This is a genomic window from Streptococcus sp. CCH5-D3, assembly GCF_001556435.1.
Taxonomy (GTDB): domain Bacteria; phylum Bacillota; class Bacilli; order Lactobacillales; family Streptococcaceae; genus Streptococcus.
Genome location: NZ_LSIW01000058.1, coordinates 1 through 57032 on the forward strand (window position 1 = coordinate 1; position 57032 = coordinate 57032).

The following is a 57032-nucleotide window of genomic DNA, read 5'->3' on the forward strand; positions in this document are numbered from 1 at the left end:
TTCTTCTATCATAACCCTGCACTTGGTTTCTTATTCAGTTCTCAAAGGTCTTTGTCTCTCTTAAGACAACTTCTATATTCTAGCAAATCTAGAATGCCTTGTCAACACTTTTTTGAAGTTTTTTTACTTCTCGTGTCCGCTATCTCTCGCGAAACAGCTTATTTATAATATCATCTCTAGCTTGTCTTGTCAATAACTTTTTTTAAAGTTTTGGAACCTTTTCAAGTTTGTGGCAAGTCAGTTAAGACAACTTTTATATCTTATCACCCAAATCAATACTTGTCAATAGGATTTTTAAAAAAATAAAGCAGTACAATCATGTACTGCTAAATAAATTATTTAAAAATTTCTTTTACTTGAGTTGTAACCATACTTTTCTATAAAGTCTTGGCGGAACTCAAGTAAATTGTCATCTATAATAGCTTGTCGTACCTTGGCCATTAAATTTACCAAGAAGTAGAGATTATGATAACTAGTCAGGCGAATTCCAAACGTTTCATCTGCTTTCAACAAATGTCTCACATAAGCACGTGTGTAATTCTTACATGTATAACAATCACACTCAGGATCTATAGGGCTAAAATCTTCTGCATACGCCGCATTTTTAACCACGAGACGTCCTTGACTCGTCATACAAGTTCCGTTACGAGCAATTCGTGTTGGGAGGACACAATCATACATATCAACACCACGAATAACACCGTCAATCAAACTATCTGGTGCCCCTACCCCCATAAGATAACGTGGTTTATTCTCAGGAAGTAAAGGCACGGTAAAGTCTAGAACTGCATTCATCTCTTCATGAGTTTCTCCTACTGCAAGACCTCCAATTGAATAACCTGGAAAATCCATGGAAACCAAATCCTGTGCAGATTGTCTACGAAGATCTTCAAAACCTGCTCCCTGTACGATTCCAAAAAGGCCTTGGTCATGTGGACGACGATGTGCTTTTAGCCCTCGTTCTGCCCAACGACTTGTACGTTCAATAGAATTTTTCACATAATCGTATGGTTGGTAAAATTGAGGGCATTCGTCAAAACTCATCATAATATCTGAACCGAGATTGTTCTGAATCGAGATCGCTTTTTCAGGAGATAAAAACATCTTACTTCCATTGAGGTGATTTTTAAAAGTTACACCTTCTTCCGAGATGTTTCGTTTTTCGGCTAATGAATATACTTGGAAACCACCGCTATCTGTAAGAATCGCTTGGTCCCAATTCATGAATTTATGGAGTCCTCCAGCTTTAGCAACGAGCTCATCACCAGGTCTTAGCCATAAATGATAGGTATTGGCCAAAATAATTCCTGAACCCATCTGTTTTAATTCTTCAGGAGATTGCGTTTTTACTGTAGCTTGGGTACCTACAGGCATAAACATCGGTGTTGGAAAAGTTCCATGAGGCGTGATAATTTCCCCCAGGCGTGCTCCTGTGTGTTTTTCTTTCTTTATAAGACGATATTTAATAGGAAAGTCAGTCATTTATACTCCTTACATTAGGAAAAACAGTCCTAAGTATTTTTTAGTAAGTGGTCATTATCCACAACCGCTTTAGTTTATCAAAAATTACAAGAATTGTCAGCTCTATATTTTCAAACTTTTGGATGAATAACATCAAACATCAACACTATCATTTATAGCAAAAAACAAAAAGCAACAGTCTCGAGCACTGTTGCTTTCAATAATGTCTTAAGCTGAAAGAACTTTACGTCCTTTACGACGACGAGCTGCAAGAACACGACGTCCGTTTTTAGTTGACATACGGTGACGGAATCCGTGTTTACGTTGACGACGGATTTTACTTGGTTGATAAGTACGTTTCACGTTGAATACCTCCTGATAGATTTTCGTATTCGTTTAGCCGGCTATTTTTGATCAGTTACTAAACATACCATACTATTTTATAGCAATAGCTTAATCTTGTCAAGAATTACTTAGATATTAATTTCATTATATCTTCGATGCCCGATAGCTAGTGATAACTGTAAACTACAATGCCGTTCCTATATTATCGCTTGCTCATAACCTTCTTGCTAGTTTAGCTATTTTCTTGAGTACCTCTTTTCGCTTATGGTCACTCATATACTCAACAGGTGAAACCTGGGTAACTTTGACCGGTTTAATACCACAAGGTTTTAAGACTTGAAATTTTAGGACTTTGCTATAATCTTGAACTAAAGGTAGAACAATCTTTGGTGTATTGTGGGTTGTAATAATCCAAGCTTTCCCAGTCAATTTACCATCCAATCCACGGGGTGTATTTTCATAGGCAAAACCAGCAACAAAGATGCGTTCAATAAATCCTTTCAAGATAGCTGGCATTCCACTCCACCAAGTTGGAAAAATAAAAATCAACTGATCTGCCCAAGTTATTAAATCTCGATAGTCTTTCATAGCTACATCGTGCGCTAAATCTCTTCTCCTATGTGTTGTATCAAAACGTAAAACAGGATCGAACTTCTCTTTATACAAATCTAGAATCTTTAACTCATGTTTAGACGATAAATTTTCTTTAACAGTCTCTAGTATAGAGGCATTGTAGCTCTTATCGTTTGGATGGGCGTAGATAATTAAGGTTTTCATTGTTTAGCTCCTTTAACATAGATGTCTAACATAGTACTAACAGTCTCTTCAATAGTGTTACTATTGAAATTATCACCAATAGGACTCCTTACCAAAACGGCTAATCCAGTAATAAAACTCCAGATATGAACTAATATTTCTGCCTCACTACCCGAAATGTTCATTTCACTTTTTAGCTTCAAAACCACACTCTTAAAGTGCTCAAACCCTGGTAAATGGGCATTAACAGAGATACTGTCCCGAGTGAGCTCCATATAATTGAAAGGAAACTTAATAAACAAGGCCTCAAAACTATTTGTTTCTTTTTGAGCAAATTCCACAAAATTACAGCCCATTAATACTAATTGACCTCTTACATCAAGCGAAGAGTCTACCCCTTTTGTCAGATACTTCAAAAAGATCTCAGATAAATGCTCCAAAACTACCTGAAGATAGACATCCTTATTTTCAAAGTGCTTATAGGGTGCTCCATGGGTGATCCCGCATCTTTGAGCCACCGTTCGGATAGATAGTTGATCGATCCCTCTTATTCTTATCTCCTCAATTCCTGTTGTAATTAACTTTTCCTTCAATTCAGCAGTATTACGTTTCATTTTGACTCCTTTTTGCATATAAGTAGACAGCGATTACTTTTTATTAAAAGTATACACTGTCTACCTTTAATTGTCAAAAAAAACTAGCCTTCAAATAAGACTAGTTTCTGTAAGCAATAAACGCTATTGTAATCATACTTTTGTCACAACAACGTAACGATTAGGATCGTCCCCTTCCGAGTGACTTTCAACACCTTCAATTTGAGAAAGTGCCTTATGGATAATTTTTCGTTCGCTATTCGTCATTGGATCCATAACGTACTCTCGACCTGTTTCTTTTACTTTAGCCGCCGTTTTTTCTGCTAGATCAATCAAAGTCTCTGTGCGTTGCTCCAAATAATCACGAACATTAAGAACAACACTAAAACGTTTAGAATGACGATCGTGCAAATAATTTTGCGCTAAAAGTTGCAAAGACTTGAGAACCTTGCCATGATAACCGATAACACGACCAGGTTGGTCTGTTTCAATCTGAATGATAATATTGCGACGATTGTGACTAACCTCTAGACTAGCATCAACATCCATTTCATAGATAATTTTTTCGAGGTAAGATAAAACATCATCTGCAGCCCCTTGAATATCTTCTAAATTATTTTCAGAAGACTCATCTGAACTAAACTCAGAGGACACTAAAGAACTGAAAGCCCCTTCAGAAGTCTCCGAAGTTTGAACTTGAGTAACCGGTTCTAGTTGGGGTTCAAGCGAATTTGCCATAGATTCTGTCGCACCCTCTTCTGATAACTCACGTTTAACAGATAGCGGAATAATTGTTGCCTTTGGTTGCTCCTGTTTCTTATCTGGCAACTCTTCATCAAGAGTCTCTGTAGAAACTGGTTGCTTTAAGTCTTCATGTGCAATTTCCTTATTATCTGAAACCGCAACAAGTTTTGTCACTTTATTGAAAGCAATCGTTTCGTCTTTTGGACTTGCGACAGAATCGTCTAATTGTTTTATAGCATCAGGAGCCACTTTAACGGTGTTTTGATCTGCTTCATGAGCTATCTTTTCATTTATTGGTTCAACACTAACTCGAGCTGGCTTCTTTCCGAACCCTAGAAAACCTTTTTTCTCACGAGAAATCACCTTAATATGAGCCTTCATACGGGGTAAATTAAGATCTTTCAAACCTTTTTCGATAGCTTGTTCGACTGTTCGTCCAGAATAGACAACCATAATAAGCCTCCTTATTTACGTTTATGCGCCTTTTTCTTGGCACGACGAATCTTAGCTTTGCGTTCTTTTTCTTCCGCTTCCAAACGATTACGTTCTTCAATGATTTTAAACGGATTATTAAAAACCAAAATCTGAACAACTTGGAAGGCGTTCGAAACTGCCCAGTAAAGTGCTACCCCTGAAGAAATCTGAGTTCCAAACCAGAAAATAAAGATTGGAAGCATGATATTCATAACAAGAAGCATTGCACTACGATCTTTAGCTGCCTTATTTGTCAACCAAGTTGAAAGGAAGGTGAAAGCAGCCGCCAAAATCGGAAGAATAAAGTAAGGATCTTTCTGACCTAGGTCAACCCAGAGGAATGTTCCTTCTCGCAACTCTGGCACTCGTGTGAGCGCTCCATAAAGAGCCATCAAAATAGGAAATTGGATCAAGAGAGGAACGAAGCTTGCGTAAGGATTTACACCATGCTCTTTATAAAGATCTTGTTGTGCATAAGCAAGAGCTTCACGATTCTCGCGTCCAGGATACTCACTCTGCAAGCGACGTAACTCTGGCTGCAACTCTTGTAGTTCACGGCTTGACTTAATTTGGCGATTATAAAGAGGAATCATTACCGCACGAATTAAAATCGTGAAAATAATAATACCTAATCCAATAGAACCACCAAATGAGAGCCCTTGAATAGCCTTCCCAAACATTAAAATAAGACGTTCCCAAAGGCCTGTAGAGTGACTTGTAACATCACTTCGTCCACACGCGGACAAAAGCAAGAGAGCTCCTGCACCTAAAACAGATATATTAAGTTTTTTCTTCACTAAAAACTCCTTTTTAATACGATAAAGAACTGCTTCGCTTCCATTCATTAAGAGTATCTCAAAAATCAGGAGTGATTTTAGTTTATCCTACAATGTAAAGAAGCAAAATAATTTTTTAGTCCTTATATAACTTTGCTATTTTTAAGACATGAACGAGATTGCTATAAATGTCTTGATAACTTAAGTCTTCGACACCTTTACGAGCAATAACGACAAAATCTTGATGTTCTAACTGAGATGACATGTCCATCAGTGCATGTCGTAGACGACGTTTTACCCGATTCCGAGTAACCGCATTACCAAGACGCTTACTGACTGACAAACCTACTCTAAAATGAGGTAAATCACGATCCAGACAGTAGACAACAAATTTTCGATTAGCAACACTGTGTCCTGCATCAAATAATGCTTTAAAGTCTTTCTCTTTCTTAACGCGATAAGATTTTTTCAAAATGCGACTCCAAACTCAAAATTAGTACTATTATATCATAAATAGCAAAAAAGCCCAAAACCTTATGGTTAGGGCCTTAGAGACTTATTTTTTTAGAGCTTTTTGAGCTTCTTTGATTTGCCATTTAACCTGGTCAAAACCAGTTCCACCAAGGGAATGACGACGTTCAACAGCCGTATGAGATTTAAGTGTCTCATAGATGTCCTCTTCAATTAGGTCTGAAACTTCTTGATAACGTTCGAGAGGAACATCCTGAAGGTAATAACCAGCTTTGGTACACTCAAGGACAAGTTTTCCAACAATCTCATGTGCTTCACGGAATGGTAGGCCTTTGGATGCAAGATAATCAGCCAACTCTGTAGCATTTGAAAAATCTTTCTCTGTTGACTCTGCCATATGTTTGTCGTTAACAGTCATTGTATTGAGCATGCCTGCGAGAATATCAATAGCGACAGTAATCGTTTCTACCGTATCAAACATACCCTCTTTATCTTCTTGGAGATCTTTATTGTAGGCCAAAGGTAATGACTTCATCACCGTCAATAATCCAATCAAATTGCCATAGACACGACCTGATTTCCCACGAATTAGTTCTGCCATATCTGGGTTTTTCTTTTGAGGCATAATGGAAGAGCCTGTTGAAAAAGTATCAGATAGAGTTACAAACTTAAACTCGTTAGAACACCAGTTAATGATTTCTTCACAAATACGTGTCATATGCATCATGAGAATACTTGAGTTTGACAAGAATTCGAGAATAAAGTCACGATCGGAAACAGCATCCAAGGAATTGCTATATGGTTTTGCAAAGCCCATTAAGTCAGATGTCATATTACGATCAATCGGGAAAGTTGTTCCTGCTAGTGCAGCAGCTCCGAGTGGAGAGATATCCGTATGCTTGATATTAAATTCAAAACGTTCGGCATCACGTGTAAACATGTTGTAATAAGCCATCAAGTGGTGACCAAAAGAAATCGGTTGTGCATGCTGCAAGTGGGTGTAGCCTGGCATAATTGTATAGGTATGTTTGTCTGCTAGATTGACCAAAGTAGCACGTAAGTTATCGAGCTTCTCAATAACTTCCACTAGTTTGGCTTTTAGATACAAGTGCATATCCGTAGCTACTTGGTCGTTACGTGAACGTGCTGTATGAAGTTTTCCTGCTACTGGTCCAATTTTAGCTGTTAAAAGACTCTCCATATTCATATGAATATCTTCATTGGAAACATCAAATTCTAGTTTACCAGCCTTATATTCCTCAAGCAGCTCTTCCAATCCCTGTTTAATTTGTAATGCTTCCTCTTTGGTAATAATTCCTGTCTCACCGAGCATCGTAACATGGGCAATAGACCCTTTCAAATCAAACTCTGCCATCTTTTGGTCAAATGAGATTGAAGCACCAAATTCTTCTACCCATTTTTCAAGACTAGCTTCGAACCGACCGCCCCATAGTTTATGATTTTCTGCCATAGTTTTATTTTGAAGATTTCCCTACACTGAGATAATCTTCCATCCTTTCTTAATACTTATAACAAGCAACGACCTCTCAGGTCACAATAACTTAAATGAAAAAAGCTAGATAGTATTTGTCTAGCTTAATTTGTCTCTCTGGACACTTGTTTTCCTAAAACCAGATCTCTGTCGTAGTTTATTTAGGCTCGTGACGCCTCTCAGAACGCCTTAACGATAATAATATAAGTTATAAGAAAAGAGTATCAGATGTGGCTCTCTGTCCACTTTTATCTGATAAGAAGCGTTTTTCTTCTAATAGCCTACTTTTCTTATGTAATCTGTCATTAATTGTCAAATGGATGGTTAACTTGAGAATTTACCTGTGTTGGAAGCCCCCAAAGCTTGATAAATCCAATCGCAGCATCCTGATCAAAGCTGTCCGCTGATGTGTAAGTAGCCAAGTTTTCATCATACAATGAATTAGCTGATTGACGTGCTACAACCTGAGCATGCCCTTTATAAAGTTTGACTTTAGCGATACCATTAACAACTTTTTGTGTTTCCTTAATATAAGCAATGATAGCTTGTGTTGCCGGGCTAAACCACAAAGCATTGTAGATAAGGTTTGACAATTCATTTTCAAGAATTGGTTTGAAATGAGAAACTTCACGTACCAAAGTTAGGTCCTCAATTTCTTTATGAGCTGTCAAAAGCGCAATAGCTCCTGGGCATTCATAAATTTCACGTGACTTGATACCCACAAGACGATTCTCAACGTGGTCGATACGTCCAACACCATGCTTGCCAGCAATAACATTCATTTCTTGGATAAGGTCAGCCAATTTCATTTCTTTACCGTTAAGGGCAACTGGTTTCCCTTCTTTAAAGGTTACATCGAAATATTCAGCTTCATCTGGCGCAGACTCTGGTGAATTGGTGATCCCAAAAGCTTCTTCTGGAGCTTGATTCCAAGGATTTTCAAGAACACCACACTCGTTAGCACGTCCCCAAAGGTTTTGATCGACTGAGTAAGGATTATCAAGGTCTGCTGGAACTGGAACACCATTAGCCTTAGCATACTCAATTTCTTCCTCACGAGACCATTTCCATTCACGCACTGGGGCCACTACTTTAAGACTTGGGTCTAGGGCAGCAATGGCAACTTCGAAACGAACTTGGTCATTACCTTTACCAGTACAACCGTGAGCGATAGTCGTTGCTCCTGTTTTATGAGCAATCTCAACCAATTTTTTAGCAATAATTGGACGACTAAGCGCTGAAACCAAAGGATATTTTTGTTCATAGTAAGCGTGAGCTTGAAGTGCTGGAAGCACATAATCTTCAGCAAACTCATCTTTAACATCAAGCACGTATGACTCGACAGCTCCAACTGTCAAAGCTTTGTCATGGATAAACTCAAGATCTTTACCTTCACCGACATCCATACAAACAGCAATAACATCATAATCTTTTTTAAGCCATGTAATAGCGACTGAGGTATCAAGACCTCCCGAATAGGCAAGAATAACTTTCTCTTTTGACATAATATTTTTCTCTTTTCTTATATTTTCTTGTGGTTGCTATTTCTATCAACCTTACGAGATTAATTATATTGCATATTTATTCACTTGTCAACACTTTTTTGTTATTTTTTTATATTTATTTCGTTTTTATTTGTTTTTATTTATTATTTTGACCTTAAAAGTGCTTAACTCTTAATTTTTATTCAATTTTATGCAAGAGGTGATGAAAAATAAAAAACACTTTTGAAACTATACAAATAAATTCAAAAGCATCTTTAACTATTTATCTTCTAAAATGCCAAAAGGCCTGTACAAAGTACAGACCTTTTGAACAACAGCATCATCGGTAGAGAACACAACAGCAATTTTAGATAGAATGAATGAGGGAAATTATTATGTTTAAGGGACTAACTTAAACCATACATTCTTCTTGCTCTCTAACCTTGATTACATTATAGCATGCAATCCCCAAATGTATATCTTCATTTCCTAAAATGTCGAATTTCACTCACAGAATGTATTTTTTATCCTAATCTGCACTAATGCCCTTAAAAACAAAAAAAACGGCTTGATTTCTCAAGCCTATTAATTTCTATAAAAAAGATATGTAATTGGACGAGCGGCCAATAAAAAATGGGGATTAGGAAAAAGTTATATAAAAGTACATTATTTATTTTCATAAAGTGTATGTAGATTTCAATAAGATTGACGATGTCTCATTTCCGAATCACATATCTTGATTATATATTAACTTTTTTCAATTTAATTGTCTATACGATTTCATAGAATGTCGTTTTTTCATCCTGAACTGCATTTTTTTTAGTCATTTTTTTATAAATCTCTAAATTTTATCACTAAAGGACATCTATTTTGTGTTTTTACAGAATTTGTTCACTCATAAGATAATCAATCACCTATGAAATAAACACATGCTTTTTTAGACTAAAAAGAACATTAGTCATCGACTAATGTTCTTTTACCTCTGACCATTTTTTAAGCAGAGCCTTCATTTTCAAACGTGAAACTGGACAAGAATCACCATTTTCAAAATAAATCATCAACTGAGTCTTATCAATACGAGATATGTTATCCAAATTAACTAAAAAGGAGCGATGACAAGAAAAGAGTTTTTTATTTACCGAAGTAATATCTCCAAGATTGGCATAAAACTCCAGACGCTCTGTTTTGGTAATTAGCATCACCTTATGAGGTGTCACAGCAGTCGCAAAATAATAAATATCTCTCATAGGGACTTGGATCCGAGACTGCGCTGTTTCAAACACAAATATCTCATCATCATCCACATCTCCAACTTTTTGGTTCACAAAAGTCAATGTTTGTTTTAGTTGTTGTTTGAACTCTGCATTAGAAACTGTCTTATCAATGAAATCTAGTGCAGAAACCTTGTATTTAAAACTGATTGGTGCAAACTCTGAGTGAGTTGTTACAAAAATAATAACTGCATTAGCATCTTGTTGGCGAATTTCTGAGGCGACTTCTAGCCCCTTCTTTCGCTCACCATCAATATCGATATCTAAAAGGAAAACCTGATGGTTACCCTTTTCGTTGATACTGGACAATAGTTTGTGAGGTTTAGAAAAAACTTCAAGTTTTCGTACGGAAAACGTGCCCTCTGAAACCAATTCTCGGATGATGTCACTAATACGTGTTTGCTGCATTAAGTCATCTTCTAAAATGTATATATTCATATTAGGGCCTCATTTCTAGTATTTGCATCATTTTATGATTCTGACTACGGACAGAGAAGGACGTGTTCGGATAACGTTCCAAAATATCTTGAACAGCATTAACACCTATACCACCCTCAGGATGAGAAAGCTTGGTACTCATCATTGAAAGTGGCACTTGCTCTTCTGCAATTGTACTTTCAATAATAAAACTCTGGCAATCCTCTTCATCAAAATAGGCCAGACTAATAAAACCTTCACTGGCTTTACGAGCACCATCAATAGCATTATCCATGAGGTGACCCAAAACAACAGCTAAATCTAAATCAGTTAGATAGTTATGAATCACTGGATCTGGAATCTCTGCATGAATATTGAGGCGATGCATCTGAGCTTCATGATATTTTGATGAAAGTAGACTATGAATACTTGGATTTTGGATATTATCCAAATCGGTGACCTGAGTTGAAAAACTATGCTGATCTCGATTGACATAAAGATCAACCAAATCTTTTTTGTAAGAACGAATATCCCCTGTTCTTTCGATATCTCTCAGATTATTAAGTAGGAAATTATAGTTAGAGCGAACATGCATCAAGTCTCTATACAAACCTTCTACCCTGGTATTCTCACACTTCAAATCATCAAGATAGTTAGCCTGCTTCATGGCCAAATCCTGCTCTATTTTCTCCTTAGCAAACTGGTTTACAGCACCAAGTACAAAGAGGAGTAAGTAGAGATATCCCATTACTAATGGCAACCTAAATCTACTCTCAAGATGTAACTCTGGAAAATAAGTATCAAATGTCGACACTAAAAAGATAACTAAATAATAAAGCAAAAGAAGCATGTTGACCAAACCCAGACGGTTCTTTTTTTCTTGTTGGGCAGCAACTTTCAAGATATCTGTAAAATCTAGACGTAAAATAAAATCTACTATTCTGACCGTCAACATGACGAAGGAAAGTGGTACCATAGACCACCAAATATTAGTGTTTAAAGTATCAACAGTTATGCCAAGTATCGGTGGAAAGAAGAAGGTAGCCAAAAAACGTCTTGCCAAATCGACTAGTACCACCGGGTAAAAACCTAGAAAAAAGCGTTCTACAGAGGTGACACTTTTATTCAGTTGGTAGCTAAATGTCAATGTTACAATGGCTACTAAGGGAGGGACTATGCCTATATAGCGTCCAATGAGTTGTCCCCAAATGCATAGAGCAACATCAAATAACAAATAAAGTATACGATTTTTAAGATTAGTGTTTTGTCCACCAATACGTAAGTAGATATCCCAAATAATGATAAACATCAAAATTTGAAATAGGATGTTACCCAGCATAGTTATCCCTCTCCTTTCTACGATTATAGTCCTACCGTAACAATTTGATAGGTTTTAAATAATTCTTTTTTATTTATTAAACCGATACCGTTTGACCAGCAAAACTGGGCAAAATCACGACTAATAGCCAGACTATCATCGAGTTTTGGATCAGCTTCCTGATTGGTATTCTCAAGAATAAAGCTGAGATTGCCATCCTCATTCTGTTGAATAAGGAAACCAATATCTGTCTCCGGCTCCTTGGCCCAAAGTTTTTCAGCTAAATTCATGCAACGTTCTAAAACTCCAATAAGAACTGCAATATTTAAATTGTTAGGATAAGCATCAACATTGACATCCAACCTAACGGTGATACCTTTTTGTTCCAAAGGAATGATTTGGTTTACAATCCAACTTCTTAATACCGGATAAGGAATCTCAAACAGAGGGGCCAACTTATCATTTAAGTCCAAATTATCAAGTTTAAGATGATTCAAATGCTCATGATAAACGGATAAAACCTCTGATAATTGATTTTTAGCCAATGGGGTCTCAAGAGCTACCAAAAGACTCTCAAAATCTTTTTCAATAGGTTTTACTTTTGTAAAAAGATCCTCAATATGTTTATTATAGACTTCCAAGTTATAGACATAAGTCTCCACAGCTTCCTTACTACGTTCTCTGACAAATTTATGAGAGTAGCGATTCAAGGTTGTTACCATTAGGAGATAAACTGCCATCGCAATAAAAATTGGCCCTCCCACATCACTACCTGTTGATACCAAAAGAGTACTACAAATAATGTAGAGTGCAAAGGTCAGATCAACGGCTATCAACAGACGTTCACGACCACGTGAATAAATCAATTCCTTGACCTTATCAACATCTGAACTGGAAAGATAATTGATATAGAGAAAGAATGGGTAAATCATCACATAAGATAACAATTTAAGCAAGAAGTTTTCTTGAATCTCACCCAAGGTCATATTTGTGAACAGATTATTGAATACATAAAATGGGGTAAAAGTCGCAAATAAATCTGTAAAAAGAACCGAGAAGGCTCCAAAAAAGAGGCTTGCCCAGAGCGTCAAACGATGTTCCCGCCGTTCCTTTAAGGCCAAAGCTAAAAAGATAACAACTTGATAATAGAAGCCATCACCTTTACCAAGTGATACCACTATACCTAAGAGACTTAAACAAAATACTTTCCAGTAAGCTAATGTGCTCCTTGTTAGTTTTTTATAAATAAACCAGGTAATATGAAAACTAATAATCTGAATAATACTATTTTCAAGGGATACCATGGTCCAAAGCTGTAAGTTCATGATAATATTTCCTGTTTATACTCAAGAGACATTTTCGTCATCTTCTTCAATGAGTTCTTGACCTGCCTTTTTCAAAATATCCTGATAGGTTTGTTCAATAAGGTCAAAATCCCCACTATCAATACTTGTCTGCATACTAATGAGTATGTTTTCATAATCATGTTTAAACGAACGTACACTCTTATAGGCAGTTTCGATTTTTTCATTATAAGCTTCCAGACTCCTCAAGTGCTCCTCTTGTTCTCTGAGAATTTTGCTATCTCGTACGTCTTTACCGTAGGAAACAAAACGAACAAGAATATACATGTGTATAAGGAAACCAACCCAAATATAAATTTGAGGGTAACCTGGGAGGTAGGTCTGACTCAGAAGCAAGGAGAATATCTCCTGTTTAAAGAGGATAAGCAGATAACTGATAATTAAAATAAGATCAACTTGCAAGAGCATGCTCTTATATTTATCCTGCAAGTCCTGATAGGGTTCCTGGAAGAAGCTATCTAAACCGAACATTTTTTGCAAACCTAGAAAGAAGGGAAGAACAACACTATCTACAGCTAGGATTCCTAAATGGTTTGGAACCAACTCGACCGGCTTATTAAAGAAAACTCGGAAAAGATAAAAACTAAAGAAACTTGTAATCAAAGTCCAAAAGACAGGGGCAAAGAAAGCATAAAAATACTTTTCTTCTCGTAGAGCCTGAGGTTTTTCAAGAAAAATAAAGACTAGGAGATAAATTGCATCTGGAATATCAATTTGCCATAGCACCTTGGCTAACCACTTAACGGCAGTTACTACGATTACATAAGGAATGTAACGGTAAGTAAAAACATCTAGATAAGCCATTCTAGCTAAAATCACAAGATGTGAAACGACAACAACCAAAGCAATAAGGCCATCAATCGCAAGTTGCATATGCTTTTCCCCTTTCTATTTCCCTTATCCTATTCCCCACAAATAGTATCTTTGATTTATCAATTATCCTGAAAAGAGAGGACCTGTGTAAAATGATGGTCACAACTACGAGTCTCAAGATTTACTTTTGGATAGCGATTAAGTATATCTGCGACCTTAGACAAACCAAGCCCTCGGCCTTCACCTTTGCTAGAAACCCCTTCATCAAAAATCCTTGACACAGGAATACGTTCTTCTCTGGTTGTATTGTCAATAACCAAGATAAGATAACCTTGATTTTTAAAGAAAGATATAGTTAAAGTAGGATCTTCAGAATCCACCGCCGACTCAATAGCATTATTTAAGAAGACAGAAGAAATCACAACCAAATCTAAGGCCTCTATCTGAGTTGACGATATGACATCTGGCAACTCCAAGTTAACCTTAATTCCTAAGTTCTCTGCCTCAAGCACTTTAGCAGAAAAGAGACTCTTGAGAGATGTGATTTCTAAGTTGATCAAACGTGATAATTCATAATTTGATAACGTTAAGCTATTACCAGATTTCTCTAAAAGTTCTGCATACTCTTGTTTCAAAGCAGGTAAGTCTCGACGTTGGATACTAACCTCCATTGTTTTAAGCCCTTCGAGATAATCCTTCTTCACCTGAGAAATATCATTATAGAGTTTTTCTAAACGGTGGCTATATTCTTCTAAACTTTCCTCGTGTCTAGCCATTTCTTCAGCCAACTGATCCTTCACTCTTCTCTTAGAATAAATATTAAGCTGAGCAAAGAGCAAAATAAAGAGGATGGAGTAGACAACCGTAATACTGCCTGCTAAATAAATAAAGAGGCCTGTGTAAGGAAAGATGTTACTAGCATAGAAAATAATTAAAGATAAAATAATATAAGCCAGAGTCACCCCAACCAATAAGCGTTGTCTAACTTGGTAAGTATGGTTATTTCCCATAACATTGAGAGCACCAAAGTCAATAAAGAACACTTTGACAATCAGATGAAAAATTGGGTAAATCAAGAGATAAGACAAAGCAATGAGTACTGGGGTGTCTTTGACCTGTAAATAATTAATTTGAAAAATCCATGGGAAAAAATAAAGTTGAAGCAGTTTCGAGGTGACTTCAACAAAAACCCACGGCAAAAAGGTGAAAAGAAAAGAATTCTTTTCACTACTTGATATTTTATTTAAGAAAAGATAGCAGAACAAAAGTGCTAAGAGCGACCCTGTAATGCCTCCAACAAATAGAGAGAGCAAGAGACTCCCTGCGATAAACCAGCATTTACTCTTCCAAGTTTTGAGTAAACCTGACATATCGTGACTAACAATTAAAATAGCCAATAGACGTAGAACCGTAAATAAAACGATCATCTCTAGACTCCCCCCTTCCTTTCAAAATCAACCTACTTTATTGTAACATAAATATATAATTTAGCGTCACTCCTATTAGAAAAAGCTAAAAATATAAAGCTATTTTTTCCTGATTCAGAGCAAGCTAACATCAGACGACCCCACATATCCCTTACTTTTCATAAACATAAAAAGAGCTTAGAAAAACTAAGCTCTTTAACTGACTCATTACCTCTTTTTATGGGTACATGCCAATAACGTAGTAGAAATACCAACCAAATCTTCTCATAATGCTCACTCCTCCCTAATTTTTATTACCAATCTATTATAAAACTAATTTAAAGTTTTTAAAATGATGATATGGTTACGAAATATCATCATTATATTACAAAATAGGTTTAGCAATTATCATATAATCATTGACATATCGCTTATGTGCATTCGAAAACCCAACAATTGTTGGGTTTGTTTTTATAGTGTTGCAAGAACTTGATCAATATGTTTGATTGACTTTTCACGTCCGAGCAAGAAAATAGTATCTGGCAATTCTGGACCGTGCATTTCTCCTGAAACAGCAATACGGATTGGCATGAAGAGATTTTTCCCTTTGATTCCTGTTTCTTTTTGAACAGCCTTAATTTGTGGGAAAATGTTTTCAACAACAAACTCATCATCAGACATAGCTTCGAGTTTGGCTTTAAAGGCTTTAAGTACTGTTGGTACTGTTTCACCAGCCATAACCTCTTTTTCAGCCTCTGTCAATTCTGGGAAATCTTCAAAGAAGAGATCTGTAAGAGGGACAATTTCTTCTGCTGCTGTCATTTGTGGTTTGTAGAGTTCCACTAATTTTTCAGCTTTATCTGTCAAACGACCAGCTTCTTCCAAGAAAGGTTTGCAAAGAGCAAAGACCTTATCGAAATCTGCATTCTTAATGTAGTCGTTACTCATCCAGTCCAATTTCTTCTGGTCAAAGGCCGCTGGTGACTTGCTTAGACGGTTTTCATCAAAAAGTTTAATGAGTTCTTCACGAGAAAAGATTTCGTCTTCACCGCCAGGATTCCAACCAAGAAGAGCAATGAAATTAAAGACTGCTTCTGGAAGGTAACCTTTTTTACGGTAATCTTCGATAAATTGAAGGGTGTTAGTGTCACGTTTAGACAACTTCTTACCAGTTTCAGAATTGATGATAAGGGTCATGTGTCCAAACTCAGGTGCTTCCCAACCAAGAGCTTCATAAACCATGAGTTGTTTTGGTGTATTGGCAATATGGTCATCTCCACGGATAACGTGTGAAATTTGCATATCATGGTCATCAACAACTACCGCAAAGTTGTAAGTTGGGTATCCATCTTTCTTCTGGATAACCCAATCACCACCGATATTACCACCTTCAAATTCGATATCTCCCTTAACGATATCATGCCATTTATAAATCCCTGACTCATTAACCGCCAAACGAACTGTAGGTACAATACCTGCCGCTTCACGTTCTGCGATGTAGGCAGCTTTTTCTTCTTCAGTCATGCCAAGGAACTCGTTAATGTAACGAGGAGTTTCACCAGCTGCTTCTTGACGTTCACGCTCTGCAGCTAACTCTTCTTCAGTTACGTATGACTTATAGGCTTTACCTTCTGCCAAAAGTTGATCAATATATTTTTGGTAAAGCGGTAAACGTTCTGATTGACGATAGTTTTCGTGTGTTTCAGGACTTTCATCCCAGTCAATTCCCAACCAACGCAAGTTATCAAGCTGTGAACGCTCACCATCTTCAACGTGACGTTTACGGTCAGTATCTTCAATACGGATAATGAATGTACCACCATGATGACGTGCATAAAGGTAGTTAAACAATGCTGTACGAGCATTACCAATGTGTAGAAGCCCTGTTGGACTTGGTGCGTAACGAACGCGGATATCTTTAGCCAAGATAAATCTCCTTTTTTTGTTCCATTCTTCAGTCTTTGGATACCTATTAAGCCTAAAGTCCCTTCCTTAGGACTAACTTAAGATGATAAGTACCAGTAGGCAACTCTATCCCCCAAACTTTCCAAATAAAAATCTAGAAGCGAGTACCAATCTTTCTTATTATATCACAATCTAGGGGTGGTTCGAGAAATTTTGTTAAAAAAACGACTACCTAAAGGTAGACGTTTTCAATAGATTACTTAACGTGTTTGGCAAGATCTTTTTGAGCTTTGTCATTAGATTTCGCTTTTTCTTTAAGCCAATCTTTATAAGCTGAATCATATTGTTTCTTAGTCACAATATCATCTTGAGATTTAAGATACTTGAAGTAGTATGTAGAACCTTTATCACCGGCTTGAGCATAAGCTCCTGAGAATGGCTTAATACGAGAAATTACAGCGGCTGCACCGTTATAAGTAGTCGTTGGGATATAAAGTGCACTATCCGTCAACCATGCCTGAGCTTTTGCATATTTTTCATAACGAGCCGTCAAGTCTGTTGTTTCCTTAGAAGCATCATCAACCAATTGGTCATATTCTTTAAGACCTACTTTTTCAACCGCTTGACTATTTGGATTGTCATAACCCATGAAAGATTTAGTATTTTCACCATTTGTAGTCTTCAAGACATCAAGATAAGTTGATGGATCAAGGTAGTCAGGCTCCCAAGCCACACCTACTGACAAGTCCCAATCCTCTGCCGCTGCATTTGATGCAGAGTAGGTAATGTTATAGAAATCATCAGTTGACAATTGATGAAGATCAAGTACAACATTATCTTTTCCAAGAGCTGATTCAATAGATTGTTTAAGTGACTGCACTTGGTTCACAAAGATTTTATTTGACTGATTGACAGGAACATCCAAATGGATTGGGAACTGAACCCCTTCTGCTTGAAGAGCTTCTTTGGCTTTAGCAAATTCAGCCTTAGCTTTTTCTGGGTTATAAAGACCGTCTTGACTATCTGCAAGATTCACACCAGACCACTCATCACCATAAGCTGGAAGTTGATCCATTACCATTGTTCCGAAGTCCTTACCATCTGCTTGAACAAAGTCTGGTTTAACAAAGATATTACGAACGGCAGTGCTTCCACCTTCCTTACCGTTAAGTTGTGCGGCGTAATTTGTACGGTCAATGGCAAAACCTAATGCTTGACGGAAATCTTTGTTAAGAAGAGCTGTCTTAGTTGATGTCTTTTGTTGATCATTTTCTTTAGATGTATGGTCATAAGTTTGACGATCGATATTAACACCGACACCTTCTACAGCTGCTCCAGGTTGTGTATAGAAAATATTGTCTTTGTACTGTTTTTCAACTTTAGAATAGTTTGAGCTAGTTGGGTATAGACGAGCTAAGTTATAGACTCCATCAGTGAAGTTACGTTCCAAGGATTCTTGGTCTGTACCATCATCGTAAGTCAATTTAACTGTATCAAAATAGACATTATCCTTATCCCAGTAGTTTTCATTCTTGGTGAACTCAATAGAAGATTTCGTTGTCAAAGATTTAAGAAGATATGGACCGTTATAAAGAATAGATGTTGGGTCTGTTGACTTACCAAAGTCTTTACCTTTAGATTTCAAGAAATCTTCATTAACAGGCCAAGTAACTGAGTAGGTCAATTTTGAATTCCAGTAAGGTTCTGGTTGACTAAGCGTATATTGCAAAGTGTAATCATCAACTGCTTTGATACCTACATTTGAGAAGTCCTTGTTGGCACCTGACAGGTAATCATTCAAGCCCTTAACAGAGTTTTGTAGCAAATAAATCGCTTCAGAATTAGTATCAGCAGCATGCTTAAGACCTGTTACAAAGTCTTTAGCTGTTACATTGGCATACTCTTCGCCGTCTGAAGTGTACCATTTGACACCCTTACGAATCTTGTAAGTATAGGTCAAACCATCTTGAGAAACAGACCAGTTTTCAGCGACAGAAGGTTTTAGATTCCCATATTGGTCATTTTCAAACAGACCATCAACACCGTTACTAACGGCTGTCGTCATGTTTTTCTTATTTGTAGAAACATAGTCTAGGGTTGCAGGATCGCCACCGTAAACATAATTATAAGTCTTACCAGATGTCTTACTTGATGATGAGCAAGCCGTTAAAACACCTACAGATAATAGGCCTACGGCTGCTAGTAAAAATACCTTACTCTTTTTCATTCATTGCCTCCTTAAATTCGCAACGTAAAAAGTTCAAAAATCAATAATTATGTGTATACGCTTAAATTATACCATAAATTCGAAAAAGCAACACTACTTTCTGAATATTTTTTATTTTCTACTCAAATTTCGTGTCTAGAGTAAGAAAAAAACCTATCCGAAGATAGGTCCTTTACTACTCTTACAATGAGTTAGGATCAACTTTGATACCAGCACCTTGTGTAGTAGTGATTGAAAGGTTTGTGATGTATGTACCTTTCGCTGTAGCTGGTTTAGCTTTTTGGATTGCATCGTTAAATGCTTTGAAGTTTTCAACCAATTTTTCAGTTTCGAATGAAACTTTACCGATGATAGCTTGTACGTTACCTGCTTTATCAGCACGGTAAGTGATTTTACCACCTTTAGACTCTTCAACTGCTTTAGCAACGTCCATAGTTACTGTACCAGTTTTAGGGTTTGGCATCAAGTTACGTGGTCCAAGGACACGTCCAAGACGACCAACGATTGCCATCATGTCTGGTGTTGCAACAACAACGTCAAAGTCAAGCCATCCACCGTTGATTTTAGCAACGAGTTCGTCTTCACCAACGAAGTCAGCACCTGCTGCTTTAGCTTCTTCAGCTTTAGCACCACGAGCAAATACAAGAACGCGTTGAGTTTTACCAGTACCGTTTGGCAATACCATTGCTCCACGGATTTGTTGGTCAGCTTTCTTAACGTCGATGTTAAGGTTGTATGATACTTCAACAGTAGCATCAAATTTTGCGAAGTTAGTTTCTTGTGCAAGAGCTACAGCTTCTTCTACGCTGTAAGCTTTTGTGCTGTCGATTTTCTCAAGAGCAGCACGCATTTGTTTGCTTTTTTTAGCCATGTTAATTATTTCTCCTTGTGTAATGTGGTCATAACGACTTTCATCTTCCACGTCACTCAGCGAAGTGAGACGACGTCTGTGGTTTTCTTGTTAACTGAATCAGTCAGTAACAGTGAATCCCATTGAACGTGCAGTACCTTCGATCATACGCATAGCTGATTCGATGTTTGCAGCGTTCAAGTCAGGCATTTTAGTTTCAGCAATTTCTTGTACTTGTGCACGAGTTACTGAAGCAACTTTAACTGAGTTTGGAGTACCTGAACCTTTTTCAACACCTGCAGCTTTTTTCAAAAGAACAGCAGCTGGTGGTGTTTTAGTGATGAAATCAAATGATTTATCTTCATACACAGAGATAACAACTGGGATAATCATACCAGCTTGGTCAGCTGTACGAGCGTTAAACTCTTTAGTGAATCCCATGATGTTGATTCCGGCTTGACCAAGAGCTGGTCCAACTGGTGGAGCTGGAGTCGCTTTACCAGCAGGAATCTGAAGTTTTACGATGTTTTCGACTTTTTTAGCCATTTTGTAATTTCCTCCTATTGTGGTTTTGGCGGTAAGTAAGTTTTGTTACCTCCCACAAGTATGTTTTTACATACCTTATCTATTATACAGAAATTCTTTTTAGATGCAAGAATTTCTTATTAAGTTTAAGAAAAAATTTACATAAAGGGCTTTTCGAGGTAAAATAGACTTATGATTCTATATAAATTCTTTGCTATAGCATTTTTGATTCTAACACCTATCTTTGCTTTTATTATCCACCGCTTCTTCAGTTTAAAATACCTCGGGCTTAATTTTGCTGACCTTACCTTCCCTCTTTATTTTATTGAGGTAGTTGCTGTGTCAGCCCGTTTCTTTACCCATAGCTTTTTGCCTTACATCACCATTTTATTATCCTTGGCGGCTATAATTATCACGATTCAAATGCTGAGAAAAACACAATCCTTTAAATTTAAACGTTTTCTTAAGTTGTTCTGGCGTATCAGCTTTTTTATCACCAGTCTTTTCTATTTGGGGACCGTGATTCTCATTTTTATTGTTTCTTAAAAACTAAATTAACTCAGCAGATTTATTGTGTGCTGAGTTTTTTATGTCAAAACATGAAAAAAGCAGGCAACCATGCCTGCTTAACTTTTCGGTATTAGGGTTGAACTTGAGTCATTCGGCCAGTATCTACATCATAAACCGCACCGGAGATGATAACATCCTCAGGGATAAGCGGTGACTGACGAAGAATGGCCATATCTTCACGAACACTCTCTTCCACATCTGTGAATGGAAGAAAATCTTGATCAGAAACATCAACACCAAGTTCTTTATTGAGATAGGCGGTAAACTCATCGTTCTTAAAGGTCTGAGCACCACAATCTGTATGGTGAAGAACTACGATTTCTCGTGTCCCCATCTGTTGTTGAGAAATGACTAAAGAACGAATCATATCTTCCGTCACACGACCACCCGCATTACGCAAAATATGAGCGTCACCTAGGGCCAACCCCAAGGCCTGAGCAACGTGAAGGCGTGAATCCATACAAGTCACAATAGCCACCTTAGTCTTTGGTTTCAAGGGAAGATGGGCTGTCCCGTGGAGGTCAACATAGGCTTTGTTGGCATTGAGAAAGTTTTCAAAATAAGACATAATAACTCACTTTCTAATGAAGAAAATAATTTGACTATCAAATTATTTACACACTATCTTATCATCTTTTTATTAACTTGTCAGCTATTGAGTTCGCAAAATAAAAAAGGAGAATAAATGCTAACAAGCATCCATCCTCCTTCAATTTATATTATGAACGTTTTGGCAAGTATCTATTAAGCAAGCCTGCAAAGGTTTGAAGATTGAGACTTTGAACATAAATTTCACCTGTTCCTCTAAAGGTATTAACAACACCCTCTCCTGTCCCAATAGACTGCCAGAAACCATTTTCCAGGTGAATATTATAATCAAGTGTCTGACTCCAGGCAACGACATGAGCATTATCAATAGTCACTTCTTGATTGTTTAGCTCAATTATTTTAATAGAGCCGTAAGCATTTGCCAAGAGAGTTCCTTGGCCTTGGGTAGTCATTACAAAGAAACCACCCTGACCACCAAAAAGAGCCTTACCAACAGACTGGAGCTCCATTGTATAGTAAGCTGTGCCATCAAGTGCTAGAAAGGCACCGTCGTTGAGTCGGTACTGTTTTTCACCTAAATAAAGTGGAATCACTTGACCTGGAGAATCAGGGGCCAAGGCTATATAGCCGTTATTGGACTGCGAGACAACCTGAGTAATAAAGCTACTTTCGCCCGAAACCATTGAACGCCCAACTGCTTTTACAAAGCGACCTAAACCTGATCCACTGGCATTTAATTTGGTACTCAGTGTCACATTCGGTGTGTGATATACCATACTGCCACGCTGGATAAAGACTGTTTCACCTTGATTAAGAGATAACTCTACTAGCGGGAATTGCATATTGCTGTCTGTAAAAAATTGCATAATAAATACCTCCCTATTCTTAAGAAAAGTATAGCATCGAACAGCTATTTTTGCAAGCGCTTCCAAATTCTGGCTTTGAGGCATTTTTTTAAGAAAAAACTTTTTTGAGTACTTCTCCCACTGTCGTAACTCCAACGACCTGGATACCTTCTGGAATTTTCATGCCATGCAGGGAATTCTTCGGAGCATAAATCTTAGTAAAACCTAATTTAGCAGCTTCATTAATACGCTGTTCAATGCGAGTTACTCGGCGAATCTCTCCAGTCAACCCAATTTCTCCTATAAAAGCTTCTTGTGGATTGGTTGGAAGCTCCTTGTAACTAGAAGCAATCGCAACGGCTACAGCAAGGTCAATAGCTGGCTCGTCCAGTTTGACACCACCAGCCGATTTGAGATAGGCATCTTGATTTTGGAGAAGAAGGCCACAACGTTTCTCTAAAACAGCCATAATGAGACTGACACGGTTAAAGTCCAGTCCCGTCGTTGTCCGCTTGGCATTACCAAAGACGGTTGGTGTCACCAAGGCTTGAACTTCAGCTAAGATAGGTCTGCTACCTTCCATTGTCACTACAATGGCAGAACCTGTAGCACCGTCTAGGCGTTCCTCTAAGAAAACCTGGCTAGGATTTAGCACCTCTACCAAACCACCAGACTGCATCTCAAAAATCCCAATCTCATTGGTTGAACCAAAACGGTTTTTGACTGCTCGTAAAATACGGAAGGTATGATGACGTTCCCCCTCAAAATAGAGCACCGTATCTACCATGTGTTCCAACATACGTGGTCCAGCCAGTTGTCCCTCCTTGGTCACATGCCCAACAATAAATGTGGCAATGTTATTGGTTTTGGCAATCTGCATGAGTTCAGCAGTGACTTCACGAACCTGAGAAACAGAACCTTGAACGCCAGAAATCTCTGGACTCATGATGGTCTGAATAGAGTCGATAATGAGGAAATCGGGTTTTATGGCCTCTACTTGGCTGCGAACGGCTTGCATATTAGTCTCAGCATAAAGATAAAATTCGTTATCAATATCACCTAAACGTTCGCTCCGCAATTTGATTTGCTCGGCAGATTCTTCTCCAGATACATAGAGGACCGTACCCTTGTTAGCCAGTTGCGTTGACACCTGTAAGAGGAGGGTTGATTTCCCTATCCCTGGATCTCCTCCAATAAGAACCAGACTACCCGGAACCACACCGCCACCTAAAACACGGTTAAACTCGTCCATATCAGTCTTTATGCGGGCATAATTGATTGAGGATACTTCTTTTAATTTAGTTGGTTTAGACTTTTCACCCGTCAAACTGACACGGGCATTTTTCACCTCCTGCACCTCAACCTCTTCTTCAAAAGAGGACCAAGAAGAACAGTTGGGACAGCGCCCTAGATATTTGGGTGAATTGTAGCCACATTCTCGACAAACAAAAGTTGATTTTTTCTTTGCTATGATAATTCTCCTTCTACGATTACTCCGACAGAATGCCACTTATGCAATGTTTTTTTAAATTTCTTCTGGTTGGCAACTCCGACAGCGGACAAATCAACAGAAACCTGATAATTCTCCTTGACAGCTGCCAAAATGGAAGCCTTGACACAGCCATTGCCATCTACCCCTATAAACTCTATGCTTTTAGCACCATTTTCCTCTAAAAAATCTTTTAAATCTGGATTGGTAAAGCAAGAAGCCCGACGCTTCTCAAAGATACGAGAAGATACAAGCAGCAAGCCGGTCGCAAATTTCTTCTTTCTATCTTTTCTCTCCCAGAAAAAACGGTTGAGAATATAGATAACCCGGTCACTGGGATAGCTGGCAATTTTGTCATTCACAGCTGCAATCAGTTCTTCATGATATGCTTTTCCAACAGCAACATAATCTGACTGCATATCTACAACTAATAAATAGTCTGCCATATTCTTTCTCTATTTCCCTGTCGATCCGAAACCACCTGTACGAACACCGTCAGCTTCATCTCCATCTACAATTAAGAAGGGCGTAAAGACACCTTGAACGATACGTTCGCCAACTTCAAGAGTCACGGGCTGATCCGTAATATTTTTCATCTGGGCGAAGATGTGACCCTCATTCCCTGGATTTCCATAGTAATCGCCATCAATAACCCCCACAGAGTTGATCAAGACCAGACCTTTTTTGCGAGGATTAGAAGAACGATCATAAAGATAAAGCACCTCACCCGCTTGCATATAAGCCTTGACCCCAGTTGGGACGAGGACGATTTCTCCTGGTGCAATCACTGTGCGCTCTGCCACCTTTAAGTCGTACCCAGCTGCATGGGCTGTCTCCCGTTTTGGAAGTAAGTCCTGATTTGTATAGGTTGATACAAGTTCAAATCCACGAATTTTTGTCATTATTTTTCCTTTCGATACATCTATAAATTAATTCTTGTAAAACTAGCCATGCTAGCTTCAGACTTTTAAATCTATCCTATTATAATCTATTCGAAATAAGATGACAAAGGTAATAGTCTAATCACTTTCTCATTAAACGAAGATTGACTTTTAACTAGGAAAACGCTAACATAGTGATAGATATAATACTTTTAAGGAGAATTGTCATGAAATTCATCGGACTTGTTGGTACGAATTCAAAACGTTCAACTAATAGACAATTATTGCAATATATTCAGAAACATTTTGCAGATAAGGCAGACATCGAACTTGTTGAAATCAAAGACCTCCCTGTCTTTAACAAACCCGCTAACAAACAATTGCCAGAAAGTGTCCTTGAAATCGTTAAAAAAATCGATGAGGCTGATGGGGTTATTATTGGAACACCTGAGTATGACCACTCAATTCCAGCTGTTCTCATGAATGCTTTAGCTTGGGTCTCATACGGTGTTTTCCCTCTTTTGAATAAGCCTGTTATGATTACAGGAGCATCTTATGGAACTCTAGGAGCTTCTCGTGCACAGCTACAACTTCGTCAAATTTTGAATGCTCCAGAAATCAAAGCTAATGTGCTTCCAGACGAATTCTTGCTTTCACATTCCCTTCAAGCTTTTGATAGCAACGGCGATTTAGTTGACCTCGATGTCATCAAAAAATTAGATGCTATTTTCGATGACTTCCGTCTCTACGTCAAAATTACTGGTAAACTCTCACATGCTACAGAGTTATTACATAAAGAAGCTGAAGACTTCGACTGGGAAAGCCTATAAGACAGGAGAATATAAAATATGAAATTTGTTGGACTCGTTGGAGCAAATTATGATCAATCATATAACCGTAAACTGCTCGAATTTATCAGAAGACATTTTAAAATTAAATTTGAACTTGAAGTTTTGGAAATTGATGAAGTTCCTATGTTTAACCAAGATGAAAAATGGGATGAAAGTTTCCAACTTCGCTTACTTAATAACAAAATTACACGCGCTGACGGTGTCATCATTGCAACACCTGAGCACAACCACACTATCTCTGCAGCACTTAAATCAGTATTAGAGTGGCTATCATTCGAAGTGCACCCTTTTGAAAACAAGCCTGTAATGATTGTTGGTGCTTCTTACTACGACCAAGGAACTTCACGTGCCCAAGTGCATTTGCGTAAAATCCTTGAAGCACCTGGCGTCAATGCCTATACACTTCCAGGTAATGAATTCTTGCTTGGAAAGGCTAAAGAAGCCTTTGACCTTGAGGGAAACATTACCAACGAAGGTACTATTAATTTCCTTGAACAATGCTTAGACAATTTCATCCAATATGTAGGAGTGGTTTCTAAATTGAAAAAACCAAAACCAATTGAACCTGAAGACTTGGATTGTAACAACCCAATCGCTACAACTGTTACCGAAGTTGATCCTGACGATCCAGAGTGGGTAGAAAAAGTAGCTGAAATCACTGGTGCGGTATCTGGTGATACCTACGTGAAATTGGACCACGGTATTTTGACGGTTAATCAAATTGACATGTTCCTCAAGGCTATGCCATTTGAATTGACCTATGCCGATGATAACAACCAGTTCCTCTACTACAATAACGCCCATCAAGATCCTGATACTATGTTCGCCAAACGTGTACCACCTCAATCTGGTAGCCGTATGTCAACTGTTCACGGCTCACTTCCACCAGCTCGTATGAAAAATGTGGAATGGGTTATCGGTACACTTCGTAATGGTAACCAAGAATATGTTCGTACGATTGTTCCAGGGTCACCTGAAGGAGTTATCAATACGCATAACTATCAGGCTATGTACTATGATGATGGTTCTTATGCAGGAATCAATGAAATCGTCTTTAACTTTAAACCATGGCTTGACTGGTATCTCGAAACAACTGGTCAACGCCTTGTCGGAGGAAGCGGTCCTTTTGCACCAGCTGCAGCTAGTCATGGCGGTAGCGACGCCACATCTGGTGCATCAGATGCGGGTGGTCATGGTGGCGACGCAGCCCCAGCCGCAGATGCCACATCTGGAGCATCCTCATATTAAGACTTGGAAAAGTTGGGACAACTGTCCTGACTTTTTTTTCATGGTCATCCTAGATTAAGTTTCACTCGAGCTTGCGCATTTGCCATGCTCCATGCCACATATTTTAGAGGTAAACCTATGTCTCAATTTCAAGAAAAAGTATTCGCTGCTTGTGCTAAAAAAGAAGCTCTCTTTGACGAAAGTCTGGGACGCTATGCCTTGCGTTCTATGCTTGCAGGAGCTTATCTTACCATGTCGACTGCTGTAGGAATTATTGGTGCAGATGTTATCGCAACAGGTATTCCAGCCCTTTCTCGTTTTGTCTTTGCCTTTATCTTTGCCATCGGACTGGTCTTCGTTCTCATATTCAATGGAGAGTTGGCTACTTCAAACATGATGTTCCTGACCAGTGGTGCCTATTATGGTAAAATCAAATGGAGCAAGGTGTGTACCATCCTCCTCTACTGTACCTTCTTTAATTTTATCGGCGCCCTTATCTTGGCCTGGTTCTTCAACCAATCCTTCTCTTTCCAACATTTGACTGACAAGAGTTTCTTAGTTACCGCTGTCTCAACCAAGCTTGGAAAAACAGATTGGATGAACTTTACAGAAGGTATTACAGCGAATATGTTCGTTAATATTGCCATCTTAGGCTACATGCTCCTCAAAGAAGAATCTGCTAAGATTTTCATTGCGCTATCAGCTATCTTTATGTTTGTATTTTTGATTAATGAACACTTGATTGCTAACTTTGCCTCTTTCATGTTGCTCGGTTTCAACGGTGTGCGTGATGCTGTGGATAATTTCACTTTGGCAAATATTCTACGTCAGTGGATAGTCGTTTTCTTCGGTAACTGGATTGGCGGAGGTATTTTCATTGGTTTGGCATACTCTTGGCTCAATAAAACTAAAACACCTCACATTGATTAGGAGACCTCATGCGTCAAAAGACATTCATCAAACAAACCAGTCTAGCTATTCTACTCTATTTTATTTGCCTAGCCCTTGCAGTTGCCATTGATTTAATCTTTTTCAAAGTCAAAAATATGTATCATACGCCTGCTTTAGCTGCTATCTTTGCAGGTTGGGTCTATTTGGGGCTAATCAGAAAAACAAAACAATTTGGAGCTATTACCTGTCTGGGTATCTTTATGTCCCTCTTCTTCTTTGCCTCTGGGCACTTTGTTCTAGCCTTTCTTCCTAGCTTTTTAGCTGGCCTTGTCGCTGATTTTCTAGCTAAGAAAGGGAACTATGAGAATAATAAACTTAATCTACTCTCCTATATGATCTTTTCTCTAGGAAACTTAGCACCCATTATCACCATGTGGCTTGCGCCCAAAGCTTATATCGCACAACTCCTGGCCAAAGGGAAAACTCAAGATTATGTAAATCAAGTTATGGTTCCCTTTACAGGCAGTCATATCTTAATCCTGATTGGAGGAACGCTCATGGCTGCCCTCATTGGAGGCTACATTGCCCAAAATTGGCTGAAAAAATAAATGGCAATCAGCCTTCCTAACAGAGAGTACAAGACAAACATGCTTTTCTTATGTTATAATGAGAAAGAATACAGTCTTTTTCTACTTTGTTAGAAAGGACCTAAAGGGAGACCTAATGATGAAAAAACAAAAAATCGCTGTCTTGGGCCCTGGTTCATGGGGAACTGCCCTTGCTCAGGTACTCAACGACAACGGACACGAGGTCCGTATTTGGGGAAACATCCCTGAACAAATTGATGAAATTAACGAGAAACACACCAACACCCGCTACTTCAAGGATGTGGTTTTGGATGAAAACATTAAAGCCTACAAGGAACTGTCTGAAGCCCTAGATAGTGTCGACGCTGTTCTCTTTGTTGTTCCAACCAAGGTTACTCGCTTAGTTGCTAAACAAGTTGCCGAACTTTTGGACCACAAAGTCGTTGTCATGCATGCTTCAAAAGGATTGGAACCCGGAACACACGAACGTCTTTCAACAATCCTTGAAGAAGAGATTCCTGAGGAACTTCGCAGTGACATTGTTGTCGTATCTGGTCCAAGCCACGCTGAAGAAACTATCGTTCGCGATATCACTTTGATTACAGCAGCATCTAAGGATCTTGAAGTGGCACGCTATGTCCAAGGCATTTTCAGTAATAACTACTTCCGCCTCTACACCAATTCAGATGTGATTGGTGTTGAAACAGCTGGTGCTCTTAAAAACATTATCGCGGTAGGTGCAGGTGCCCTCCACGGTATGGGATATGGGGACAATGCTAAGGCAGCCGTTATTACTCGTGGACTTGCAGAAATTACTCGTCTTGGTGTGAAACTCGGTGCCGATCCTTTGACTTACAGCGGTCTATCTGGGGTTGGTGACCTTATTGTTACAGGAACTTCTATCCATTCACGTAACTGGCGTGCCGGGGATGCGCTCGGTCGTGGTGAAAAACTAGAAAACATTGAACGTAACATGGGAATGGTTATCGAAGGTATTTCAACCACAAAGGTTGCCTACGAAATCGCCCAAGAACTCGGTGTCTACATGCCAATTACAACAGCAATCTACAAATCTATCTATGAGGGTGCTGATATCAAGGAATCTATTCTCAATATGATGTCCAATGAATTGCGCTCTGAAAATGAATGGGATAAAAAATAAAAATCTAAGGAGTTCTCATGAAAAATCAAAAAGTTAGAAAAGCTATCATCCCCGCTGCAGGACTCGGAACACGCTTTTTACCAGCTACTAAGGCCTTGGCCAAAGAAATGTTGCCAATCGTTGACAAGCCAACCATCCAATTTATCGTTGAAGAAGCCCTCAAATCAGGTATTGAAGATATCTTGGTGGTTACTGGTAAGTCAAAACGTTCTATCGAAGACCACTTTGATTCAAACTTCGAGTTAGAATACAACTTGGAACAAAAAGGTAAGACAGACTTGTTGAAATTGGTTAATGACACCACTGCTATCAACCTCCACTTTATCCGTCAAAGCCATCCGCGTGGTCTTGGAGATGCAGTTCTTCAAGCCAAAGCATTTGTCGGAAATGAGCCATTTGTTGTCATGCTTGGTGACGACCTCATGGATATCACTAATGACAAAGCAGTACCTTTGACTAAGCAGCTCATTAACGACTATGAGGAAACACATGCATCAACCATTGCAGTTATGCCTGTACCTCACGAAGAAGTTTCTTCATATGGTGTCATCGCCCCTCAAGGCAAAGGCGAAAATGGACGTTATAGCGTTGAAACTTTCGTTGAAAAACCAAATCCAGAAGATGCACCAAGTGATCTTGCTATCATCGGACGTTACCTTCTAACACCTGAAATTTTCGGTATTTTGGAAACTCAAAAACCAGGTGCTGGAAACGAAGTCCAACTGACTGATGCCATCGATACACTTAACAAGACACAACGCGTCTTTGCTCGCGAATTTACTGGAAACCGTTATGATGTCGGTGACAAATTCGGATTCATGAGAACGTCTATCGATTACGCACTTAAACATCCTCAAGTTAAAGATGACCTCAAGCAATACCTCATTGACTTGGGCCACAAACTTGAAGGCAAAGCAGCTAAAAAAGACTAAAATAAAATCCATCGAACATAACATTCGATGGATTTTTCATATGACTTAAAAATAAGTGAATCCTAGAAGAATCAGCAATAGTAAAATATAGGTTAAAAGAGCTGTAGAACGCCAACCTCTACTAAATAAGCGACTTTCAACCTTGTTCGCCAAAAAGATAGCGGCAAGAGCACCTCCAACTAAACCACCGAGATGGCCTGTAATCCCAACACTAGGTGTAAAAAGGTTGAAGATTAAGTTAATAACAATCAAAGCCAAATAATTACGGCCTAACTGATTAAGCAAGGGGCTGTGACTGTAATAACCAAGAATCACAACAGCCGCAAAAAGTCCAAACAAGGATGTCGAAGCACCAGCTGCAATAACATTAGGCGTAAAAAGTAAGGTAAAGGCATTGCCCATAACACCAGCTAACAAATAAAGCCCTAGAAAACGTGGAGTCCCAAAAATCTGCTCAGCCATTTTCCCCATAAAGTAAAGAGCAAGCATATTAAATAGAAAATGCTCAACACCTATATGCACAAAAATTGGTGTTACAAGACGCCAAAGGTTCAAGGGACTGTACTGAACAAACGCACCGTACATAGCTCCCATCTTAAAAAGGCTCAAAGGCGAAGTCGCTTGAAAGCCGTTTAAAAGATATTGACAGATAAAAGTCAACGTCGTAAGCCCCAACAATAGATAGGTTGCTGGGTATTTTTTCCACTCATTTACTGGCATGTGACGACCTCCTTAACAGGAATATCATAGCTGTCTGGTTGAAAATCATGTTTCTGGCAAGGATAAACCGTACTAACTGTATCCCCTTCAAAATCAGACAAATAGCGGTCATAGTAACCTGCTCCGTAACCAATGCGATAGCCTTCATCATTGAAAACTACTCCTGGCACATGAATCAAATCAATCTCTGATTTTTCCACAGCCAAATCAGACGCAGGTTCCATCAAGCCAAAAGAGGTAGCAACAAGATTATCTGGATCATAATCCACAAAAATCATTCGACCTTGTTTATATGTTTTAGGAATCAAAAGTCGTTTACCATCCTTTAAAGCCTGATTGATTAAAAGACTGGTATCATATTCATGAGGAAAAGACAAATAAGTCGCAATCACCTGAGCCTCTTTATAAGCAGGTAAGGCAATCAATTGCTCCAAAAGATGTTTATCTATCTTAGCCTTAGTCTCAGGTTCTTGTGAAGTTAATTGAGCCAAGACTGTTTTTCTAAGTTCATTTTTCATAGGTTTATCATATCAAAAAATCTACCAAAAGTCAGACTTGGTAGATTTTTTAGCTTTATCGACTCTGATTAGGCTTCTGCCTTGTGTTTAAGGAATTTTCCAATTTCAGCCACTGCAAAAGCGAGGGCATCTTCGTTTGGACTCATCTTAGGATGGTGAAGTGCATATGGTGTGTCGATTCCCAACCAGAACATGACACCAGGAACCTTACTAAGCAAATAACCAAAATCCTCTCCAGTCATAGCCGGTGGACAATCGATCAGGTTAACTTCTGGGCTAGCATCAAAGAAGGCCATCAACTCTTTGGCCAAGACTGGATTATTTTCCACAGGAAGATAACCACCTTGTTTCAACATGATATCCACTTCCATACCAAAGCTAGCTGCTACACCTTCTGCAATCTGGCGCACACGCTTCTGGATAAGGAGACTCATTTCCTGAGTAAGGGTACGAATAGTTCCATAAACCTCTGCAGTTTCAGCGATAACATTATTAGTAGTTCCTGCATGGAAAGAACCAAAGGTAACTACCCCACCCTGAATAGGGTCAACATTACGACTGACAATCGTTTGCACTTGAGTAATAAAGTAAGAAGCTGCTACAAGAGCATCATTGGCCTCATGTGGAAAGGCCGCATGTCCACCTTTCCCCTTGAAAGTAACGAGGACTTCACAAGTCCCAGCAAAAAGGGTACTTGTGTTAGTCGCAATATCACCTACCTTGAAATCTGGACGGACGTGGAGGCCATAGAACTCATCTGGCAACCAATCTCCAAAGGCACCATCTTCATACATAAGCATACCACCAGCTTCATTTTCTTCGGCTGGTTGGAAGAGGAAGAGCATGTTATTTTTAGGCTGTACTTGAAGCATCTGGTCCAAAAGACCAAGTGCTGTGGTCATGTGCATATCGTGTCCACAAGCATGCATACGACCTTCATGAGTGGACTTAAAGTCAAGATCTGTTTCCTCTACGATTGGGAGGCCATCAATATCTGTACGCCAACCAATGGTTTTTTCAGGAGCATGCCCGTGAAGATAGACAAGAATTCCTGTACGCCAAGTACGTTGCTCCACAAAGTCCTTACCTTCAGTCATTCCAGCAATACGCTCTAAGAGATAAGCCTGAGTTTTAAATTCTTCCAAACCAATTTCAGGAATTTGGTGAAGGTCTCGTCTGATTTTAATTAAATCAAGTGTCATGTTTTATCCTTTTTATTGTCTTATTTTATAGAGAATCTAGAAATAGAGGCCTTACAGGCCTCTACTATCAATATGTTACAAGTTACGCAAAGCGTCTTCGAGTGCTGTTTTTTGTTGTGTTTTTTCATCGATTTCCTTAATAATGCGAGCTGGAACACCAGCTACAACCACATTTTCAGGGACATCTTGAGTAACGATAGCTCCAGCAGCAACGACTGAACCGTTACCAACTTGAACACCTTCAATAACAACAGCATTAGCACCAACAAGAACGTTGTCACCGATACGAACTGGATCTGCTGAAGCTGGTTCAATCACACCAGCAAGGACCGCACCCGCACCGATGTGGCTGTTTTTACCAACAGTAGCACGACCACCAAGGATGGCGCCCATATCAATCATAGTACCAGCACCAATTTCAGCACCGATGTTGATAACAGCACCCATCATAACGACAGCATTATCTTCGATAGTTACTTGGTCACGGATAATAGCGCCTGGTTCGATACGCGCATTAAGGTGACGTTTATCCAGCAATGGAACAGCTGAGTTACGGCCATCTTGTTCCACAACATAGTCCTTGTTTTCAGTCAAGTTTGCAAGAAGTGGTTCGATATCTTTCCAGTCTCCGAAAAGAACATTACCAAGTTTAGTGACAGAAGCTGGAACAACAGTTGCCAATTCCCCTTCAAAAGTTACTTTAACATTCGTTTTCTTTTCAGCATTACCGATAAAAGCGATAATTTCTTGTGCAGACATTTTTTGTGCAGTCATGAGATTCTCCATTCACATAAAGTTAGGAATTATTATACCAAAAATTCTGATAATTGTCTTTGCTTTTGCCAAATAGAGTGTATTTTTATGTAAAATTTGTCTTTAGAGCCTCTATGTCAGTAATCACTCGATCTGGTTTGATTGGGGAATTCTCCAACTCTCGACGAGAATAAGGGAAGGTATTCAGCAAGATACCATCGATCCCAACTGCCTCAGCCACAGCAATATCAGTCGTCAGGTCATTTCCCACCATGACAGTCTCAGATGGCTTTAACCCATGATCATCCAAAACTTGCTTTAAAAATTCAGGTTGAGGCTTACAGATACCCACATCCGAAGACAGGTAAATGGCATCAAAGTAAGGTCTTAACTCCATTAAGTCAATCTCAGCATTAGTAAAGGCTGCTTGAGCATTAGACAAGAGATAAAGACGACAGCCCTGCTCTTTTAGAAAGGTCAAAACCTCCTTGGTATGCGGATAAGCTAACAACTGCTTACGAGATAAGACGCGAAATACCATAGCTATCAGTTGGCCCCAATCTTCTGGCTGATTATGGCAACTAGACTGAGACCGCCCATCTACATAAAGCTGGTTGAAAATGTGAGCTAAATCAACCTCTGGATAACCAACTCCTTTAATCTCTATTAACTCCTTACGAGTCTGAGCCACACGCTTAGCATAAGATTTTTTAAGACCTTCACCCTTATAATCCGCCCCATAAGCTTGGTAAAGTTGGGCTAATTTATCCCATAACATAGGATCCTTCTCATCGGTTAGGATATCAACCAAGGTACCATAGAAATCAAAAATGTAGTTCTTATAGGCTCTATTTTTCATCACTTTTTACCCATTACTGAAACTTTCTTACTCATTGCTCCCATCATACACCTTTTAGGAAGACCAAACAAGCTAACTGAGATATTTTCCCATCAAAAAAATCCCAACGACTGTTAGGATTGCTTATCATCTCTAATACGACCAATCAGCAGCTCTCCCGCAACGGTTAATTGCGTCACTGATGTCAAGTCCAAAGTATCCTTATTGGCATGGAAGAAAAGAGGTGTCATCTCAGCAAATGTTTGAACATGCTCTGATGGCATAGACCAAGTCTTAGCAATCGTCACACGCTCCAAAAGCTCACAAGACTCTTGAAAATGTTCCAGAACATCCTGGTTAGAATAAGCCTGCGTCTCCGGTAACAGTTGACGAAACTCTTTAAGATGATCTTCGTGAGGAATAACCTTGAAAATCAAGCCCTGATCAGACAAAAGTCTTCCAAATTCTTGATAATTAGCTGGTGAAAAGATATCTAAAATGACATCGATACTGTGTTCACGTAAGGGCAATTGAGCCAAATCACCAACGAACCAAGCTACGTTTTTCTGAGGATTTTGACGTGCCGCAAGAAGGATTGAATCCTTAGACAAGTCAAAGGCCATGAAATCCTTGTCAAACTCTTGAGCCAACTGACGGCTATAATAGCCTTCACCACAGGCAACATCTAACACGTGCGAGTGTCCAGGAAGGTCACGCAAGCGCTCTGAAATCACCTTCAGGATAGGATCGTAATAGCCTGCTGCTAAAATCTGACTCCTCTTTTCAAAAGAAGCCATATCATAGTGCTTATCTCCCTTAGTCTGTCTTAAAAAATTGACAAAGCCCTGCTTAGCTATATTAAAGGTATGCCTATTCTGACAAACCAAGCTAGACAAATCCAAATGCATTGGCACCTGACAGATTGGACAAGCAAAAAGGCTCTCTTGATTTTTAAAAACACTAAATTTGGCCATAAATCCTCCTTAACACAAAAAAAGAGCACACACCTGAAATCGCTTAGGGCTGCTGGATTCCTCCCCTGACCCGCTTCACGCACAGATGTTGCTCCGAAAAATATTATACCATAAATCGAAGTGATTGCAAGTAGAGAACTTACGATAAGACTAGCTAGACCTATCCCCTATCAATCCCCTTTGTTTCCTCCCGTTAGTATAAGCTTTGGTAAAGTATAAAACTTACCATAGTGACATTTATGTCACTACTTTTTTATTTCTCGACGCCTTATAATAAATCCATAGCTTGAGGGAAGCTCCATAAGCCAGTGACATGACTGATTTTATTGAAAGGAGAAGTCATGTTTAACATATCACTTAACTCGCGGTGAGAGGGTATGAGATTTAAAAATTCACCAAAAATAAAAAAAGGAGAATGACAATGATTAACAAAGAAATGAACACCACTGATCTAGCTACAGTAACAGGAGGCGGATGGAAGACCAACCTTGCCATTGGAGGGCTCTGCCTAGCTTCAGGACCTATTGGAACTATGATTTGCCTTGGTGCCTACAACGGCTACATGGACTCTGCACGATAAAAAGAAAGGATATATGAACAATGACTAAGACAATTAACAATCGTAAACACATGACTACTCAAGAACTTGAAGCTATATCAGGTGGAGTGGTTCCCTGGGTGGCTATTTCTGTTGGCATGGCTGCTGCAAAACTGACTTATGACCTTAGCTATACTGCGGGTAAATCTTTCTATAACCTCACCCACTAACTAACAGAACTCACCTGATATCTCAAAGATTTTGAGGATGATAACTCATGAAACATACCATAAATCGAACAAATGATACTACTACTAATCAATCACCTAAAATGAATAACTATTTACTCGTAAAAATAGCTTTAGCTGGAATTATCAGTAGCCTACTTCTGATACTCCTAATCAACCTTATCTTTCATATACGATTAGGAACACCAATTATTGATACTAATTTGAAGTCCGCTTTTGGTACTCTGATTCTCTTTATGCCTATTTTTCTTCTAACAAGAGAGAAAGAAAAAAATAAAGCATAGAAAGAGTGACTTAAACTGTCTTCAGGAAAACAAAAATACTCATCTTCCATTAAAAATGCAAGTCCAAAGGGACTTGCACTTTTGTTTACATATCTTGCATTGTTTCCAATTTAGCCAATCGTTTGGCTTCTTTTTTGCGTTCACGACTCTGGCGGAAGAAGTCTTGCATAATCTTAGCACACTCCTCCTCCATGATACCGGTCTCTACTTCTACGCGATGATTGAGACGCTCGTCTCGTAGGATATCGTAGAGGCTGCCCGCACCACCAAACTTTTGATTGCTTGCTCCATAGATAACTTTAGGAATACGAGCCAGGCCGATGGCCCCACTACACATGACACAGGGTTCAATGGTCACAAAGAGGGTACAATCTAACAAACGCCAATTGCCCTCGGTCCTATTAGCCTCCTGAATAGCCATGACCTCCGCATGCATAATAGCTTGATTGAGCTCCTCACGTGCATTGTGCCCACGACCGATGACTTCGCCATCTTTAACGATGACACAGCCAATTGGGATTTCTGCTTTATCTAGAGATTTTTCGGCCTCCTTAAGAGCTTCAGACATAAAAAAGTCTTTCTCTTCTTGGGTAAAATCAAGCATTAGTATCACTCCCGTTCCAAGATTTGCGAGATATTATCTCGCTTAGTCCTTCTATTATAGCATAAGAAAATCAATACCAAAGATCACCATTTTAAAGGACACAAAAAAAGCTAAGACGAATCATCCTAGCTTCAAACACATTAGTCTGGTGAGTCTTAGGAATCACACCAATGTGTTCCCCCAAGGCTAGACGAAAAGTCAACGACCGCTTAACATCCTAAATCATATGTCAGTCGGAGTGTCATAGTCAATTGTCTGTGAAATCAATTATGGACCTGTGGCCTCACAACGATAAACAAAAATGCAACTGTCTCAAACAATTGCAAGGATAGCGTTATAGTTGTGATATTTCACACTTTCCTTCCAAACAAATAATGCCTACTATAAAAGTAACTTTTATAGCTTTTTCCTTACCCACCTATAGTTTATCATGAAACCTCTATCATTTAATTTAAAAATCGGTAATAAAACAATGATATAGATTAGAAACAACTGTTAATTGTATTCATTGTTTTGAATATTTCGCTTAACATTTAAAATGTTGATATATCAGCATTTTAGGGATTCTTAAACTATTTTTTCTAGTCTATCTACACTATTAAACACCTACCATCCTAAGTCTTATCTAATTTTACTGTTTATTAGTCTAACAAGTGTTTAATGTTTTATCTCCAACAATTCTTCAAAACAAGGTATGGAACAAGATAATGATTTTTTAGAGAGGTTGCTTCAAAGATAGGAGACCTAGATAGCTAGTCAAAGGATAAACTAAAAGGGAAGTTCTTCTTCCAAGACGAGGTCAGCCAAGTCATTATCAGGATTATTTTCCCTAACAGCACGCTGAGCACGACTCTCCAGAAGTTGGAAAGAGGAACAAAGCACTTCAGTAACATAATGGGTTTGACCATCCTTATCGTACTTACGGGTACGAAGCTCCCCATCAAGAGAAATTAAACTCCCCTTGCTAGCATAAGATGCTAAGGTCTCAGCCAAACGCCCCCAGACAACCACTGTAATAAAGTCAGCCTCACGCTCACCATTTTGCGTCTTATAGCGACGATTAACCGCAACTGTGACACGTGTAAAAGACCTATCACTAGCAGTTTTTACCATTTCAGGAGTCGCCGTCAAACGTCCAATTAAAATAACTTTGTTATACATTTTTTTACCTCCACCTATCTATTCGTAAGCGGAAGTAAAAAATAGATTATTTTAAATAGCTTTACAGATTTCTTTGAGAGTATCCTTACTAATACTCCAATCTACATAAGCAAATTGTCCTAATATTCCTAGTAAATAGGAGACTATTACTTTTCTAGTAATACTGCTCTCTCAGATATTTTCATAACAGCAGTTGAATGTTAAATTTTCTCTACTCGTTTAGCTAGCTCAACGTTTTTGAACCACAATTTCCCATGAAGCAGGACCGACTTGTTCAAAGCGCGTCACAGGATAATCATTATCTGCAGCCCAGTTTGGTATACTTTCCGTTGCTTGCGTACAATCGAAAGCTATCAACAACTCATCACCTGTAGCTAATTCAGCCATTTTTTTCTTCGCATCAATCAATGGGAATGGACATACCAATCCACCCGTTTCAAGTTTTATCAAAGCCATATGATATTCTCCTCTTAATTTTTGTTGGGTTTTACAAAGATAATATAGGAAGCCGTCCAAACACCTAAAATAGTCACTGGTAAAGCAATCCATCCCTTACTAGAAAAAATTGCTGTAGCTGTTAAACCATTACCAATCGTACAACCACCAGCCCATGAAGCACCGATTCCCATAAAAATACCCCCTAGTGTGCTCTTACCGATGGTTGACAAGTCTGGCAAGCGCCAACGAAACTCTCGAGAACCCTTTGCAGCAAGAAAGGAACCAAGAAAAATCCCCAATACAAGAAAAACACCCCAACCAAGCTGTTTACTATCTCCTGTAATAATATAACTAATTAGATGTGCTGAGGGAGTTGTAATCCCTAGCCCTCCAACACGACCCGTCAACTGACTAGCAGGCCAAGCAATAAAAGCAACAAGACCTATTAGAAGTCCTGCAAAATATTTATGGTAAGTTTTCTCAAAAAGATAGTGTCTCACTCCCTTATATTTTGATGGAAGCGAAGCAATCTGACGTCTGGGCTTACGTAACTCTCGAATGACAACAAAACTTGTTATAGCTACTAAGAAAACAAGAAAATACCAAACCGGAACTCCTAATTGACCAGCTAAATCATCATTAATTACCCATCGCTTGGCTATTAATTGATTCAAAGGAACAAGAAATCCTGATTTCATAGCTGCTGCACTTGTCATATAAAAGAATAGTGCAACCCAACTACCTAGGAGACCTTCACCGGCACGATACCACGTTCCTGTGGCACATCCCCCAGCAAGAACAATTCCAATACCAAATAGATAGGAGCCCACAATTGCTCCTAACACGGAAAATTCTTCATAAGGGTTTCCAATAATACCTAATTTAACCAGGGAAAGTACTCCTATACTTTCTACTGTGATTGCAATAAGAAAAGCGTAAAATAATGTATTATTACGTGCAATGTACATGTCTCGGAAACCACCAGTCAAGCAGAAACGAGTTCGTTGCAAAATGAATCCAAATATCAGACCAATGAGCCCACCAGAAAGAACAGTTGTAAGCATAAGTACCTCCTAAAATAAATGTTGATTACATTTTAAAAAAAATATTGTAACTTGCATAATCTTTCTTTTTTATGATTGGCTATAAACTTTCTTTATGACAAACAAAAAAACGGCTTATTTACCGTTTCTTGTCTTATTTACCCTTTCCAGTGTTTGGCTGGATCAAAAGCCTCACCAACTACTGCTGAATCATCAAGTTCAATAATACCACGTTTTTGTGGAGCATTTGGAAGGGCCAACTCACGTGGGGCACACATCATTCCATAGCTATCTTCACCACGAAGTTTACCTGGGAAGATAAGGGCACCGCTAGGCATCATAGCACCAGGGAGAGCTACGATGGTTTTAAGACCAAGCGCTGCGTTTGGTGCTCCTGCAACGATTTGGACCTTTTTATCACCGATGTTCACTTGACAGATGTTAAGGTGGTCACTGTCTGGATGTGCAACCATTTTATCAATTTGTCCAACCACAAAGACTGGTCCTTGTGTGTTTTCCAAACGCTCTTCAAAGCCCTCTTTAGCCAATTCCTCGTTCAAAACAGCTACATCTTGGTCTGACAAGAAAACTTGACCGTTACCTTCGATATCAATGAGGCTTGATGCTTCAAAAATATTCCAAGCAAGAGTCTTGCCTGTTTCATCAGCTGTGACACGCGCCACCTTACCTTTACGTTCTACGCTACGTTTGATGTCTTTAGTATCTTCCAAGATAACCAACAAAACGTCGCCAACTTGTTCCTTATTGTATGCAAAAATCATGGGTTCTCCTTCAATAGTTCTTTTATAGATTTTAAAATCGACTGACATGCCAAGAATCGTCATTACTACCATAGCGATAACTAATCTTGTCAATTTTCCAGTCACTCTCTGTTAATTTTACGATAAATTGTTTATGGTACCAAAAATCATTCCCATAGGAAAATTCGAGAAACATCTTAGCCTTACTCTTCATAATAAACTTAACTCGACAGGGCTCTAACACAAAATCATAGGTGCCTGGAGAACCAAAAGAAGCTGAAAAACCTCTTTTATAACAGCTATCAGTCAAGTAATTTTGAGCTAAAGGAGTCAACTTCACTTTAAATTCATCAAATAACTCCATTTCTCCAGAAATAGTCTGATGTGTAGGAAGATTATTTTCCTTTTTGTAGGTGTTTATTTCTTGGTGTTTTAGGAAGATATCACTTTCAATTTTGGAATGCTCTACTAAAACTTGGCATAATTCTTCGATGATCCTCTCATTTTTTTCTGTCAGATACTTTTCTTTGGTTTCTGAAATATCAAAAGAGATGTTAGGAAAGTGATTTATTTTCATCTTTTAAATCTCCGACAAAAAGGCATTGATTTCTTCTTTGGTTTTACGAGCTTTATTGACCAAGCGTCCCAATTCCTGACCTTTCTGAGTCACGACAAAACTTGGGATACCAAAAATATTCCAAGTTTGTGCCAAAGCCATATAATCATCACGATTAACACGCACAAAGGTCATATCTGGATGGAGGGCTTCAATTTCAGGCATAACGGGATAAATGAACTGACAGTCTGGACACCAATCGGCAGTGAAAAAGAAAACCACCTTTTGATCACTTTCAACATAGCTTGCCAGTTCTTCAAGATTCTTAGGAATAATCATGCCTGCTCCTCCTCATAGGTCAAGATATCCTCTGCATAAACAAAGCTATAGGCACGTCCATCCTCTAAGACGATACCTCCTGTAAGCCCTGGATTTTCCTTTTCAGTGGGATTTGTATAAAGGACTGCGATAGTCCCCAGGTGTGATAATTCTTGTCTAATATCTTGGATTAATGCAGCCTTCTTCATTTCTGCACGTGACTGTCTATATTTCTCTGCCATTGCCAAGAGACCTAAAGCTCCTACGCCTCCAGCAAACAAGGCCAATGTTTTACGTTTCATATGAAACATTTTACCATATTTTTAGATGAATGGGGAGAGGCTACCTATCTCTTAAGAATCGTGCTAAAATAGTAACAAGTACTACTCAAGGAGGATTTTATGACTACCCTATTTGACAAGATTAAAGAAGTAACCGAACTCAGTGCCACTTCAGGATTTGAGGCACCAGTACGAGACTACCTTCGTAAAAACATCACGCCACTCGTAGATGAGGTCCAAACAGATGGTCTCGGTGGTATTTTCGGTATCAAGCATAGCCAAGCAGAAAATGCCCCTAAGGTGCTCGTGGCTGCCCACATGGACGAAGTTGGGTTTATGATTAAGGAAATCAAGGCAGACGGGACTTTCCGTGTCGTCGAACTTGGTGGTTGGAACCCACTGGTTGTCAGCTCACAACGCTTTACCCTACACACCCGTTATGGTCATGTTTATCCTGTTATCTCAGGTTCGGTGCCACCTCATTTCTTACGTGCTAGTGGAGGGGCTTCAAGTCTTCCTAGTGTTTCTGATATCGTCTTTGATGCTGGTTTTGCCAACCAAGAAGAGGCTAATGCCTACGGTGTTTTCCCTGGTGATGTCATCATTCCTGAATCAGAAACGATTCTCACAGCCAATCAAAAGAATGTCATTTCTAAAGCTTGGGACAACCGTTATGGTGTTCTCATGATTCGTGAACTCTTGGAAAACGTTAAAGATCAAGAACTCAATAATACTCTAATTGCTGGTGCCAACGTTCAAGAAGAAGTTGGTTTACGTGGTGCCCATGTTTCTACCACTAAATTTGATCCTGAGGTTTTCTTTGCAGTGGACTGTTCTCCTGCAGGTGATATCTATGGTAATCAAGGTAAGGTAGGTGATGGTACCCTTATTCGTTTCTTCGACCCAGGTCACATCATGTTGCCAAATATGAAAGATTTCCTTTTAACTACAGCTGAAGAAGCTGGTATCAAATACCAATACTACTGTGCTGCGGGCGGAACAGATGCTGGTGCCGCTCACTTGCAGAATGCTGGTGTCCCATCAACAACTATCGGTGTTTGTGCCCGTTACATTCACTCGCACCAAACCCTTTATGCGATGGATGACTTCCTAGAGGCACAAGCCTTCTTACAAGCGATTGTTAAGAAGTTGGATCGTTCAACAGTAGATTTGATTAAAAACTACTAAGACAAGGAGTAACCCATGATTATTGGTTTTATTGGCGTTGGAAAGATGGCGACAGCCATTATCAACGGCCTAAATACAAGCTCACATCGTATCATTATTTCAGGGTCTTCCTTGGCTCGTTCACGCCAAATTGCAGAGGAACTAGAGGTTGAAGCTGCTGCTTCCCATCAAGAATTGTTGGATAATGCTGACTTAGTCATTCTTGGCATCAAACCTCAAATGTTTGATAAGGTACTAACTGGCCTCAAATTCCATCAACCTATCATGAGTATGGCTGCTGGAGTAACCTTGGAACGCCTCGCTTCACTCACCAGTCCAGACCTTCCTCTCATTCGTATCATGCCTAACCTTAACGCTCAGATTCTCAAGAGCACTACTGGTCTTTGCACCAACGATAAAGTATCTGAGGACCTTTTGGCAGTTGCCAAGGAAATCACAGATAGTTTTGGAACTACTGTTGAATTGGCTGAGAAGGACTTTGATACCTTCACTGCCCTAGCTGGCTCTAGTCCGGCCTATATCGCCCTCTTTATCGAGGCTCTGGCTAAGGCTGGCGTCAAAAATGGCCTAAGTAAGCAGGTCGCTCTGACCATTGCCACACAGACGGTTCTAGCTACCGCTGAAAATCTCAGTCTTGGTAACGACAGCCCACATGATCTTATTGACAAGGTCTGTAGCCCTGGTGGGACCACTATCGCTGGTCTCATGGACCTTGAGCGTACAGGTCTCACCCATAGTGTTGTTTCAAGTATTGATACAACCATTGCTAAAGCTAAAAAACTATAAGAAAAAAGCTCGGAATCTTCCGAGCTTTATTTGATATATGGTGCTAACAATTGTAGGAGTAACATCATTGAAACCGCAATACTATTGTTAATCATATGAGCCATGATACAGTACTCTAACTTTTGACACTTACGATATACTGTCCCAAGGACAAACCCCATACCTGCATATACAATCCAAACACCGATGCTATTAGGCATATGAGCAAGACCAAAGAGTAAGCTACTCAAAATCAAGCCAACAATAGAATCTGGATTAAAGACACGTCCCATGAGGATCCCTCGAAAAACCAACTCTTCCACAATCGGTGCCATAATTACCGTAAACGTTATGAGAACAAAGGGATTCATATGGATGTTTTCTATGGTTGCCTGATTGGTGCTGTTACTGACACCTTCCATCATCATGACCATTGCACCAATCCTAGTAACAATGTAAATACCTAGGTAGGTCAAGCCAATCATCCCCCAGGCATTTAGGGAAGAAAGTGTCTTGAAGCCCTCAAGAAGACCCAAGCGTTTTCCCAAGAAAAGAGCTCCTGCGCTCTTGAGAAGTAAGAGAAAAACTAAGAGAGAGACCAAACTTGCATCTTTGACACCTAAATAGATGGTTGGACCTTGAATAATAATTAGTATTAAGAAAGCTAGTAACAAATAGAGAAAGCGTTTGAGAATTGACCCTTTGTTCATGAGAAGCCACCTCTTTTCATCATTTATTTGTATCTTTATTATAATACAACGCAACTCATTTGACAAGATAATAAAAGCACGAAAGGTGAATTTTTCAAGATAATATAGGTTCTTATCCTATTTTAGATAGAATGAGACGAATAAGGGCAAATCCCAATACTAAGCCATAGAGCAAGATAGATAAGACTGTAACATAGGGCAACTGAATATTGACAAAGGCATATAGGGCGATTAAAGCAAAGATAAGCAAAAACTCTAGAATCAGAGTTGCGACTGCTGACGCCATTAAAATCTGTTTATTTCGCTCATCGTAAGCTACAATATACATCCGATGAAGACGTTTTGGATGGGTAAGTGTCGCAAAATAATAGATTGACAAGACATAAACCCCAATGGTAAGTCCCAATACTAAACCTAGAGCATAATCACTAAGACTGTTAGAGCGAACAACAAACAATCCCAAAACACCCAAAGACAAAAGAGAGCAGGCTACTCGTGTAATATATTTCTTAAATTCGGCCTCTGTTTTTCTATTTCCTAATAACATTTTTATTAACATACCCTAATTCTCCCTTCATTATCCTTTAAAAGAGCAATATACATTTTTTCAATGATAACCTTAAACATTCACCTTAAACGAAAAGACTGAGTAGTACAACTATGCTATTGTTTAAAATATGAACACCCATACTGTACTCGATATGGTTAGTCTTATAATATGTTATCGCAAGACCAGCTGACATAATACCATAGATGATAATTGTCTGAAGCGTAAATGCTGAGTGACCGGCCATAAAGAGAAAACTGGAAATAACAAGACCCGTCTTAAAGTATTTTCCAAAGAGCACCTTGGCTAAGAGGCCCCTAAAAATGATTTCTTCCATAATCGGAATAATAAAACCGGCGACTACTAGGTAAAGATAGAATGGTACGTGAATAAATATCTTATTTAAAGCATCTTGATTTTCCATAGTCGCATTGTGTGTTAACTGACCAACAAAATACCCTAGAAGATCACCTAGGAAAAAGATGACGAGATTAAGAGAAGCAATCGCAACGAGACGTCTCCAATTAATCTCTTTAAGCGATAAGAGTTTAAATCTATAAGCAATCACGATAAAAATAGCCAAACTCCCTAATGCCCAAACACCGTAACCTATTTGCTCCACAAGTGAAAACTTACCATCCTGAGTAAGTAGCGGGAAAGCACCTAATAGTGTTAAATCTAAGATTAGTAGAGTGAGCGCTAAAACAATAACACCAATTTTCTTCATTACTTGTTTAAACATATCTTTTCTCCTTAATCTTCCTCAAAAATAAAGACTTCTTCAATAGTCTTTCCAAAATACCTAGCAATTTTAAAAGCTAGTTCCAACGACGCATTATAGCGACCTTTTTCGAGTGAAATGATGGTCTGCCTCGTGACTCCCATCTCATCTGCTAACTCTGCCTGACTAATCTTATTAGCCTTACGAAGTTCCTGAATTTTTGTTTCCATGTGGTACCTCAATCTTATCGTTTATTCTCAAATAGTTAAACTCCTTACTTTTCTTTATTAAGTTTACTTTACATATATAGTATAGTTTACTTTACATTTTTTGTAAAGTCTATTTTACATTTTTTGTGAAGTTTTCTTTACTTATTGAATTACACATTTATAGACATAGGCGAATGATTCTGTCAGAGCATTCAAAAAAGCTGGCCAATCACTCAGCCAACTTTTCTGGTCTTATCAAATTTTTGATAACTTATTTAGTTTTAAGGCGCTCAACATCACGCGCAATCACCAACTCTTCATCTGTTGGGATAACAAATACTTTAACAGCTGACTCTGCTGTTGTAATGTCGCCTACATGTCCAAAGACATTCTTTTCAGGATCCACTTCAATACCAAACCAAGTGAGACCATCCAAGACTGAAGCACGAACTTCTGCAGAGTTTTCACCAATACCTGCTGTAAAGACGATAGCATCCGCTCCGTTCAACACACCGAAGTATTGAGCAATGTATTTACGCAAACGATCCACATAAAGATCATAGGCCAAGGCACATTTTTCATCGCCAGCATTCTTACCAGCAATGATATCACGCATATCACTTGATTTTTCAGAAATACCAAGAAGACCTGATTCCTTATTAAAGACGTGACGGATACGCTCAGCATCTGCCATTTCAGGCTCACGGTCGATAACAAATGGAATAATCGCAGGGTCAAGATCCCCAGTACGTGTTCCCATCATAACGCCACCAAGTGGTGTCAACCCCATTGACGTGTCTACTGATTTACCACCATCAACGGCAGTAATTGAAACACCATTTCCCACATGGGCTGTGATAATCTTAGTTTCTTCAATTGGCTTACCTAACAACTTAGCTGCTTCTTGAGAAACATATTGGTGGCTAGTTCCGTGTGCTCCATACTTACGGACTTGGTAGTCTGTATAGTAACGATTAGGCACTGGATAACGGTAGGCCACTTCCGGCATAGACGTATGGAAGGCTGTATCAAAAACAGCAACACTCGTAATATCTGGGAGGAGCTCCTTAAAGGCCCGAATCCCTGAAGCTGCACCTGGATTGTGCAAAGGTGCTAAGGCTGACAATTCTTCAATCTTAGCCAAGGCATCTTCATCCACCAAGCTTGATTCTTTGAAATATTCTCCACCAGCAACCACACGGTGACCAACACCTGTAATTTCATCATAGCTCTTGATAATATCAAAACGAATCAAATCATCAAGCAAGATTTTTACTGCCTGAACATGATCAGCAATATCTAGGGTTTGCGATTCTGAACGGTCATCAAATTTTACTGTTGAAACAGAATCTTTCAAGCCGATACGTTCAATCAAACCCTTAGCAAGAACAACTTCATCTGGCATCTCATATAGTTGCCATTTCAAGCTTGAGCTTCCTGCATTAATTGCTATTGTTTTTGTCATAAGCCACCTCTTTGTAAAACGCTTTCAATAATATAGTCCTATTCTAACATGTTTTGCTAGAAAATGGAATTATCTGATTTCCATTTTTGAAAATTATCTGTGAAATCCTTGAGGATCTCTGGGTTTTGCAAATCGCTAAGTGGATAAACGAAGGTCTCTGGAGCATTTTCAGTTTGTTTTTTAAGTACGAAGATAGACTTCATATTATGTTTATTGCCAAAAGCTGCTTCTGGAAGAGTGATAACGGCAATAATATCAGCATATCCTGATAGCCATTTCTTAAGCAAGTCACTTTGTGGGCTTGTCAAAAGATTAGTTGGTGCCAAAAGAATAGCAATACCATCTTTCTTCAAGTACTTGAGTGATTGCTCCATGAGAAGGTGATGGGCATAGGTATGTTCACCAGTTGCTGCAACCTTGAAACGACTCGCAATCTCATCATTTGGGTAATATCCAACAGGTAGGTCACTGATAATAACATCACTCTCTTTGAGAATGTGTGGTCGAACAGCATCTTCTTGGATGTAAACTGCACTTGAATTCACCACATCAGCAATACTAGCTGACAAATCGATAAGGAGATCGTCAACTTCCATTCCCATATAATTAAGGGTTTTCTGACTATTATTTAGAAGGGTTTCAGCTAAGTTTCCTGTCCCTGAACCAATCTCTAAAATATCTAATTGGTCGTCCTTGGTCAAACCTTCGAGTAGGTAAAGAATGATAAATCCAATAGCATCTGGTGTAAATTGGTGATTGGCTTGTAAAGCTTCCAATTGCCCTAGTTTGATAAACAAGAACTGAAAAGCACGACGCCACTCCTCTTTACTTAGATCAAGAGCACGTAATTTCTCGTTGTTTTTGATGATGACTTCATTAGCTACCTCAGCCCCCAAATAATAGGAATTTTGCTCAATAAGTGCATCGTAAGCATGGGTTCCAAGATCATTTTCAATGGTTTGGACATTTTCTAACAACAGCTCAAAAGCTGTCTCAATTGCTTCAAAATTCATGATTTCCTCCGTCCTTCTATCATATCAAAAAGGGAAGAGAATTTCTATTTATGCTCCTGTTTCTTCACATAACGATAGGTCTTGATTTGGCCTTTACTGGCAACTCTAACAATCACTTGTTTGTCCTTAACCTCGTAGGTCGTAGTTCCCTGAGAAAAACTAAAAGCACCTGCTTCCTTGTCCACTAAGTCCATGGTCATTTCTGCCATGAGACGACTTTGACTGGAGGTCATTTGCGCTTGATTTTGTCTAGAGCTAGCAACCACCCGCTCCAGATAAACATGAAGAAGAAGTGTGAAAATGCCAGCCATAAAAAGAGCGTAAAGAAGAACGCCTCCCCTAACCTGTTTTTTCAAAAGCATAAACAAAACTCCTTTGTAGCCCATTTTTTAGAGTCACTTGGATGGTGACTATCTGGTTATTTTGACTTATCGTACTAGATTTCACATTGAAAAGCATGGGTTGGTAGCCTCGACCGTCAGCATTTGTTTTTCGAAAATCAGAGGCACTTGAAAGACCAAAAGCCAAGTCTTGATTATCCTGCTTGACATAGAGTTTGTTCCCCTCTACCTTGACCAACTGACAACCTTCTAATTCTGCCTCCATTTGTTGAACAAATAAAAGCCAGTCTTGGTTTTCTTGTTGCTTGACCTGCTTAACATTGCTCACCAATACTGTGGTCAGACCTTGATAAACTTGAATTGAACCAGCAATCACCAACAAGGCTACTAGACATTCCAAGAGGGTAAAGGCGCGAACCTTACTATTTAGAGACATGAATAATCTCCTTTCCTGATTCATAAACCGCGATACCTTGCTTGCTACGTTTTACTGTCACTGTGATACCATTTAAGGTCAACTGATCCTGTTTGGTCTGAACTGCCATGGTTGCCACACTCAAAACCTCCTGTTGGTGGAGATTCCTAGCCATTAACCTACGATTGGTATTGATTTGACCTAATATAAGACCACTGACAAGCACTAAGACAGCCATTGCTACCAGGCTTTCGATAAGAATATAGCCTCTAAGAGACCGTCTTTTTATATTTACCGCTGCCCATGTTAAGTTGATAGGTCACCACCTCCTTATCACTTGAAAAACGAATCTTGGTGAGGCTCGAGTTGCCTCCTTTAGCATCAAACATTAGCGTCTGCCCCTTATCAAGATGAATACTTTTAGGAATCACTAGACTGGATTTTCCGTTACTGATTTTATCCTTGGTCAACTGCAATTCAACATTGGCCCCTTCCGCTGCTGCCAAGCGCTGACTATCTCGGTATAGGTACTCAAAGCGCAGATAAAAAAGGTTAGTTTCAACCTGTTGAAAAATACCTGTCACTGAGCCTGACAAACTCAGAATGAGAAAGGCAACCACTGCTAGTGTCACCAGACTCTCCAACAAGGTAAAGGATCTAGTTGGCCACTGAGCGGCTTTCGCCACCATGTTTCGCATAGTAATCATTGTATGAATCTGCCTGTTTTTGCGTGATTTGACCTTCTGAAACAAGAGCTGCTAAGCTAGCTGTCTTGTTATTCTTCATTTCATAAAGTTCTGCTTGAGAATCCACGACCTTGACCACAGCCGCATTTCCAGTCTCTTTAACAGAATCCTTCTGCTTACTCAAGTTAGGAACAAAAAGCAAGAGGAGAATACTGATAATGAGAAGCACGACCAGCATTTCAATTAGCGTAAAAGCTCGTAGTTTAACGGCATTCAATTTTTTTAACATCATTTTCATGACATCATTCCTTCCATATTTTGATACATTGGTAATAGCATAGCTGCATAAATCATTACAATCACGACAGCAACAATAACAAAAATGAGGGGTTGCACAAAGGTTGTTGCCTTATTAAGACGGTTAAAGAAAGCCTGCCAAACCTCTTCAGCATAGACTTCTAACTCATAGCCCAACCTAGCATTGGCCTCTCCATAAGCAATAATTAAGGATAGCTCCTTAGTGAAAAATGGGTGAGTAGCAATTCGGTCAGGAAAACTCTGTCCTAGCATCAAGGCCTCTTCTAAATCAGCCCCCAGCTCACGAAAGAGCTTGGACTTTTGCTCTTGCATAAGAGAAACCAAGTCTAACAGGTCAATGCCTTGTCCTAAGAGGTTTCCCCATTCCCTAGCATAATAGGCGGTCGTATATAGCCTGACAGTTTGGCCTATGAAAGGGATTTTTGCCATTCGTCGATAAAAGACAAGGGCTGGCTGGTGTTTGACCCATAGATAAAGAATTAAGCTTAATACAAAAAGTCCACACAAACTCACAAAGAAGAGCTGGGGAAAGATTTGAACCAACTGTACAGCCCAATTATCCTTACCATCACCCTCTAACAGTTGAGGTAAAAGATAATTTTTAAGTCCTAACATAATCAGAATCAGGAAACCCAGGAGTAAAATAGGGTAGGTCGCTACCTCCATGAGTTTCTTACGAACCTTGGTCATGCGAAGCATGTAGGTTTCAATCTTGGTTAAACTCCCTAGAAGATTACCGTGCTTATCAGCAAGGGCAATCTGAGTAACAATATTGTCCGAAAAACCCACTGACGCAAACATCTGGTCTAGCCTGTCGCCTCGCATTAAGCTTGCTTTCATAAGAGATAATGACGATTCTTTCAACAAGTGACTTCGCTCCAAAAAGGCTACGATTTCAGTTAAAGTAAACCCTGCCTTTAAAAGTTGTTTGAAAAGCTGGATAACCTTGACTTGCTGATTAATCTTTAATTTTTTCCCCTTGGATATCCCCTTCAGTGAGATGTCCTTGTTGAACCAAGCCTTCCAACTGTTGGTTCCAGCTGGTTGACGAATGACTTTGGAAATTTTCACTGGCAAAATCAATCACACCTCCTCCCTTAATCAAACGCATATAGGCAATCCCTTGAAGAGCATTATCCAACTCAGACTTATCTACACCGAGGTCCAGAAGACGCTCATAAACACCTGCCACACTCTTTGCGTGAATAGTTGAAAGAACAGTCACTCCTGTCAGACTAGCTCTAATAACCGCTCGAGCAGTCTCCTTATCTCGAATTTCTCCAATAATCAAAACATCCGGGCGGTGACGTAGTGATAGCTTAATCAAATTATCATAGGTCATGTCAATTGCCTGATTTACCTGGAGTTGCAAAACATTATCCTGTTTAATTTCCACAGGATCTTCAATCGAAATCACCTGCTGTCCCTTAAAACGCTCCTGAACCAATTCATGCATAAGCGTAGTCTTTCCAGAACCTACGGGACCTGCAAAGAGATACAAGCCACGATAATCCAAAGCATCCATAATCGGCTGGATTCCTTGATTCCAATACACCAATTCTCGACGTTCGGAATGTAGAACACGAATAACTAAACTTTCTAAGCCGCGATAATCCCCAACGGTTGATAAACGCAGAGAAACCCTTTGACCATCACCACAATCATAGTCACAGGAACCTAGTTGACTCCTACGCTTCTCACCCACCATCATTCCCGCCACAAATTTAAAGTGACCAATAAGACTAGCCATGAAATCAGGCCGATATACATCAATTAATCTCCTCTCCTGGCCAACTCGCATATAGAGCTCGTAATTATCCTGACGTGGAATGACATAGATGTCTTGAGCCCCACAACTATCAGCATTTTTGATCATTTCCTTAGCAAATTCTGTTACCATAAGGACCTCCTCATAGACCTATTCGTAAAAAGTTTAAGAAAATGAAAAGAAGCCCGAAAAAATTCGAGCTTCTGCATTGTTTAACGTTTAATTTTACAGTGGGCATGATTTGGAAGGTCATTTCGCTTTTCATATCCCGGACGGTATTTTTCCTCAGGAATTTCCTGCCAATCATCCAAAAGAGCAATCGATTGATAGACCTGCAGATATTCGTCACACTCCTCACACCAGTGTTTATCCTCTTGGTCCCAAAAAGCAGTCATGACACTACTACGGCTGATATAACTTGGCAAGGTTTCTTCCATAGCAAACCAAAGTTTTTTATAGTACTTGAGGGCATCATAAAAATTTTCAAATTCCTTAGTACTGATGATATCTTCTTGCCAGCCTTCTAAGAACCACCACGGTTCCAAATCCCCTTTCATTTCAACTACTTGGTACATTTTTCTTTCTCACTTCATCTTTGGTGTTCCTATTATACAAAATTTTCTGGAAAAGATAAAAAAAATGGTCTTATATTTTATATTTATCAAAAATTGAAAAAATTCTAGTCATATAAATACGAAAAGAACTCACAATTCATTGTGAGTTCTTTTGATTTCGTTTTAGTCTTCAGATGATTCCACAATTGCTTCATCAACAGCAATGTTTTCAATAACTTCAACTTCGTTAACTGAAAGTGGTTCAATGTTACGGTAACGAGCCATACCTGTACCAGCAGGAATAGTCTTACCAATGATAACATTTTCTTTAAGACCAAGGAGATGGTCTTTCTTACCACGGATAGCTGCATCTGTAAGCACACGTGTTGTTTCTTGGAAGGAAGCCGCTGACAAGAATGAATTTGTTTCAAGTGAGGCTTTCGTAATACCAAGAAGGACTGGACGAGATGTTGCAGGAACACCACCAGAGATAACAATATCCTTGTTAGCATCTGTGAAGTCAGAAATGTCCATAAGTGTACCTGGAAGGAGATCTGTATCACCTGGATCCATAACACGTACTTTACGAAGCATTTGACGAACCATTACTTCGACGTGTTTGTCACCGATTTCTACCCCTTGGCTACGGTAAACTTTTTGTACTTCTGCAAGAAGATAAGTTTCAACTGACAAGGTATCACGCACTTCAAGGAGACGTTTAGGTTGGATTGACCCTTCTGTCAAGGCTGCACCACGGTGTACTTCGTCACCCACTTCAACTTTCATACGAGCTGTAAATGGAACAACGTATTCACCCATTCCAGTCTTACCTTGAACGAAGACTTTCTTAGTACGTGTTGCGGCATCTTCTTCGATTTCAATAACAGTACCTTTAACTTCAGTGATAACCGCTTCCCCTTTAGGGTTACGTGCTTCAAAGATTTCCTGGATACGTGGAAGACCCTGTGTGATATCGGTGTTTGAGGCTACCCCACCGGTGTGGAAGGTACGCATAGTAAGCTGTGTACCAGGTTCCCCGATAGATTGAGCGGCGATAGTACCAACTGCTTCACCAACTTCAACCGCATCACCTGTTGCCAAGTTGATACCGTAACAGTGACGGCAGACACCGTGACGTGTGTTACATGTAAAGACTGAACGGATAGTTACTTCTTCAACACCAGCATTGACAATAGCAGCAGCCATGTCTTCAGTAATCAAAGTATCTGGACCTACGATTACTTCACCTGTTGTAGGATTCTTAACTGATTTCTTAGTGTAACGACCTTGAAGACGTTCTTCAAGTGTTTCCGTAACTTCTTTACCGTCAGTAATCGCACGGATGAGAAGACCACGGTCTGTTCCACAGTCATCTTCACGGATGATAACATCTTGGGCAACGTCAACCAAACGACGAGTAAGGTAACCTGAGTCGGCTGTCTTAAGGGCCGTATCGGTCATACCTTTACGCGCACCGTGAGTAGAGAAGAACATTTCCAAAACGCTCAAACCTTCACGGAAGTTTGAAAGGATAGGCAATTCCATGATACGTCCGTTAGGAGCAGCCATCAAACCACGCATACCGGCAAGTTGAGAGAAGTTAGAGATGTTACCACGAGCTCCTGAGTCCATCATCATAACGATTGGGTTCTTAGGATCTTGTGTCTCAATCAGACGTTTTTCAAGTGCTTCTTTCGCTTCACGCCATGTTGTTGTAACAGCAACATAACGGTCATCATCTGTCATCAAACCACGACGGAAGGCCTTGTTAATTTCTTCAACACGGTGGTGAGCAGCATCGATAATTTCTTGTTTGTTATCGATAACTGGGATATCGGCGATACCCACTGTCAAACCAGCAAGTGTTGAGTGGTAGTAACCAAGGTCTTTCAAACGGTCAAGGAAGGCTGATGTTTCAGTCGTACGAAGACGTTTGAAGGTTTCAGCGATGATGTTACCAAGATTTTTCTTCTTGAATGGCGCATTAATTTCCAAACTATCAATAACTGTTTGGATATCTTGACCTGGTTCAAGGAAGTACTTATCTGGTGTACTATCTGTCAAGTTCTCATTTGTTGTTTCTTGAAGATATGGAATTTCTGCTGGAATGATTGAGTTAAAGAGAATCTTACCAACAGTTGTAACCATAATCTTGTGAAGTTGGTTTTCTTTCCAAGGTTTATCAGGCATGCTGTCTACTGCGATACCGACACGGCTATGCAAGTGAACATAACCATTACGATAAGCCATAACTGCCTCATCAATATCCTTGAAGACCATACCTTCACCCTCACGGCCTTCTTCTTCCATAGTCAAGTAGTAGTTACCAAGAACCATATCCTGAGATGGCGTTACGACCGGTTTACCGTCTTTAGGGTTAAGGATGTGTTCAGCCGCAAGAAGGAGCAAACGTGCTTCAGCTTGAGCTTCTTCAGACAATGGAACGTGGATGGCCATTTGGTCACCGTCAAAGTCCGCATTGTAGGCCTCACATACCAATGGGTGAAGACGAAGGGCCTTACCATCAATCAAGACAGGTTCGAAGGCCTGGATACCCAAACGGTGGAGGGTAGGTGCGCGGTTAAGAAGTACTGGGTGTTCCTTGATAACATCTTCAAGAATATCCCAAATACGTTCATCACCACGTTCAACCATACGTTTAGCGGCTTTCACGTTACCTGCGTATTCACGCGCAACGATTTCACGCATCACAAATGGTTTGAAAAGTTCGATGGCCATCAAACGTGGCACACCACATTGGTACATTTTAAGTGTTGGACCAACGGCGATAACGGAACGTCCAGAGAAGTCAACACGTTTACCAAGCAAGTTTTGGCGGAAACGACCTTGTTTACCTTTAAGCATGTGGCTCAAAGATTTAAGTGGACGACTACCTGGTCCAGTGATTGGACGACCACGACGTCCATTATCGATAAGGGCATCTACCGCTTCTTGCAACATACGTTTTTCGTTTTGCACGATGATACCTGGGGCATTCAATTCAAGCAAACGAGCCAAACGATTGTTACGGTTGATAACACGACGATAAAGATCGTTCAAGTCAGATGCCGCAAAACGTCCACCATCCAATTGAACCATTGGACGAAGGTCTGGTGGTAATACTGGCAAGATGTTAAGCACCATCCATTCTGGTTTGTTACCAGACTTGTAGAAGGCATCAAGAACGTCCAAACGACGAACAGCTTTAACACGTTTTTGACCAGTTGCTGTTTTCAACTCTTCTTTGAGTTCAGCAATTTCAGCTTCCAAATCTACTTGTTTCAAGAGATCTTGGATAGCTTCGGCACCCATTTTAGCGACAAATGAACCATGTCCATACTCTTGCAATTTTTCACGATATTCACGTTCTGTCAAGAGAGATTTTGGTTCAAGTGGTGTTTCCTTTGGATCAATAACCACGTAAGCTGCGAAGTAAATAACTTCTTCAAGCGCACGAGGACTCATGTCCAAAGTCAATCCCATACGAGAAGGGATTCCCTTGAAGTACCAGATGTGTGATACTGGTGCTTTCAACTCGATGTGACCCATACGTTCACGACGAACCTTAGCACGTGTTACTTCAACACCACAGCGGTCACAAACGATACCTTTATAACGGATACGTTTGTATTTCCCACACGCACATTCCCAGTCTTTGGTAGGACCAAAGATCACTTCGTCGAAGAGACCTTCGCGTTCTGGTTTGAGCGTACGGTAGTTGATTGTTTCAGGTTTCTTAACTTCACCATAAGACCATGAACGTACCTTAGTTGGTGAAGCTAGTGTGATTTGCATACTTTTAAATCGATTTACGTCAACCACTAGTATTACCTTTCTTTTGTTCTATTGACAATAGCAGTGCTATTCTCACCTTTATCAGCTACCTTAGCAGAGAGAGTAAACTCCCTCTCTAAAGCTTATTTTATTCTGTTTTATCTGAAGCTTCTTCTTTAGCTTTTTCTAATTCAGCAGCTTCTTTGGCTTGTTGTACACGTGCTTTTTCAAGATCATCAACGTGCATGACATCATCGTCTTCACCTTCATCAAGATCACGTAATTCAACTTCGTAGTCATCCTCATCAAGGACACGCATATCAAGACCAAGTGATTGCAATTCTTTAACAAGTACTCGGAATGATTCTGGTACACCTGGTTTTGGAATTGGTTTACCTTTAGTGATAGCTTCATAGGCTTTCAAACGTCCGTTAACGTCATCTGACTTGTAAGTCAAGATTTCTTGAAGGATATTTGATGCACCATAAGCTTCAAGGGCCCAAACCTCCATCTCACCGAAACGTTGTCCACCAAATTGTGCTTTACCACCAAGAGGTTGTTGGGTAACAAGTGAGTAAGGACCTACTGAACGAGCGTGAAGTTTATCATCAACCATGTGGTGAAGTTTGATCATGTACATGACAC

65 protein-coding genes and 1 other RNA gene (1 of these 66 running past the window's edge) are annotated in these 57032 nt (G+C 39.4%); 12 read left to right on the top strand and 54 right to left on the bottom strand.

All coding sequences use genetic code 11. The features are described from left to right. Positions 1-339: 339 nt before the first annotated feature. From tgt to rplK, 18 genes are all read right to left on the bottom strand, one after another. A complete protein-coding gene (tgt, locus tag AX662_RS02745; protein WP_060971559.1) occupies positions 340-1482 on the bottom strand; it encodes a tRNA guanosine(34) transglycosylase Tgt in 1143 nt (380 codons plus the stop codon). A gap of 207 nt (positions 1483-1689) precedes the next feature. Further along, positions 1690-1824 carry a 50S ribosomal protein L34 gene (gene rpmH, locus AX662_RS02750; RefSeq protein ID WP_002885866.1) on the bottom strand — a complete coding sequence of 45 codons (135 nt, stop codon included), beginning with the start codon at positions 1822-1824 and terminating at the stop codon, positions 1690-1692. A gap of 195 nt (positions 1825-2019) precedes the next feature. Further along, the gene (locus AX662_RS02755) at positions 2020-2583 is read right to left on the bottom strand and encodes an NAD(P)H-dependent oxidoreductase (protein WP_060971560.1); all 564 of its coding nucleotides are present in this window, start codon (positions 2581-2583) and stop codon (positions 2020-2022) included. After that, positions 2580-3176 (bottom strand): TetR/AcrR family transcriptional regulator, encoded by a 597-nt coding sequence (locus tag AX662_RS02760; RefSeq protein ID WP_060971561.1) that lies wholly within the window; start codon positions 3174-3176, stop codon positions 2580-2582. The genes AX662_RS02755 and AX662_RS02760 overlap by 4 nt, the downstream gene beginning before the upstream one ends. 132 nt (positions 3177-3308) lie before the next feature. Further along, a complete protein-coding gene (gene jag / locus AX662_RS02765; RefSeq protein WP_021144659.1) occupies positions 3309-4352 on the bottom strand; it encodes an RNA-binding cell elongation regulator Jag/EloR in 1044 nt (347 codons plus the stop codon). An 11-nt stretch (positions 4353-4363) separates the two neighbouring features. Beyond that, a complete protein-coding gene (locus AX662_RS02770) occupies positions 4364-5170 on the bottom strand; it encodes a membrane protein insertase YidC (RefSeq protein ID WP_037605452.1) in 807 nt (268 codons plus the stop codon). Between the two features lie 115 nt (positions 5171-5285). Further along, positions 5286-5621 (bottom strand): ribonuclease P protein component, encoded by a 336-nt coding sequence (gene rnpA / locus AX662_RS02775; RefSeq protein ID WP_002891957.1) that lies wholly within the window; start codon positions 5619-5621, stop codon positions 5286-5288. Positions 5622-5705: 84 nt separating this feature from the next. Beyond that, entirely contained in the window at positions 5706-7091 is a 1386-nt protein-coding gene (gene argH, locus AX662_RS02780; protein ID WP_060971562.1) for an argininosuccinate lyase, read from the bottom strand. A 326-nt stretch (positions 7092-7417) separates the two neighbouring features. Further along, the gene (locus AX662_RS02785) at positions 7418-8617 is read right to left on the bottom strand and encodes an argininosuccinate synthase (RefSeq protein WP_060971563.1); all 1200 of its coding nucleotides are present in this window, start codon (positions 8615-8617) and stop codon (positions 7418-7420) included. A 944-nt stretch (positions 8618-9561) separates the two neighbouring features. Then, positions 9562-10305, bottom strand: a complete 744-nt coding sequence (locus AX662_RS02790) for a response regulator transcription factor (protein WP_002885796.1) — start codon at positions 10303-10305, stop codon at positions 9562-9564. Position 10306: 1 nt separating this feature from the next. Further along, complete coding sequence (locus AX662_RS02795) at positions 10307-11623, bottom strand: GHKL domain-containing protein (RefSeq protein WP_060971564.1); 1317 nt, start codon at positions 11621-11623, stop codon at positions 10307-10309. Between the two features lie 23 nt (positions 11624-11646). Further along, positions 11647-12927 carry a hypothetical protein gene (locus AX662_RS02800; RefSeq protein WP_060971565.1) on the bottom strand — a complete coding sequence of 427 codons (1281 nt, stop codon included), beginning with the start codon at positions 12925-12927 and terminating at the stop codon, positions 11647-11649. A 21-nt stretch (positions 12928-12948) separates the two neighbouring features. After that, positions 12949-13839, bottom strand: coding sequence for a hypothetical protein (locus AX662_RS02805; protein WP_002885882.1), 891 nt, complete (start codon positions 13837-13839; stop codon positions 12949-12951). 59 nt (positions 13840-13898) lie between these two features. Then, positions 13899-15206: a GHKL domain-containing protein gene (locus AX662_RS02810; RefSeq protein WP_002885760.1), complete on the bottom strand. Its 1308-nt coding sequence runs from the start codon at positions 15204-15206 to the stop codon at positions 13899-13901. A gap of 450 nt (positions 15207-15656) precedes the next feature. Beyond that, entirely contained in the window at positions 15657-17111 is a 1455-nt protein-coding gene (gene gltX / locus AX662_RS02815; RefSeq protein WP_037611119.1) for a glutamate--tRNA ligase, read from the bottom strand. Positions 17112-17346: 235 nt separating this feature from the next. Beyond that, positions 17347-19317, bottom strand: coding sequence for a peptide ABC transporter substrate-binding protein (locus tag AX662_RS02820; protein WP_060971566.1), 1971 nt, complete (start codon positions 19315-19317; stop codon positions 17347-17349). Positions 19318-19498: 181 nt separating this feature from the next. After that, positions 19499-20188 carry a 50S ribosomal protein L1 gene (gene rplA / locus AX662_RS02825; protein ID WP_002885800.1) on the bottom strand — a complete coding sequence of 230 codons (690 nt, stop codon included), beginning with the start codon at positions 20186-20188 and terminating at the stop codon, positions 19499-19501. A gap of 99 nt (positions 20189-20287) precedes the next feature. Beyond that, a complete protein-coding gene (gene rplK, locus AX662_RS02830) occupies positions 20288-20713 on the bottom strand; it encodes a 50S ribosomal protein L11 (RefSeq protein ID WP_002885648.1) in 426 nt (141 codons plus the stop codon). A gap of 171 nt (positions 20714-20884) precedes the next feature. Between rplK and AX662_RS02835 the strand changes: the two genes are divergently transcribed. Further along, positions 20885-21238: a DUF3397 domain-containing protein gene (locus AX662_RS02835; protein WP_002885872.1), complete on the top strand. Its 354-nt coding sequence runs from the start codon at positions 20885-20887 to the stop codon at positions 21236-21238. A gap of 94 nt (positions 21239-21332) precedes the next feature. On the opposite strand, the gene AX662_RS02840 is transcribed toward AX662_RS02835, so the two are convergent. From AX662_RS02840 to AX662_RS02860, 5 genes are all read right to left on the bottom strand, one after another. Continuing rightward, positions 21333-21830 (bottom strand): beta-class carbonic anhydrase, encoded by a 498-nt coding sequence (locus AX662_RS02840; protein ID WP_002886981.1) that lies wholly within the window; start codon positions 21828-21830, stop codon positions 21333-21335. Between the two features lie 151 nt (positions 21831-21981). Next, positions 21982-22677, bottom strand: a complete 696-nt coding sequence (locus tag AX662_RS02845) for a TIGR00266 family protein (protein ID WP_060971567.1) — start codon at positions 22675-22677, stop codon at positions 21982-21984. Positions 22678-22765: 88 nt separating this feature from the next. Next, positions 22766-24127, bottom strand: a complete 1362-nt coding sequence (radA, locus tag AX662_RS02850; RefSeq protein WP_072903619.1) for a DNA repair protein RadA — start codon at positions 24125-24127, stop codon at positions 22766-22768. Continuing rightward, a complete protein-coding gene (locus tag AX662_RS02855; protein WP_060971568.1) occupies positions 24124-24591 on the bottom strand; it encodes an isochorismatase family cysteine hydrolase in 468 nt (155 codons plus the stop codon). The genes radA and AX662_RS02855 overlap by 4 nt, the downstream gene beginning before the upstream one ends. Positions 24592-24600: 9 nt before the next feature. Beyond that, positions 24601-25047: a dUTP diphosphatase gene (locus tag AX662_RS02860; protein ID WP_060971569.1), complete on the bottom strand. Its 447-nt coding sequence runs from the start codon at positions 25045-25047 to the stop codon at positions 24601-24603. Between the two features lie 206 nt (positions 25048-25253). On the opposite strand from AX662_RS02860, the gene AX662_RS02865 reads away from it, so the two are divergent. The 6 genes from AX662_RS02865 (at position 25254) to galU (ending at position 30676) form a co-directional block, all read left to right on the top strand. Further along, complete coding sequence (locus AX662_RS02865) at positions 25254-25856, top strand: NADPH-dependent FMN reductase (RefSeq protein ID WP_002886986.1); 603 nt, start codon at positions 25254-25256, stop codon at positions 25854-25856. Positions 25857-25874: 18 nt separating this feature from the next. Further along, positions 25875-27125 carry an NAD(P)H-dependent oxidoreductase gene (locus tag AX662_RS02870; RefSeq protein WP_002885631.1) on the top strand — a complete coding sequence of 417 codons (1251 nt, stop codon included), beginning with the start codon at positions 25875-25877 and terminating at the stop codon, positions 27123-27125. 117 nt (positions 27126-27242) lie between these two features. Continuing rightward, positions 27243-28034, top strand: a complete 792-nt coding sequence (locus AX662_RS02875; RefSeq protein ID WP_060971570.1) for a formate/nitrite transporter family protein — start codon at positions 27243-27245, stop codon at positions 28032-28034. A gap of 8 nt (positions 28035-28042) precedes the next feature. Next, positions 28043-28603, top strand: coding sequence for an MptD family putative ECF transporter S component (locus AX662_RS02880; protein ID WP_002891982.1), 561 nt, complete (start codon positions 28043-28045; stop codon positions 28601-28603). A gap of 118 nt (positions 28604-28721) precedes the next feature. Beyond that, the gene (locus tag AX662_RS02885; protein ID WP_060971571.1) at positions 28722-29744 is read left to right on the top strand and encodes an NAD(P)H-dependent glycerol-3-phosphate dehydrogenase; all 1023 of its coding nucleotides are present in this window, start codon (positions 28722-28724) and stop codon (positions 29742-29744) included. A 17-nt stretch (positions 29745-29761) separates the two neighbouring features. Beyond that, positions 29762-30676: a UTP--glucose-1-phosphate uridylyltransferase GalU gene (gene galU / locus AX662_RS02890; RefSeq protein ID WP_060971572.1), complete on the top strand. Its 915-nt coding sequence runs from the start codon at positions 29762-29764 to the stop codon at positions 30674-30676. 45 nt (positions 30677-30721) lie between these two features. On the opposite strand, the gene AX662_RS02895 is transcribed toward galU, so the two are convergent. The 7 genes from AX662_RS02895 to ffs form a co-directional block, all read right to left on the bottom strand. Next, positions 30722-31396 carry a rhomboid family intramembrane serine protease gene (locus tag AX662_RS02895; protein ID WP_037600090.1) on the bottom strand — a complete coding sequence of 225 codons (675 nt, stop codon included), beginning with the start codon at positions 31394-31396 and terminating at the stop codon, positions 30722-30724. Next, a complete protein-coding gene (locus AX662_RS02900) occupies positions 31387-31914 on the bottom strand; it encodes a 5-formyltetrahydrofolate cyclo-ligase (RefSeq protein ID WP_060971573.1) in 528 nt (175 codons plus the stop codon). The genes AX662_RS02895 and AX662_RS02900 overlap by 10 nt, the downstream gene beginning before the upstream one ends. 68 nt (positions 31915-31982) lie before the next feature. Next, positions 31983-33116, bottom strand: coding sequence for an N-acetyldiaminopimelate deacetylase (locus AX662_RS02905; RefSeq protein WP_060971574.1), 1134 nt, complete (start codon positions 33114-33116; stop codon positions 31983-31985). A gap of 75 nt (positions 33117-33191) precedes the next feature. Then, positions 33192-33890, bottom strand: coding sequence for a 2,3,4,5-tetrahydropyridine-2,6-dicarboxylate N-acetyltransferase (gene dapD, locus AX662_RS02910; protein WP_060971575.1), 699 nt, complete (start codon positions 33888-33890; stop codon positions 33192-33194). An 85-nt stretch (positions 33891-33975) separates the two neighbouring features. After that, positions 33976-34728 (bottom strand): HAD family hydrolase, encoded by a 753-nt coding sequence (locus AX662_RS02915; protein WP_060971576.1) that lies wholly within the window; start codon positions 34726-34728, stop codon positions 33976-33978. 113 nt (positions 34729-34841) lie between these two features. Next, entirely contained in the window at positions 34842-35681 is an 840-nt protein-coding gene (locus AX662_RS02920; protein ID WP_060971577.1) for a methyltransferase domain-containing protein, read from the bottom strand. A gap of 14 nt (positions 35682-35695) precedes the next feature. Next, positions 35696-35781, bottom strand: an RNA gene (gene ffs / locus AX662_RS02925) — signal recognition particle sRNA small type. 321 nt (positions 35782-36102) lie between these two features. Here ffs and AX662_RS02930 point away from each other — a divergent pair. From AX662_RS02930 to AX662_RS11085, 3 genes are read left to right on the top strand one after another with little or no spacing between them, the layout of a single operon-like run. Continuing rightward, on the top strand, positions 36103-36261 hold the full coding sequence (locus AX662_RS02930) for a class IIb bacteriocin, lactobin A/cerein 7B family (RefSeq protein ID WP_060971578.1): 159 nt from the start codon (positions 36103-36105) through the stop codon (positions 36259-36261). Positions 36262-36281: 20 nt separating this feature from the next. After that, positions 36282-36449: a class IIb bacteriocin, lactobin A/cerein 7B family gene (locus AX662_RS02935; protein ID WP_060971579.1), complete on the top strand. Its 168-nt coding sequence runs from the start codon at positions 36282-36284 to the stop codon at positions 36447-36449. Between the two features lie 47 nt (positions 36450-36496). Beyond that, a complete protein-coding gene (locus tag AX662_RS11085; RefSeq protein WP_002892006.1) occupies positions 36497-36751 on the top strand; it encodes a hypothetical protein in 255 nt (84 codons plus the stop codon). 85 nt (positions 36752-36836) lie between these two features. Here AX662_RS11085 and tadA read toward each other — a convergent pair whose 3' ends face one another. From tadA to AX662_RS02980, 8 genes are all read right to left on the bottom strand, one after another. Then, positions 36837-37355 (bottom strand): tRNA adenosine(34) deaminase TadA, encoded by a 519-nt coding sequence (gene tadA / locus AX662_RS02945; protein ID WP_060971580.1) that lies wholly within the window; start codon positions 37353-37355, stop codon positions 36837-36839. A gap of 768 nt (positions 37356-38123) precedes the next feature. Next, positions 38124-38516, bottom strand: coding sequence for a single-stranded DNA-binding protein (locus AX662_RS02950; protein WP_002885697.1), 393 nt, complete (start codon positions 38514-38516; stop codon positions 38124-38126). 228 nt (positions 38517-38744) lie between these two features. Next, complete coding sequence (locus AX662_RS02955) at positions 38745-38972, bottom strand: sulfurtransferase TusA family protein (RefSeq protein ID WP_003095911.1); 228 nt, start codon at positions 38970-38972, stop codon at positions 38745-38747. A gap of 14 nt (positions 38973-38986) precedes the next feature. Beyond that, on the bottom strand, positions 38987-40018 hold the full coding sequence (locus AX662_RS02960; protein WP_060971581.1) for a YeeE/YedE family protein: 1032 nt from the start codon (positions 40016-40018) through the stop codon (positions 38987-38989). A 137-nt stretch (positions 40019-40155) separates the two neighbouring features. Further along, positions 40156-40779 (bottom strand): YtpR family tRNA-binding protein, encoded by a 624-nt coding sequence (ytpR, locus tag AX662_RS02965; RefSeq protein WP_060971582.1) that lies wholly within the window; start codon positions 40777-40779, stop codon positions 40156-40158. A 31-nt stretch (positions 40780-40810) separates the two neighbouring features. Next, on the bottom strand, positions 40811-41335 hold the full coding sequence (locus tag AX662_RS02970; protein WP_060971583.1) for a hypothetical protein: 525 nt from the start codon (positions 41333-41335) through the stop codon (positions 40811-40813). Between the two features lie 3 nt (positions 41336-41338). Beyond that, a complete protein-coding gene (locus AX662_RS02975) occupies positions 41339-41653 on the bottom strand; it encodes a thioredoxin family protein (protein ID WP_002887006.1) in 315 nt (104 codons plus the stop codon). Further along, positions 41650-41934 carry a DUF4651 domain-containing protein gene (locus AX662_RS02980; RefSeq protein ID WP_060971584.1) on the bottom strand — a complete coding sequence of 95 codons (285 nt, stop codon included), beginning with the start codon at positions 41932-41934 and terminating at the stop codon, positions 41650-41652. The genes AX662_RS02975 and AX662_RS02980 overlap by 4 nt, the downstream gene beginning before the upstream one ends. Before the next feature lie 99 nt (positions 41935-42033). Here AX662_RS02980 and pepA point away from each other — a divergent pair, with 99 nt between their 5' ends. Both pepA and proC read left to right on the top strand, forming a co-directional pair. Beyond that, a complete protein-coding gene (gene pepA / locus AX662_RS02985) occupies positions 42034-43101 on the top strand; it encodes a glutamyl aminopeptidase (protein ID WP_060971585.1) in 1068 nt (355 codons plus the stop codon). A 15-nt stretch (positions 43102-43116) separates the two neighbouring features. Continuing rightward, positions 43117-43887 (top strand): pyrroline-5-carboxylate reductase, encoded by a 771-nt coding sequence (gene proC, locus AX662_RS02990; protein WP_060971586.1) that lies wholly within the window; start codon positions 43117-43119, stop codon positions 43885-43887. Between the two features lie 26 nt (positions 43888-43913). Here the strand turns inward: proC and AX662_RS02995 are convergent, their stop codons facing one another. From AX662_RS02995 to rpoB, 16 genes are all read right to left on the bottom strand, one after another. Continuing rightward, complete coding sequence (locus AX662_RS02995; protein ID WP_060971587.1) at positions 43914-44576, bottom strand: CPBP family intramembrane glutamic endopeptidase; 663 nt, start codon at positions 44574-44576, stop codon at positions 43914-43916. 112 nt (positions 44577-44688) lie between these two features. After that, positions 44689-45135 carry a hypothetical protein gene (locus tag AX662_RS03000; RefSeq protein ID WP_060971588.1) on the bottom strand — a complete coding sequence of 149 codons (447 nt, stop codon included), beginning with the start codon at positions 45133-45135 and terminating at the stop codon, positions 44689-44691. 73 nt (positions 45136-45208) lie between these two features. Continuing rightward, positions 45209-45865, bottom strand: coding sequence for a CPBP family intramembrane glutamic endopeptidase (locus tag AX662_RS03005; protein ID WP_060971589.1), 657 nt, complete (start codon positions 45863-45865; stop codon positions 45209-45211). A gap of 11 nt (positions 45866-45876) precedes the next feature. Further along, positions 45877-46074: a helix-turn-helix transcriptional regulator gene (locus AX662_RS03010; protein ID WP_002885716.1), complete on the bottom strand. Its 198-nt coding sequence runs from the start codon at positions 46072-46074 to the stop codon at positions 45877-45879. Between the two features lie 250 nt (positions 46075-46324). After that, positions 46325-47518 (bottom strand): acetate kinase, encoded by a 1194-nt coding sequence (locus tag AX662_RS03015; protein WP_002885831.1) that lies wholly within the window; start codon positions 47516-47518, stop codon positions 46325-46327. Between the two features lie 56 nt (positions 47519-47574). Beyond that, positions 47575-48531, bottom strand: coding sequence for a class I SAM-dependent methyltransferase (locus AX662_RS03020; RefSeq protein ID WP_037601477.1), 957 nt, complete (start codon positions 48529-48531; stop codon positions 47575-47577). 44 nt (positions 48532-48575) lie between these two features. Beyond that, positions 48576-48893 carry a competence type IV pilus minor pilin ComGG gene (gene comGG / locus AX662_RS03025; RefSeq protein ID WP_060971590.1) on the bottom strand — a complete coding sequence of 106 codons (318 nt, stop codon included), beginning with the start codon at positions 48891-48893 and terminating at the stop codon, positions 48576-48578. Beyond that, a complete protein-coding gene (gene comGF / locus AX662_RS03030; RefSeq protein ID WP_060971591.1) occupies positions 48871-49308 on the bottom strand; it encodes a competence type IV pilus minor pilin ComGF in 438 nt (145 codons plus the stop codon). Before comGF ends, comGG begins: the two co-directional genes overlap by 23 nt. Then, a complete protein-coding gene (comGE, locus tag AX662_RS03035) occupies positions 49295-49525 on the bottom strand; it encodes a competence type IV pilus minor pilin ComGE (protein ID WP_060971592.1) in 231 nt (76 codons plus the stop codon). The genes comGF and comGE overlap by 14 nt, the downstream gene beginning before the upstream one ends. Before the next feature lie 31 nt (positions 49526-49556). Continuing rightward, positions 49557-49985: a competence type IV pilus minor pilin ComGD gene (comGD, locus tag AX662_RS03040; protein WP_267472011.1), complete on the bottom strand. Its 429-nt coding sequence runs from the start codon at positions 49983-49985 to the stop codon at positions 49557-49559. Continuing rightward, positions 49945-50271, bottom strand: coding sequence for a competence type IV pilus major pilin ComGC (gene comGC / locus AX662_RS03045; RefSeq protein WP_002885815.1), 327 nt, complete (start codon positions 50269-50271; stop codon positions 49945-49947). Before comGC ends, comGD begins: the two co-directional genes overlap by 41 nt. After that, positions 50268-51368, bottom strand: coding sequence for a competence type IV pilus assembly protein ComGB (comGB, locus tag AX662_RS03050; RefSeq protein WP_155124425.1), 1101 nt, complete (start codon positions 51366-51368; stop codon positions 50268-50270). Before comGB ends, comGC begins: the two co-directional genes overlap by 4 nt. Continuing rightward, on the bottom strand, positions 51250-52191 hold the full coding sequence (gene comGA / locus AX662_RS03055) for a competence type IV pilus ATPase ComGA (RefSeq protein ID WP_060971595.1): 942 nt from the start codon (positions 52189-52191) through the stop codon (positions 51250-51252). The genes comGB and comGA overlap by 119 nt, the downstream gene beginning before the upstream one ends. An 80-nt stretch (positions 52192-52271) precedes the next feature. Beyond that, complete coding sequence (locus AX662_RS03060; protein ID WP_002887019.1) at positions 52272-52634, bottom strand: DUF1033 family protein; 363 nt, start codon at positions 52632-52634, stop codon at positions 52272-52274. A 162-nt stretch (positions 52635-52796) separates the two neighbouring features. Next, positions 52797-56435, bottom strand: a complete 3639-nt coding sequence (gene rpoC / locus AX662_RS03065) for a DNA-directed RNA polymerase subunit beta' (protein ID WP_037603707.1) — start codon at positions 56433-56435, stop codon at positions 52797-52799. A 100-nt stretch (positions 56436-56535) separates the two neighbouring features. Continuing rightward, on the bottom strand, positions 56536-57032 hold the final stretch of the coding sequence (rpoB, locus tag AX662_RS03070; RefSeq protein WP_002885744.1) for a DNA-directed RNA polymerase subunit beta. It continues 3085 nt past the right edge of the window; the window shows 497 of its 3582 coding nt (coding positions 3086-3582); its start codon lies off the right edge, out of view — the gene reads right to left on this strand; the stop codon is at positions 56536-56538.

Excerpts from the sequence above, each read along its gene's own strand:
- ytpR (WP_060971582.1), bottom strand. The coding sequence starts at position 40,779 with ATGATTTTTGCATACAATAAGGAACAAGTTGGCGACGTTTTGTTGGTT.
- AX662_RS02875 (WP_060971570.1), top strand. The coding sequence starts at position 27,243 with ATGTCTCAATTTCAAGAAAAAGTATTCGCTGCTTGTGCTAAAAAAGAA.
- argH (WP_060971562.1), bottom strand. The coding sequence starts at position 7,091 with ATGGCAGAAAATCATAAACTATGGGGCGGTCGGTTCGAAGCTAGTCTT.
- dapD (WP_060971575.1), bottom strand. The coding sequence starts at position 33,890 with ATGACTGCACAAAAAATGTCTGCACAAGAAATTATCGCTTTTATCGGT.
- AX662_RS02755 (WP_060971560.1), bottom strand. The coding sequence starts at position 2,583 with ATGAAAACCTTAATTATCTACGCCCATCCAAACGATAAGAGCTACAAT.
- jag (WP_021144659.1), bottom strand. The coding sequence starts at position 4,352 with ATGGTTGTCTATTCTGGACGAACAGTCGAACAAGCTATCGAAAAAGGT.
- AX662_RS02920 (WP_060971577.1), bottom strand. The coding sequence starts at position 35,681 with ATGGCCAAATTTAGTGTTTTTAAAAATCAAGAGAGCCTTTTTGCTTGT.
- comGG (WP_060971590.1), bottom strand. The coding sequence starts at position 48,893 with ATGCTTTTGAAAAAACAGGTTAGGGGAGGCGTTCTTCTTTACGCTCTT.
- AX662_RS02800 (WP_060971565.1), bottom strand. The coding sequence starts at position 12,927 with ATGAACTTACAGCTTTGGACCATGGTATCCCTTGAAAATAGTATTATT.
- AX662_RS02785 (WP_060971563.1), bottom strand. The coding sequence starts at position 8,617 with ATGTCAAAAGAGAAAGTTATTCTTGCCTATTCGGGAGGTCTTGATACC.
- AX662_RS03010 (WP_002885716.1), bottom strand. The coding sequence starts at position 46,074 with ATGGAAACAAAAATTCAGGAACTTCGTAAGGCTAATAAGATTAGTCAG.
- AX662_RS02865 (WP_002886986.1), top strand. The coding sequence starts at position 25,254 with ATGAAATTCATCGGACTTGTTGGTACGAATTCAAAACGTTCAACTAAT.
- AX662_RS03005 (WP_060971589.1), bottom strand. The coding sequence starts at position 45,865 with ATGTTTAAACAAGTAATGAAGAAAATTGGTGTTATTGTTTTAGCGCTC.
- AX662_RS02955 (WP_003095911.1), bottom strand. The coding sequence starts at position 38,972 with ATGGCTTTGATAAAACTTGAAACGGGTGGATTGGTATGTCCATTCCCA.
- AX662_RS02885 (WP_060971571.1), top strand. The coding sequence starts at position 28,722 with ATGAAAAAACAAAAAATCGCTGTCTTGGGCCCTGGTTCATGGGGAACT.
- tgt (WP_060971559.1), bottom strand. The coding sequence starts at position 1,482 with ATGACTGACTTTCCTATTAAATATCGTCTTATAAAGAAAGAAAAACAC.
- pepA (WP_060971585.1), top strand. The coding sequence starts at position 42,034 with ATGACTACCCTATTTGACAAGATTAAAGAAGTAACCGAACTCAGTGCC.
- proC (WP_060971586.1), top strand. The coding sequence starts at position 43,117 with ATGATTATTGGTTTTATTGGCGTTGGAAAGATGGCGACAGCCATTATC.
- rplK (WP_002885648.1), bottom strand. The coding sequence starts at position 20,713 with ATGGCTAAAAAAGTCGAAAACATCGTAAAACTTCAGATTCCTGCTGGT.
- AX662_RS02810 (WP_002885760.1), bottom strand. The coding sequence starts at position 15,206 with ATGATCGTTTTATTTACGGTTCTACGTCTATTGGCTATTTTAATTGTT.
- rplA (WP_002885800.1), bottom strand. The coding sequence starts at position 20,188 with ATGGCTAAAAAAAGCAAACAAATGCGTGCTGCTCTTGAGAAAATCGAC.
- AX662_RS02845 (WP_060971567.1), bottom strand. The coding sequence starts at position 22,677 with ATGCAATTTTTTACAGACAGCAATATGCAATTCCCGCTAGTAGAGTTA.
- tadA (WP_060971580.1), bottom strand. The coding sequence starts at position 37,355 with ATGCTTGATTTTACCCAAGAAGAGAAAGACTTTTTTATGTCTGAAGCT.
- AX662_RS02970 (WP_060971583.1), bottom strand. The coding sequence starts at position 41,335 with ATGAAAATAAATCACTTTCCTAACATCTCTTTTGATATTTCAGAAACC.
- AX662_RS02915 (WP_060971576.1), bottom strand. The coding sequence starts at position 34,728 with ATGAAAAATAGAGCCTATAAGAACTACATTTTTGATTTCTATGGTACC.
- AX662_RS02900 (WP_060971573.1), bottom strand. The coding sequence starts at position 31,914 with ATGAAAAATGAACTTAGAAAAACAGTCTTGGCTCAATTAACTTCACAA.
- AX662_RS02855 (WP_060971568.1), bottom strand. The coding sequence starts at position 24,591 with ATGGCAGACTATTTATTAGTTGTAGATATGCAGTCAGATTATGTTGCT.
- AX662_RS02840 (WP_002886981.1), bottom strand. The coding sequence starts at position 21,830 with ATGTCTTATTTTGAAAACTTTCTCAATGCCAACAAAGCCTATGTTGAC.
- AX662_RS02860 (WP_060971569.1), bottom strand. The coding sequence starts at position 25,047 with ATGACAAAAATTCGTGGATTTGAACTTGTATCAACCTATACAAATCAG.
- AX662_RS02790 (WP_002885796.1), bottom strand. The coding sequence starts at position 10,305 with ATGAATATATACATTTTAGAAGATGACTTAATGCAGCAAACACGTATT.
- AX662_RS02795 (WP_060971564.1), bottom strand. The coding sequence starts at position 11,623 with ATGCTGGGTAACATCCTATTTCAAATTTTGATGTTTATCATTATTTGG.
- comGE (WP_060971592.1), bottom strand. The coding sequence starts at position 49,525 with ATGGCTGTCTTAGTGCTTGTCAGTGGTCTTATATTAGGTCAAATCAAT.
- AX662_RS02870 (WP_002885631.1), top strand. The coding sequence starts at position 25,875 with ATGAAATTTGTTGGACTCGTTGGAGCAAATTATGATCAATCATATAAC.
- AX662_RS02805 (WP_002885882.1), bottom strand. The coding sequence starts at position 13,839 with ATGCAACTTGCGATTGATGGCCTTATTGCTTTGGTTGTTGTCGTTTCA.
- AX662_RS02935 (WP_060971579.1), top strand. The coding sequence starts at position 36,282 with ATGACTAAGACAATTAACAATCGTAAACACATGACTACTCAAGAACTT.
- AX662_RS02975 (WP_002887006.1), bottom strand. The coding sequence starts at position 41,653 with ATGATTATTCCTAAGAATCTTGAAGAACTGGCAAGCTATGTTGAAAGT.
- AX662_RS03000 (WP_060971588.1), bottom strand. The coding sequence starts at position 45,135 with ATGTTAATAAAAATGTTATTAGGAAATAGAAAAACAGAGGCCGAATTT.
- galU (WP_060971572.1), top strand. The coding sequence starts at position 29,762 with ATGAAAAATCAAAAAGTTAGAAAAGCTATCATCCCCGCTGCAGGACTC.
- AX662_RS02980 (WP_060971584.1), bottom strand. The coding sequence starts at position 41,934 with ATGAAACGTAAAACATTGGCCTTGTTTGCTGGAGGCGTAGGAGCTTTA.
- AX662_RS03060 (WP_002887019.1), bottom strand. The coding sequence starts at position 52,634 with ATGTACCAAGTAGTTGAAATGAAAGGGGATTTGGAACCGTGGTGGTTC.
- AX662_RS11085 (WP_002892006.1), top strand. The coding sequence starts at position 36,497 with ATGAAACATACCATAAATCGAACAAATGATACTACTACTAATCAATCA.
- comGF (WP_060971591.1), bottom strand. The coding sequence starts at position 49,308 with ATGTCTCTAAATAGTAAGGTTCGCGCCTTTACCCTCTTGGAATGTCTA.
- AX662_RS03015 (WP_002885831.1), bottom strand. The coding sequence starts at position 47,518 with ATGACAAAAACAATAGCAATTAATGCAGGAAGCTCAAGCTTGAAATGG.
- AX662_RS02930 (WP_060971578.1), top strand. The coding sequence starts at position 36,103 with ATGATTAACAAAGAAATGAACACCACTGATCTAGCTACAGTAACAGGA.
- comGD (WP_267472011.1), bottom strand. The coding sequence starts at position 49,985 with ATGCGAAACATGGTGGCGAAAGCCGCTCAGTGGCCAACTAGATCCTTT.
- AX662_RS02895 (WP_037600090.1), bottom strand. The coding sequence starts at position 31,396 with ATGCCAGTAAATGAGTGGAAAAAATACCCAGCAACCTATCTATTGTTG.
- AX662_RS03020 (WP_037601477.1), bottom strand. The coding sequence starts at position 48,531 with ATGAATTTTGAAGCAATTGAGACAGCTTTTGAGCTGTTGTTAGAAAAT.
- AX662_RS02760 (WP_060971561.1), bottom strand. The coding sequence starts at position 3,176 with ATGAAACGTAATACTGCTGAATTGAAGGAAAAGTTAATTACAACAGGA.
- AX662_RS02835 (WP_002885872.1), top strand. The coding sequence starts at position 20,885 with ATGATTCTATATAAATTCTTTGCTATAGCATTTTTGATTCTAACACCT.
- comGA (WP_060971595.1), bottom strand. The coding sequence starts at position 52,191 with ATGGTAACAGAATTTGCTAAGGAAATGATCAAAAATGCTGATAGTTGT.
- comGC (WP_002885815.1), bottom strand. The coding sequence starts at position 50,271 with ATGAAAATGATGTTAAAAAAATTGAATGCCGTTAAACTACGAGCTTTT.
- AX662_RS02820 (WP_060971566.1), bottom strand. The coding sequence starts at position 19,317 with ATGAAAAAGAGTAAGGTATTTTTACTAGCAGCCGTAGGCCTATTATCT.
- AX662_RS02905 (WP_060971574.1), bottom strand. The coding sequence starts at position 33,116 with ATGACACTTGATTTAATTAAAATCAGACGAGACCTTCACCAAATTCCT.
- AX662_RS02880 (WP_002891982.1), top strand. The coding sequence starts at position 28,043 with ATGCGTCAAAAGACATTCATCAAACAAACCAGTCTAGCTATTCTACTC.
- AX662_RS02960 (WP_060971581.1), bottom strand. The coding sequence starts at position 40,018 with ATGCTTACAACTGTTCTTTCTGGTGGGCTCATTGGTCTGATATTTGGA.
- AX662_RS02950 (WP_002885697.1), bottom strand. The coding sequence starts at position 38,516 with ATGTATAACAAAGTTATTTTAATTGGACGTTTGACGGCGACTCCTGAA.
- AX662_RS02995 (WP_060971587.1), bottom strand. The coding sequence starts at position 44,576 with ATGAACAAAGGGTCAATTCTCAAACGCTTTCTCTATTTGTTACTAGCT.